Below are 55,348 nucleotides of genomic sequence, written 5' to 3' on the forward strand. Positions count from 1 at the left end.
GGGGGCGCGCGCCCCCGCCCCCCCCCCCGCGGGGGGGGGGGGGGGGGGGGGCGGGCGGGGGGGGGGGGGGGCGGGGGGGGTGGGGGGGGGGGGGGGCGGGGGGGGGGGGCCGCCCCCACGCCCCTTCAGCATGCCTGGCCGGACCGATCCCGTGTCTCATGTCACGTTCCGGAATGTGAACAGCGGTGCCCCGGGAGTAGCCCACCCTCTGCTCTGACCGGTGCAGCTGGTTCGCCCTGTCCACCAGGCAGGCGCGTCGTCGCCGGCGACCGGCCTCGATCAGGCGCTCGACGACGTCGCGGAGTTGGCTGGCGGCCACTGCGGTGGCGTCGTCCTCCGGGCCGAGCCGGACCGCCTCCAGCACTGCCGTCCATGAGGTGCGGCCGGACTCCAGCGCTGCGCACACCCGTCCACGGCGTAAGGATCGACCGCACGATCACCGCCCTCTCCACCGCCCGGGTCGCCCCGGTTCAGGGCACACGGGTGCGGGCCCCGACCTGTCCGGTTGGGGCCCGCACGAACGGTGGGGAGGGTGAGGATTAGCTTGGCTGGTCGCCGGTGTACCGGTAGATGTCGCCTCCGCTGTTGATGTGCCACACGGTGCCGTCGGCCCCTGCGGCGATGTCGGTGGCGTTGCCGGGGATAGCGATCCAGGGGTTGGTTCCGCTGGCGTCGTTGTTGGTGTACCGGTAGATGCTGCCGGCCGGGTCGACGCCCCACACGTTGGTCCGGGAGCCCACCGCGATGCGCTTGAGGCTGCCGTGGACGCTCTTCCACGGGTTCGCGCTGTCCTGGTCCCCGGTGTACCGGAAGACCTGGTTGCCGCCGTTGACGCCCCACACGGTGCCGTCGGCCCCCGCGCCGATGTCACTCAGCGCCCCCGGAATCTTGATCCACGGATTGGCGTCGTAGTTGGTGTACCGGTAGATGCTGCCGGCCGAGTCCACGCCCCACACGTTCGTCCGGGAGCCCGCGTCAATGCGGACCAGGCTGCCGTTGATGTTCTTCCACGGGTTCGCGCCGTCCTGGTCCCCGGTGTACCGGAAGATCTGGTTGCCCCCGTTGACACCCCACACCGTGCCGTCCGACGCGGCACCGATGTCACTGAGCGCCCCGGGGATGTTGATCCACGGGTTGCCGTCGTAGTTGGTGTAGCGGTAGATCGCGCTTGCCGCGTTCACGCCCCACACGGTCGTCCTGGACCCCGCCGAGATGGCCGAGAGACTGCCCGCGACCTTCACCCAATCCGCCATGCCAATCACCTTTCCTCAAACCAGTGGTGGCTGCCATTCTCTGCGGTTGGATAAGGCAATAAGGCAGGTGAACGCTTGTCTTCATACCAAACAAGCCAGCAAATCAGGGTTTCAGCTCTTATTGGGTTGCGGGACAAGGGCGGGAGCGGTCTGGCCGGCACCATTCCGGCCGGAAGCGTTGTCCTGCCCCGGGAGGATCGACAAGATCGCCAGCCCGTGTATCCGCCCGGGCAGCCCGGCCGGCCCTGGCGGTGCGGCTTCGCAGACACCTGTGAGGTTCCGTGGTGAGGACGGGCCGGCAGAGCGGGAGACGGCGTTGCGCTGCCTCTGCAGGGGCATGGCCGCCTCGGCGCCGCCGCTGGGGAGTGGTTTCCTGGCGCGCCGAACGGTTCGTTGTGGTCGGTTCCGTACGGACTAACGCGAACGATGCGCCAGGCCGAGATTCAGTCGGCGGCGCCTGCCCGCTGGGGACAGCGCACACCCGGCCGACGCCGTCACCGCCGCGCTCGCGAGTTAGCCCATCTGGGGGCCTGTTGCGGCATCCGGCAGCTGCGGAACCGATGGTTCCGTTACCTCTTGTCCGTCAAGTCGGTTCCAGCTTTGGAGCGTTATGAAGATTCGCCGTTGGTCCGCAACCGTCGCCCCCGTCGTGGCTGCCGGTCTGCTCGTCACCGTGCAGGCCCCTGCCGCCTCCGCCGCGACGTTCACTGCGGAGCTCGTGGCCCGCAACAGCCAGAAGTGCGTTTCGGTCGACGGTGCGAGTACCCAGAACGGCGCTGCGCGCTGCTGACCGCCAAGCACTTCTCGCTGTTCACGGCCCGGAGCGTGTAGTAGCCGGCAGTGGTGGCAACAAACTTCCACTGCTGGTTCGGTGCGTCCTCAAGCCACGCACTGCTACGCCCGCTGCGCCCCAGGCAGTCCACCACCAAGTCTCCGCTGAGTGTCTCGCGCACCCCGTGTCCAGGGAAACGACCTGTGCCCCGGTCACCCGCGGCCCCTCAGCGGTGATCCCGGACAGCTCCCACCGCTCACGGACCTCCACGTGCGCCAGCTCTCTCACACGGCGGCGCATCCGCGCCTCGATGAATGGCCGGGAAGCGAGAGTGACGTGCAGGCCAATGGAGACCTGTTTGATCGGATGTCCCTGGAAGACGTACCGGACTTCGCTCAGCATCTCCGCGCTGCAGGCCCTGAGTGCGAGGAGCTCGGGGGCAAGACTCGGGAAGAGCTGCTGGAGGATTTCATGGCCACGAGCCAGGAAGGCGTGCGGGTGATGGCTCTGCGGCACTCCGCGCCGCGCGCCTTCGCCGGCCAAGTCGTCCCGCTCAATGACCACGACCTGATCGAAGTGGTCGGCCGGCACACGAGCCGCGACCAGCCCGGCGAAGCCCGCACCCAGCACGATGGCCTGCCGTCGGCCTGGGCGCACATCCGCCATGAGAGCACTCCTCCACCTGAGTCGAAGGCGGGGAGTCAACAACGCCGCCACTCACACGACGCCGGCTTTCTGCCTCAGGGACGTGTGCCGATCCCTGCTAGACGGCACCTGTGAACCGTCCACGGGATGGAACAGGCAGCGACAGTACCTTTACAGTCAATTGTCGTAGGAGGTGGCCAAGAAGTAGGAAATGCCTTCCTCTAGGCTCCGGCGCGGTGGGCCTCAAGCTCGGCTCCAGTCCACTCGACCGGTGAGGTCGGTGACGCGGCTGCGTGCGACGGTTGGCACCACTGGCAGCGCCCGCTCGCCGGTGCCGCCGAATCTGAGCACCTACTTGGCCGGACGGGCCAACTATCGTGCTCAGTCACACCTAACGGTTATCGGACATCACGCTCAGCGCCCCGGCGCGGTCGGCACTCTCCAACACGCTCGTCCCCAGGTCGTCATCGTGCCCTGCGGCCGAAGCACATGCTCACTCGCAAGGCGTCCAGGCGTCCTCAGAACCGCAGAAGGTCAAAAGCGGTGAGCAGGGCCTTCCTACGACGGACAAGACCCTGCTGCTCGTGTTCGACCGCGGGGACGACGGCAGCAGGCGCTCCCGCGCGCGACATCTCGATGTCCAGATCAGTCCCCTGAAAAAGGAAGTCGTGGCAACCGTGGGCTGAGTTCCAGCGAAATGCCGCGAGAAGAGTCACGCACAACAGGCTCCTATATGGGGATTGTTGGCTATCTGTCAGTGCCAGCATGAGGGCCGTGGGCAAGCGGCACCGACCGTCGGGCCCTGACGATCCTCCGTCCTCGCGCTGTGCCATCAGCGCGTGCCCACATCTGGAGCGGCGATGAAAGTACAGCAACCAGACCTACGCAACGTTGAGAGTCTCCCCCGGTGGGTACCGGCCCCCGGGGTGATCGGCTTTCTGGTGCTGCTTGTGGCGATGTTCGCCTTCGCGTACAAGATCGGTACTGTCGTCGGCCCGGTAGCACCCGGGATCCACTCCACCAGTACGGGTGGCAGTGGCGGCGGCCAGACCGATCCGCACGGCGGTGGCATGGGTGACATGCACTCGGGTGGTGAAGGATGACGACAGCACAGTCGGAGAGTGCGCTGACGACCACCGACCTGATCGTCGGTGGTATGACCTGCGCGGCCTGTGTGAATCGCGTGGAGAAGCGCCTGGCCAAGCTTGACGGGGTGACCGCCGCGGTGAACCTCGCCACCGGACAGGCGAGGGTGAGTCACCCCCCTGAGGTCACGGCGGACGATCTCGTGGCCGTTGTCGAACGCGCGGGCTACACAGCCCAACGCCCTACGGCCCCCGAACCCCGGCAAGCGGTCGGTCAGTCCGATCGGACACAGGTCGAGACCGCGACGGAACGCAACCGGCTCGTGGTCACCGCGCTGCTCGCCGTCCCGGTAGTCGTGCTTTCCATGGTGCCCTCCCTCCAGTTCCGCAACTGGCAGTGGCTGTGCTTCACGTTGTCCGCTCCGGTGGTCCTGTGGGGCGCTTGGCCCTTCCACCTGCGCGCGTTGCGCGGGCTGCGGCATTCGTCCGCCACCATGGACACACTGGTCTCCCTCGGAGTCATCTCATCTTTTGCCTGGTCGGTGTATGCCCTGTTCCTCGGCGGGGCGGGTGCCGCGGACATGCGCATGCCGTTCACTCTGCTGCCCTCCGCCGGCGGCGGCATCGTGCACGTCCACCTGGAAGCCGCTGTCGCGGTTCCGCTGTTCGTCCTCACCGGCCGGTTCCTCGAAGCGCGGGCCCGGCACGGTACAGGGGAGGCTCTGCGCTCGCTGGCCGGTCTGGCCGCCAAGGACGTGACAGTACGGGACAGCGGTCATGAGCAAAGGATTCCTGTCGAGCGGCTCCTCATCGGGCAGGAGTTCGTCGTCCGGCCCGGGGAGCGCGTCGCCACCGACGGGGTGGTGGTCTCCGGCAGTTCGGCTCTTGATCTGTCTCTGGTCACCGGGGAAAGCGACCCGGCCGAAGTCGGCCCGGGCCAGAGCGTCGTCGGGGCCGCTGTCAACGCCGACGGCATGCTGCTCGTACGTGCCACAGCAGTCGGCGCGGACACACAGCTTGCCCGGATTACGCGGATGGTCACCGAAGCTCAGGCGGGGAAGGCTCGTGCTCAGCGTCTGGCGGACCTGGTGGCCGGCGTTTTCGTACCCGCCGTATTGGCACTGGCGGTCACCGTCCTCGGCTTCTGGCTCGGTGCCGGAGCAGACCGGCAGACGGCCATCACCGCGTGCGTGGCGATCCTGGTCGTCGCCTGCCCTTGCGCACTGGGGCTGGCCACCCCGACCGCCCTTCTCGCCGCCACAGGTCGAGGTGCTCAACTCGGGGTTCTGGTGAACGGGCCGCGGGCACTGGAGACGCTGCGCCACATCGACACGGTCGTTCTGGACAAGACCGGCACTCTCACCTCCGGACACATGGCTGTCTCCCACATCACCGTAGTAGCGGGGGGAATCGGGTGGGAGGCCGTGCTGCGGTTGGCAGGTGGGGCCGAGCAGGGATCGGAGCACCCGGTGGGTCGAGCGGTCACCGCGTACGCGCAACGCTCGCTGCCCGAGCGCCCCTTGCCGGACGTCTCCGGCTTCATGGCAACACCCGGGGTGGGCATCGCGGGTTGCGTCGAGGGCCGTCAGGTGGAGGTGCGCGCCGCGCAAGGTGATCTTCCAGAGACCCTGGCGCGGGCTTTGGCCGCAGCCGAAGCGGCCGCGCACACTCCAGTCCTGGTTCGCGTGGACGGCGTCGACGAGGCTCTCATCGCGGTCGGGGATGTGCTGCGGCCGGGGAGTTACCGGGCCGTGCACCGGCTCAGGCGCCTGGGAGTGGAACCGGTTCTGGCCACCGGTGACCACGGGGCCACCGCTCACGCCGTCGCCGGCGAACTCGGCATCACTCAGGTGCACGCCCGATGCAGTCCCGAGCACAAAGCGAATCTGGTGCGGCGATTGAAACGTGAGGGCCGTCGCGTCGCCGTGATCGGTGACGGTGTGAACGACGCTGCCGCCCTGGCGGGCGCGGATATCGGGATCGCCATGGGCACCGGAACGGATGTGGCCATCGGTGCCGCGGATGTGACTCTGGTTCGCGGTGATATCGAGGCAGTCACCGACGCCGTCCGCCTCGCCCGTCGCACGCTGGGGACGATCCGCATCAATCTGATGTGGGCGTTCGGGTACAACGCGGTCACCGTGCCACTGGCCGCGGTCGGATGGCTCAATCCGATGTTCGCTGCCGCAGCCATGTCCGTCAGTTCACTCCTGGTGGTGGGCAACAGTCTGCGCCTGCGGGCCTGGCAGCCGTCGCCCGCGCGCCACCCCGCGTCACGACTTTCGCACCACCGAGGAAGGATGCCGCTATGACGGACCCCGAGCGACGGACCGATACCGAAGGCTGGATTCCGACGCGCCGCCGCCTGCACGACGGGCTGCTCGCCGTGGTCGCCCCCTTGGCAGCCTTCTCGGTGGCCCTGGGCGGTCTGACCGCTTGGACTGCGTCGGGAGCTGCCGGGACTCCACCCCGACTAGAGATCAGCGACGGGCGCGTCTTTCTGCCCTACAACGGCAACGTGGACACCGCAGCGTTCTTCCGGATCACCAATAGCGGCGGAGCCGACGACCGGCTGGTGTCCGTCACTTCTGCAGCCGTAGGCAGCGCCATGCTCAGCCGGCACATACGTCACGACAGCGGTGCAGGCTCCATGAGCATGGTCGGCTCAGTCGGTCTGCCGGCTGGAGAGACCCTGACCATGTCGGCAAGCACGGTGGACGTGATGGTGAAGGTGAAGGGCCGCTGTCAGGTGGGCGACGTGCTTCCCTTCGTCCTGCACTTCCGCCACAGCGACCCGGTCGAGACCCTGGCGGCCGTGGTCCGGCCCGGCAGCTGAATCAGCCTCTGATCAGAGCCGCTTCACCCGCAACAACGGAGTCCAGCTTGCCGGCCTTGGCGTCCTCGACGAGGGAGCCGAACTGGTCGGCGCCCATCTGGACCTGCTGACCGAAGTCGTCGGTGATCACGATCCTGCGTTCGGCAGGAGCGGTCTCATCGACGAACAGCTGAGGGCAACCACAGTTGCAGTTACCGCAGAACGTTGCCACAGGCTCCATGGAGCCAATATCAGCCATGACTTCCGCCGCTGCGTACGTCCCACCGCAGAACCGGCTCCCGCAGACCGGACACAGAGGAAATGCCCGCTCGGCGCAGCCCGCGAGCGCCGGGGAAGCAAGCCCTCGCAGCACGCCCCGGAGGGCTCGTGCTTCCCATGACTCCAGCAACGCGTGAAGCATGGAAACCAGAAGGCCACCGCCAACGACTGCATAAGAGAGGTCTCGCTCGCCCCCGGATGGTCGTCGCAGGGTGCAACGCCGCGCGGGGTCGTGTTGCGACATCGACGTGCGCCAGCTGCCGGGACCGCTGGGCCGGCCGAAATGGGCACTGGCAGCTCCTCATCGTCCGCCAACTCACCTCTTTCGGACGAGCAAGGTGCGGGAGCCCGGCGGAGCGGCTCGCACGCGGTCGCGTTGGCCCCGGCTGTGTGCCGTGCAGGGTGGCATCGGCTGTTCGCCGGTATGTCCGCGGACGGAATTCGTCTCCTGGGAACTGAATCCGTCTCTCATCCGACTACTGCCGGGGGCTGGGAAGTTGACCAGCCACCCAACCTGCATGGCTGTGGCTGACGACCGAGGGGCGTGTGATGGGTGGGCTGGATGTGCGGATGCGGGAGGTCGCCTGCCGCCATGGCCGGCTTGAGGCCGTTGCCGACGTGGATCTGGAGATCGCCGCCGGTGAACGGGTGGCGCTGACCGGAACCAACGGATCGGGTAAGACGACGCTGCTGCGTGCGGTGCTCGGTCTGCACCGACAGGTGACGGGATCGATCCTGGTCGGCGGGCTAGGCACTCGCTCGCCCGCGGAGTGGGCGTGGCGCCGCCGTGCCTGCGCCTGGATTCCGCAGAAGCCGGCGGCAGGCCGCTTCCCTCTTCTCGGCACCGAGCTGCTGGCCAGCAGCAGCGCTGACGCTGAGGCGGCTTCGGCAGCAACGCGCCTCGGAGTAGGGGCGCTGACCGAGCGGCCTCTGCACACCCTGTCCGGCGGGCAGTTGCAGCGAATGTATCTCGCCCGGGCCATCGGCTGTGTCGCGGCCGGGGCCGAGGTGCTCCTCGCCGATGAGCCCACCGCCGCCCTTGACTTCCGGGGCCAGGAGGAAGCGGCCGATGTTCTCACCTCCCTGCCGGTGACGCTCGTCGTGGTGACGCACGACCGGGCGCTGGCGGAGCGCTGCGACCGGGTGCTGGAAATGGCTGCGGGCCGTCTGCGGGAGGTCCGGTGACTCTCGCGACCGCCGGTCTCGGTGAACTTCTCCAACTGCTCCCCGTTCAGCGAGCGGGGTTCGCACTGCTGTTGGCCGCGATCGGGCTGCCGGTGGTGGGCGTGGTCATCGTGGGTCTGGACATCATGCCGGTGCGGTTCGCGATGATGCACGTCGCGTTGCTCGGCATCGCGGTCGGCATCGTGACCGGCCTCGATCCCATGCTGTGTGCGCTCGTGGCATGTGCTCTGTCCGGGGCCGCAGTCGCTCCGCTCGCCCGCACCCCGGATGGATTGTCCGGTGCGATGGGGTTGCTGATGAGCATCGCGGTCGCCGGGGCGCTGTTGGTACTCGCGGTCTCGGGCATCAACGCCTCAGGAGCATTCGCGCTGCTCTGGGGGTCGATTCTGTCCGTTGGGACCGCCGACCTGGTCGTGCTCGGCGCGCTCGCAGTCGTCGTCATCGGTCTGTTCCTGTGGCGACGCCGTGATATCGCGCTACTGCTGTACGACCGGGAGCTCGCCCAGTGCTCCGGGGTCGCGGTACGCGCACTGACCCTCGTACTGCTGGTCCTGGTCGCGGTCGCCGTCGCAGGCGCGATCAAGCTCACGGGCGCGCTGCTGGTCGACGCCCTCACCCTCCTGCCGGCTCTCGCCGCGCGCCGCCTGGGCACCTCGCTGAAGTCGATCACGCTCTGGGCCGTTGCCATCGGCATCGTCGTGAACCTGACCGGGTTCCTCATCGCACTCTGGCTGGACTGGCCGCCCGGGCCGGTCCTCGTCCTGACCGCGGGGGCCGCCGTCCTCGCCGTCCATCTCATACCCGAACGGAGAATCAGCTCATGGCGCGCACAGGCGGCCGTACCTCTTCCCTCCTCGCACTGAGTGCAGCACTGGCCCTGGTGGCCGGCTGCGGAAACGACTCGTCGTCTGCCGAAGGCGGGGGCGACAAGCACGAGCACGGCGGGAAGCCGGTGGTGGTCGTCACCACGACCTGGGAAGGGGCCTTGGCGAAGGCTGCGGGTGCCGAGGACGTGAAGGTCATTGTCCCCCAGTCCGTGCAGCACGCGCCGGACTATGACCCGAAGCCCTCCGATCTCGCGGCTGTCGCCGGTGCCGACTTCGTGCTCTACGCCCCCTTCGAACCGTACGCCGGGAAGATCAAGGAGGCTGCCGACTCCAAGGCCGAACTCGTCGAGGTAAACCTCGACAACGACGCGGACAAGATCAACGCCGAGGTGACCAGGCTGGGCAAGCTGTTCGGCACCGACGACGCCGCAGCGCAGTGGAAGACGACCTTCGACAGCGAGTACGCCAAGTTGTCCAAGGATCTCAAGGCAAAGTGGCCGGGCGGGAAGAGCCCGGTGGTCGTCAGCCAGGTCTTCACCACCTGGGCGGCGAAGCTGGCGGGCGCGAACCTGGTCGGCACCTACGGGCCCGAAGCCGTCACCCCTGCCCAGTTGGCGAAGCTGGGCAAAATGAAACCCGCCCTCGTCCTGGACAACGCCCACATGTCGACCGGCACGGTTCTGCCCGACTCCGGCGCCAAGCAGGTCGAGATCGTCAACTACCCGGGGGATGACCTCGACCTGCTGCCCATATACCGCAACGCGGCAACAGTGCTGAAGGAGGCCATGCCCGCATCGTGAAGCAGCACTGCGTGGGGGGCAGTCCGGAGCGCCGGGCTGCCCCCCACGTTCGCTCGTTCATGTGATGAGGAAGAGTCCCCGGGGCGGCCGGGTGTCCCAGTCGCCCCGGCTGTGGCACCGTTCAGCTCGCCTGTGCGAGGGGGACCTCCTTCGTCGCGCGGGTGCGGCTCATCCCGGTCATACGGGCCCGCAGCGCCGCCCGGTCGGGCTTACCCGCAGGGGTCAGGGGCAGTTCGTCCACGACCAAGAGGCGCTCAGGGTGCTTGCGTTGTTCCAGTCCCCGTTCGGTCAGGTGCTCGCACAGCATCTGCAGCGTCAGGGTCTCCGTGGCGCGGGACACGACGCACGCCGCCAGCCTCTCCCCCATCAACGCATCCGGGATCCCGACGCACACGACATCACGTATGAAGGGGTGGGCGGCGAGTTCTCTCTCGACCTCGGCGGGGCTGATGTTGGCGCCGCCGCGGATGACGACGTCCTTGAGGCGTCCGACGATGTGCAGGATGCCGTCACCGTCGAGGAATCCGAGGTCCCCGGTGCGCACCCACCCGTCGGGACTGCGGTATCGAGCGTCCAGCTCCGGGGAGCCGACGTAACACATGGGGGTCATGGGGCCCCGTGCGACGATCTCCCCGATCCCGCCGTCCGGCAGTTGTTCATGGGTCTCGGTGTCGGTGATGCGTATGTCCGCGACCCTGGGGTCGGGGCGCCCGGCCACGACGCCCTGGCTGTCCGCATCTGGAGTAACACTGCCCAGCCCCGTGTGGCAGTTGACCCCGTCGGCCGATCCGTAAAGGTTGACGACAGGACAGCCGAAAGCACTCGCGGCGTGCTCCGCCGTGGTCTCGTCCAGCGCGGAGCCCCCCAGGATCAGGGCCGTCGGGGCGGGCAGCTTCTCGCCTGTGCTGTCGATGCGGTCGAGCATCATGCGCACCATGGTGGGCACGCCCAGGATGTGGGTGGGCTGGTGTTCGCGTACGGCGTCGAGCGCGGCCTCGGGGGTGAAGTGGTCCAGGAGGATGAGAGTTCCGCCGTGCCGGGCGAGGGTGACGGCCGTGCCGTTGGATCCGAAGGCTGAGGCGAGTGGCACGAGGAACAGGCAGCGGGGCGGTGTCCGGTCGGGGATGAGCGAGGCGAGGAAGTTGCCGCGTCCGCCGGCGAGTGCATTGTGGGAGTAGGCGACCATCTTCGGCTCGGCCTCGGAGCCGGAGGAGACGAGGATGCGGGCGGCGCTGTCGGGGTCCGGCCGTGCGGGAACGAATCCACTGGGGTCGGAGCGAAGCAGTTCCGCGAGCGGAATCGTTCCTTCAGGTGTTTTGCCAGGGCCGGCGGCGATGACGTGGCGCAGGGAGGGAAGCGCCGGGGCCAGAGCGTGGAGGTCCGCGGCGTGGTGGTTACCCCGGTGCTCGACGGCGGCGATGACGGCGACGGCCTCCGCGCGGCGGAGCAGGCATTCGGCTTCCAGGCTGCCGCGGCCGACCGGGAAGGGCAGCGCCACCGCGCCGAGGGCGGCCAGGGCGAGATCGGCGATGACGGCGTGGCGGCCGTTGGGCAGTTGGGTGCCGACCACGTCGCCCGGGCGTATGCCGACGTCTCTGAGCCCGGTGGCCAGACATCGCACCTTGCGGTCGAGGGCGGTGTAACAGAGTTTGCCTTTGGCATCGAGGATCGCTGTGCGGTGGAGGTCCGCGATCTGCCGGGCGCGGAAGAGGCTGTAGAGGTCGAGGTCGGGGCAGGTGCCGTCGATCACCCAGGAGCGGCGGAGGTCAGCGGGCAGCAGGTCGTGGAGGGCGACGGTCACGTGAAGCTCCAGGGGTCGGGAACAGCGGGGGCACCGTGCGGGTCGCGGCCGATCGAGCCGGCGAAGCGCGGATCGTGGTGCAGGGCGGCCAGGTCGGTAGTTACCGCGGTCGCGGGCAGTCCGTGCGTGCGAAGCTGCGTCAGCGCGTCGTGGGTGGACAGACCGCGCAGGTCGTAAGCGCGGGCTGCTTCGGCGAAGGCATCGGTGGGAGCGACCCAGCCGTCAGCGGTGCGCAACGGGTGACGGAACCCGGCCGGCCTTCTCGCGTTCCCTCCCGTCGCGGCCCGGCGCAGGGCAGGGGCGATGAGGACATCGGCCGCCCCGAGCAGCGAGGAGTCCACCCGGACACCTTGTCGGTTGCGTTCACGCAGCAGCAGGCCCGCGAGGACGGCTTCCGTTCCCAGGAGCCCGCCCAGAACGTCGAGGAGGGTCATCAGGGACGGTGCGGGCGCTTCGCCTGCCGGGTGTACCGCTTCCCCGACCCCGGTGCGGGCCTGGACCATGAAGTCGGTCCCCATCGGGGCGCCGGGGATCCGGTCGGCCCATCCGCTGGTGTACGCGTAGACAAGTGCGGGGTTCACCGCGGCCAGGTGGTCGGCGTCGAGACCGAGCTGGGCGGCTTTGCCGGGGGCCCAGTTGTGGAGGAAGACATCGGCCTCTGCCGCCATCTCTCGTAGCCGGCGCCGGTCGGGCTCGGCTTTGATGTCGACCTCCACGGCCTGCTTGCCGCGGTTGAGCGCGAGCCAGCGGGCGGAGATGCCGGAGCAGGCCGGTGGCATGCCGCGCAGCGGATCCCCACCCGGCGGCTCGATCCGGATCACGTCGGCGCCGAGCAGCCCCAGGAGGTGAGCGGTAAGCGGTGCCTGGATACGGCGGCCGGCCTCCAGCACGGTCAGCCCTGCCAGCGGCCGTTCGGCCGTGGGGAGAACTGTGGGGGCGCGGTGGCCGGGCCTGTGGGAGGTGAGTGACCAGGGCGGTGCACCGTCGTGTTCCGCTGCCCGCCCGGCCAGGGATCCCAGCGGGCAGACCTCTGCGCCGGAGGCCGCTGCCGCCTGGAGGATGCGCTGCCAGGGGTGGGCGCGTGTCGTCGTATGCAGGGCCTGCGGGAAGGGAGCGCAGGCTGTGGCGTACCGGAATTGGAAGGGCCGCCAGCCGGCCCGTATCGCCGCGGGGGGCGCCTCCAGGACCCGCCAGAACACAGCCCAGGCCCCCGGGTCCAGGGTCTCCAGCTCGAAGAGTGTGCCGTCGGCGTCGGTGAAGGGCGGTCCCCCCGGCGCGAGTTCGGCGGCCTCACCTTCGTCGGCTCCGGCGGCGGCGAGGTACTGGGAGACGGTCAGGAGTCCGGCCCGGTCGACGCTCGTGCTGACGCGTGCGGTTGTTCCCCCGCGGGCCTGGCCCAAGAGCCCTGCCAGGATTCCCTGGACCGTGAGAACGGAGGCGGCGGTGGTGGCGTAGTCGACGGCCAGGCCACGCGGCCCGCCGTCACGTCGCCCGTGCACGGCCATGATCCCGGTGGCGGCCTGGACGGTGGCCTCGTCGGTGATCCCGCTCTCTGGATCTGCCCAGTTCACCTCTGCTTCGATGGGCAGAATTCCGTCGCCGGTCAGCGCTATCTGCGCAGTTGGCGCGGGTTGTGGCGCGGCCGCTTCCGGGCGGCTGCGGGCTCCCAGGAGCCGCAGGTGCTGCGCTGCAAGGCCGGTCAGTTCGGGCGGCCCCGAGGTGTCCAGGTCGAGTCCGTCCAATGGGCGGACCGTCTGTGTGGTGACTGGTGTCGCCATGCCTCTCCTCTCCTGGCCCGGCGGTGGCCGGCGCCGGGGATGTCCTCAACGCGGGAACCAGGGCGCCTTGGCGCCCGACCAGCTCCGTGGAGAGACAGTCGGACTGTCGCTTCCACGGGTTCCCGGCAGACTGGAGGAAAGTGGTGGAGGACCGAGACCAAGTCTCTGAAGGTGCAGGCGGGGCAGCTGAGTTGAGGGGGCAGGTGGACCGCTTCATACGCGAGCGGGTGATGCCGTGCGAAAAGGTCCTGGACGCCGGCGGACCGGCCTCCGCCGACACCATGCGTGACCTGCACGACCAAGCCCAGAAGGAGGGTCTATGGGCCCTCCCGTTGCCCGTCGAGCTGGGCGGTCGTGGACTCTCTCTGCCCGAGTACGCCCAGGTGGCCGAGGTCGAAGGAGCAAGCGATCACGGGCCTGCCGCCCTGGGGTCGGCATCGCTGCTGGACGTGCTGATGCTGCACCGTCACGGCAGTGCGCGCGTACGCGAGGAGTATCCGAAGCGACTCACCGCCGGAGAACTCCGTGCCTGCTACGCAATGACCGAGCCGGACGTCCCTGGTACCGACCCCTCCATGACCCGCACCCGCGCCGTACAGGAGACGGACGGGAGCTGGACTGTCAGTGGCCGCAAGTGGTTCACCTCCGGAGCAGCCGACGCCGACCTGGTGACCGTCCTGGCCCGCACCGACGGGGCCCCGGCCGAGCGCGGCGGGCTCTCCCTGCTCCTGGTACCGGCCGACTCGCCCGGCTTCCGCGTCGTACGCGAACTTCCGGTCCTCGGCACGGGCGGCCAGTGGGAGATCGAACTGAACGGCGTCCGTGTCCCCGGCGACCATCTCATCGGCGAGCGGGGCAGTGCTCTGGCCATCGCCGGAGAACGGCTCCAGCTCGGCCGTATCCTGCGGTGCCTGCGCTGGATCGGTCAGGCGCAGCGGGCCTTCGACTTGATGTGTGAGCGCGCCAACGCCCGTACCGGCTCGCGTGGTCCGCTCGGCGGTCATCAGCTCGTGCAGCAGCATGTCTTCGAGTCGCTGCTTGCCCTGCGTACGACCCGTCCCCTGGTCCACGAGGCCGTGACCCGGATCGATGCCGGGCTGGACGCGCACGTAGAGGTGGGCCTGGCCAAGGTCGCTGCCGCCCGCATGCTCCAGCAGGTGACGGACGCGGCCATCCAGGTACACGGCGCGGCCGGCCTGGGACCCGACACTCCTCTGCCCGCGCTCTTCCGTACCGGGCGCGCCGCCCGGATCCTGGACGGCCCGGACGAGCTGCACATCACGTCCATCGCACGTCGCGTGCTGCGCGGCTACGACACCTGAGCCGCCACATCTACACCTTCCGGATATCGACCAGCCCGGTGAGGGCTGCCAGCCCGAGGGCCAGGAAGAAGTCACCCCAGACCAGTTCGTGGCGCACGGCGACTGACCGCCCGGCGTCGTAGCAGCCGTTCAGCAGCATGCCGGCCGGCCGGGCGCCGTCCGGGCCGGTGAGGTGCGCGGTAACCAGACGGTCCAGGATCGCGACGGCGCGGGAGGAGTACTCCGCTGCCCGGGGTCCCGGGACACGTGCGAGCTTCAGCAGCGCGACCGCCGTGATCGCGGCAGCCGAGGTGTCCTGCGGGCCGTCCGGTTGTCCCTCGTCAGCCGACGGAACGCCCCACTGTGGCAACCCAGTCCGCGCGGTGACCAGCTCTGCACCCGTCGCTTTCAGCCGGTGCGGGTTCCACTGCGTGGTCGTGGGCTGGTGCAGGGCGTCGGCCACGGCCAGCAAGAGCCACGGCCGCCCCCGGCTCCAGCCGGGTGGCGGGTCGTCGCACGCCTGCCAGCCCGTGTCCGGCTCGAACCGCAGGGCGGGCACTACAGAGCTATCGACGTGGCACAGATCGATATGCCGGTGGAGATGGGACGCGGCTGCCGCGGCGCCCTCGACGCCCGCCGAGGCGAGCAGCGGCACCATGCCGGGCACTCCGTCCACGCGGGCCAGCAGTCTGGGACCGCCGAACGCGGATCCCCAAGGAATCAGGCCCAGTTCGGGGTCGAGCGCGTCCAGGCAGGCGCGGGCACTTCGGTGACGCAGCTCGTGCGCCGACGGGTCGCTGATGGCCAGGGCGGTTCCGTACCAGAGGATCAGACCGCGGGTGGCAGTATCAGCCTCCACCCAGCCGGCCAGCCGCGCCGTGCAGGCCGAGGCCACGTCCCGGTCGGCCTCGTCACCGGTGTGCCGGGCCCGCAGCCACAGCAGACCCGCCCAGAATCCGCCGGTCCACGATCCGCGACCGGTCGTCTCCCAGCGGCCCGTATCCGGGTCGGCGAACAGTGGGAACCGTTCGCCGACTTCGGCTCGGGTGACGCCGACCCGATGCAGGACGTCCGCGAGGGCGCGTTCGGGCCAGTCCCCCGCGGTCACGCCGGAGCCACCGTGAGCTGCCTGTGCTCCCGCACTGCCCATACGAAAGCGACAGCGCAGGCCGCCGCGAACTCCGCGGCCACCAGCAGCCATCCGGGCCCGTAGTGACCGGCTTCCGCGAGCACGCCGAAGACCGGTGGGCCGATGGCGAAGCCGGCGAAGAACCCGACGGAGACGAGTGCCGATTCCTGCCCCGCACGGCCGGGGGCGGCACGCTGCATCACCAGCACCATGGAGACGGCATTGCCCGACACGGCGAACACACCGACGGCTATCGCCGCCACCCATGCCAGCGGGTGAACGAGCAGAGCGCCGGCCAGCAAGAGGGCCGCTCCGACCGCACCGGCCGCCAGCCACCCCGGCAGCCACTCGGCCCGCCCCGGCCGGGCGGCCTTCGACCAGCCCACCCGGCCGGCAATCCCTGCCACGCCAAGTACGGCCACCAGTGCACCGGCCGTCGAGGGACTCATTCCGAGTTCCTGGGCGCCGAAAAGCGCCAGATAGGTGTTGACCGAAGCAATGCCACAGCCCAGCAGCAAGGAGAAACCCGCCAGCCAGGCGATGGCACCCCGCGGCACCCACGAGGATCGAGGCGGCGCCCCCTTTGCCGGGGGATCGGCAGGCAGCGCCCGCATGGCCCACACAGCCACGGCCAAAGCGGTGCCGGACGCCGTCCACACCGCGCCACGCCAACCCACCCCTGAGGCCAGCGCGGCCAAGGGCAGCCCGGCAGCGAACGCCCCGAGTTGCACACCTGACTGCTTCATTCCGGTCACCGAACCCCGCCGGGCCGGCACAACGACCGCCAGGATCGCCTTGTTCGTAGCCGGGTTGGCCAACGCCTGCGGCAGACCCCCCAGAGCCACCGCGCCAAGGAGAAACCCGGCACCCGGTGCCGCACCGATCAGCGCGAGAGCAGCGGCGGATACGAGCAGCAGGGCAACGAGTGACCGCCTGGGTCCGACCCGGTCCACGATCCGCCCGCCCACGGGGGAGAGCACCGCCGCAGCCCCGAATCCGATCGTCGTCGTCAGACCGAGCACCGTGGGCGAAATCCCCAGTTCGCCCACAAGGCGCGGGCCCAGGGCTCCGATGAGGAAGAGCTGCAGCATCGAGAACGCCATGGCGCACGTGAGCAGCGCCGTCAGCAGCCTGTCAGCTCCTGCCGCTGACGCCGCCGGTTTTCCGCGCTCTGTCCGCACCGGTGTCTCCGTCCCACGCCGCTGGATCGTTCCTCGGCCACGTCAGGAGTCGGACCGAACGGCACCACAGTTCCCCGTGAGGCATGTGGCGTGCGCCACACACGTCAGGTTGAAGGCATCGACCCGAACTTTTCGTACCCACCCGTGGTGACCGAGGGAGGAATGCAAGGATGGCCCCGCCATGACTCCAGGCCGATGTTGTCGCGCGGTACGCGCTGCGGTGTTCGCAGCCACCTGCGTGCTGCTCGCTGCCCTCGGCCACATCCTCATGTCCGGAACTCCCGTCCCCTGGTGGGCCATGGCCGCCGCCTTCGCGGCGACTGCCGCCACGGCCTGGTTCCTCAGCGGCAGTGAACGCGGCATTCTCGCGGTGACCTCGACCATGGTTGTCGCCCAAGCGGCACTGCACACCGGGTTCTCCCTGGCTCAGACAGCGGTTCACCCCTCGGTGACCGACAGCCCGTCCTTCGCCCAGCAATGGGCCCAGTCTCTGCTCTGCGGTCCGAGCTCCACCTCGATCTCTCAGGCGGAAGCCGTACGCGTCGTTACCGATGCCGGGCTCGGGAGCCGCCTGCACCAGCCACCGCCCGGCATGACGGACATGACCATGCCGGGTGGAATGCACCATGCCCATGCCGGCATGCAAGCGATGACCGACCCCTCAACGGCCATGCCCACCGGGCATGGCACGGTGGGCATGTCGCCGGCCGGGATGCTGGCCGCCCACCTACTGGCAGCGCTGCTGTGCGGCCTCTGGCTCGCCTACGGAGAACGAGCCACTTTCCGCCTGCTGCGCACCTTCGCCGGGTGGATCATCGCGCCGCTGCGTCTGCTCTTCCGTCTGCCCGCACCGCCCCACCGGCCACGCATCCGGGCCCGCCGTGACCACCGGGTCCGCGTACCGCGGCAGCTCTTCCTCATCCACGCCCTCACATCGCGGGGTCCACCGTCCGGGATCGCTGTCATCTGACAGCCGGCTTCCCGACGCGCCGGTGTCCTTCACCGCACGCCTCGGGCACCGGCATCGCCCAGGGGCGATGCCGTACATCTCACCGGCCCGCGCACGCGCGGAGCCAGATCCCGGATCCCGGAAGGACATCAGGCGATGCCCCCTGCCCTGCCGCCACACAAAGCCACAACAACAGCCGACTACGGCACCTCACGTCATACCCATAGCGCCGACGAACCGGTGACACGACTGGCACTGGCCGCACGCGACGGCTCCCCCGACGCCGTCGACCGGTTCGTACGCGCCTTGCACCGCGACGTCTGGCGCTACGTGGCCTACCTCAGCGCCGACCCCCAAGCGGCCGATGACCTCACCCAGGACACGTTCTTGCGCGCACTCGGCAGTCTTCACCGGTTCGAGGGACGCTCATCCGCTCGTACCTGGCTACTCTCGATCGCCCGCCGCACTGTCGTGGACAGTCTTCGCCATGCCGCCGCTCGACCCAGAATCTCGGACCGGGACGACTGGCAGTCCGCCGCCGAGAGGACACAACCACGCGACGTACCCGGCTTCGAGGACGGAATCGCACTCGCCGAGCTCCTGGCGATCCTCCCGGCAGAACGCCGTGAATCGTTCGTGCTCACCCAACTCCTGGGACTCCCCTACGCGGAGGCCGCGGCAGCCATGGGGTGCCCCGTCGGCACCGTCCGCTCACGTGTGGCCCGTGCCCGCGGCTCGCTGCTCGGACTACTGAAGGACGCAGAGACCCTCGCCTCACACGCGGGGCCGGTACGACCGATCTCTTGTGGCCGAGTTCCGGCACTCCTCTCCACAGCCGCCTGAGAACTCAAAGACTGCACGCTCCACGGGGCGCTGGCGCAGAGACCAACCGCGCCAGCGCCCTCCAGCGCTGCCTTCCTCTGGACAACACCCACGCACGCGTTATCGCGGCGCCAGAGGAAACGACTCAGGGCTTTGCGGTTCGCCAAGCACGCCCACTGCGTGTGAACCGGGCCGCCGGCAGCCGCCACCTGCCTGCGCGAACTACGGACGAGCCGGACCCCGGCCTGACTGAGCGACCGCCGCGCGAAGCGACTTCATCCGGTCCGGGGCTACGGTGGACCGCCCCAGAAGTGAGCCCGAATAGAAGGCCAGAAGACTGCCCGGCGGCACCGCGCAGTGTGAACTCTCATAGCTGGCGCCGTGTCCCAATGACGGCCCGATCGGCATGTCCACCGATGTCACGGAGCCATTGGGCAGAGACAGCAGTGGCTCCGGCCATCCGGCGCTGGCCAGGGTGAGTTCGCAGGTGGCGGGATCGTACACCGCGTACATGCAGGACGGGCCCGGGTTCAGCACATCGCTTCCGCTTATGTGGTCGCTCGCAATGCGGGTGGCAACATCGTCGAGGTGCACCAGGAGTTCGTCGGGCGGCAGGTCGAGGTCGGCGAGGGTTGACACTGCGGTGCGGAACCGGCCCATGGTCACAGAGGCTTGCAGCCCGTGGTCGGGAACCTGGCCGATGACCAGACCGACGCGGGCACTGGAGAGGGGGATCACGTCGAACCAGGAGGCGTCGGATTTTCCAGGGAGATAGAAACAGCCGGAGCTGATGGCCGATACCTCTGGCAGCATCCGTGCAGAAGACTGCGCTGCAACGTGATCGCGGTGTTGTGCTCGCGAATGAAACGGCATGCGTTCTCGATCGCGAGCACTGTTCGCGCTGCCAGTTCGTTGGCCGGCGCAACGTCCTCGGTGTCGAAGCTCGCCGGATGTCTTTCGTCCCGGTAGAAGCAGACGATCCCCAGAGCCTTGCCGTAGATGGCGGAATTGCGCGGGCCGGCCCCGTGGCATCAGCTAACACCCGAGAATCGTGGTGCGCCACTCGGATGGAGGTACGTGAAACCCCCACCGATCCATCCGGTCGGATCGGTGAATACCTGAAGGTTCACGCCGAGAAGGCAGTGCCTGCCCAGGTAGTCGGCGCGTCCGCCCGGGCGCGGGTCGCACTCATCGAGGGTGGCGTGGCCGGCACGTGCTGGGTGGCCGCAGCACGGAAGGCCCAGGTCAGGCCGGGCGCGAGGCGGTCGGGGCCGGTCACCGCGTACACGAAGGCGTGGGCGATGCCCAATGCTGTTACGGAGGCCGGCAGAGCAATGTGGGCCAAGGCGTCGCGCTGAGACTCCGGTGGCGGAGTGAGCCATTCGGTGTATTTACTGAAACGGTACGTAGCCCAGCCGACGCACGGGCAAACGCGGCAGGTCTGGAAATGGTATGCATCCGTACCGGCAGTTGAGGCGCACTTGGCGATCGTCAACGTCGGCCAGGGAAATGGCACTCCGATTGACATCTGCTACGAGGACCACCGCAGCCTGCCGTACGAGAACACCGCCAGGCCGCTGCCTCCGTTGATCAAGACCTCACCCTCGTGACGGTGGAGGGAAGTCCGCACAACGTCGCCTGGACGCTCCCGGAGGTTGTCGACCCCGCGCTGCTGGAGTTCGTGAAGGGATGAGCGGCCTATGACGGGAGTTATCGGTACGGCCCGGCACCTGCGTGGTCTCCTGGCGGGGGCCGCCGCGGGCGCTGCCGGGACCACGGCCTTGAACACGGTCGGTTACCTGGACATGGCGATCCGAGGCCGAGGCGCGAGCGAGGCACCGGAGGTCACCGTGGAGCGGCTGTCGGAGGCCCTGCACGTTCCGATCGCGGGCGACGAGAACGTACGGGAGAACCGCGTCGAAGCCCTGGGCCCCCTCACCGGCACGGCAGCGGGTGTGGGCATGGGCGCCCTGCTCGGCCTTGCCCTCTCCTGCGGCTGGCGGCCAGGCAACGCGGTCCTGACCGCCACGGCGACCGTGGGGGCGCTGATCGGAACCAACGGCCCGATGACGGTGCTGGGCGTGACCGACCCGCGCACGTGGTCACACTCCGACTGGGTCGCCGACATCGTTCCGCATGTGACCTACGCGCTGGTCACCGTCGCCGTCGTCAGGGGTCTGGAACCCTGCCGGGCCGATCACACTGACCAGATCCGCAGGGGAGTGCGGCAATGCGGCGCCGTGTTCCGGCGCGCTCTGTGCGCATGACGGGCAGACGGAAGACGGCACGGGAAGCTTCTGCTCTCCGGCCTGTGATTCGGTGTCCTCCGCCCGCCAGGCGGACCTGGCCTCCGTACCCCTGGCGTTCCTGGTCGTTCGCCTGGCTGGTCACCCACCGCGTACACACGCTGTGGCGCGGTCCCCTGCCCCGTGTGCCTCGGTCTCGGAACCAGGCAGCAGTTGAGGTGTCGCGTACGCGCGGCTGATGCGCACGATTCATGACGCTGCAACAGCCGCCCGAGTACGCCGCCGATCCAGCCGCGGCGTCAAGCTGCCCCTGTGAGTGATCGTTGCCTCGGTACGCACCTCGGCCGTGCTGATCGCCCTCCCTGACCGCCCTGTACCTGCTGCCCGAACGGGTCCGGCTGGACTCCTCGGCCTGACCGCCATACGTACCGCGCCAGAACACTCCGGCGGCCTAACCCGGCTGGTCGGTGGCCCTGCGATGAAGCGAGTACTGCCACGCCAGGCGAGGCCGGCCAATCACTCCGATGCACGTGCTTTTCACCCGGTTGGGGGGTACTGCCGGGCCCGGAGGCGCCACTGCGTGAACGCTGAGGTGCTGTTGGCATCGAGGAAAGCGAGAACACCATGACCTCATTGGCGATCTCCGGCATATCGCGCGCGCACGTCACCGTGGCCGGATGTGCCCTGGTCCTGTGCACGACGACGGCAGTCCCGGCTGTCGCGGACGGCGACATTTCCGGCGCGAAACCCACGGTGGTTCTGGTGCACGGTGCGTTCGCCGATAATTCCAGCTGGGACGGGGTGATTTCGCGCCTTGAGCGCAGCGGCTACCCGGTGATCGCGCCCTCCAACCCGCTGCGCGGTCTGTACAACGACTCCACCTACATCGCCTCGGTGTTGGACAGCATCAAGGGCCCCGTCGTGCTGGTGGGCCACTCCTACGGCGGCGCCGTGATCAGCTCGGCCGCGGCCGGAAACCCCAAGGTGAAGTCGCTCGTGTACGTGTCGGCTCTGATGCCCGACGTGGGTGAGAGCGGCATGTCGCTGGCCGCGCGGTACCCCAGTGAACTGGGCACCGCCACCAAGTCCGTCCCGTTCCGGGAGAGCGGTCGCAGTGGGACCGACCTGTACCTCAAGCGCGACAAGGTCCACCAGGTCTTCGCCGCAGACCTGCCGGAGAGCGAGGCGAATCTGCTGGGGGCCACCCAGCGGCCCGTCGCCACGACCGCCTTCTCGGAGAAGGCCAAGGTCGCGGCCTGGAAGCAGATACCGTCCTGGGCGCTGGTAGGCCGACAGGACAAGACCATCAACCCGGATCAGGAACGCTTCCAGGCAAAGCGGGCCGGCTCGCACACGGTGGAGATCAACTCTTCACATGTGTCCCTGATCGCCCACCCCGAGGCGGTCGCCGACCTGATCCTCCAGGCGGCTGCGGCTCCCGACTCCGCCCGGCCGTCCCTGGCAGCCAGCGGATCCGCGAATGACGCACGTGCCAGGACCGTCCTGGCTCGTTTCGCCGGGGCTTCCCTGATCGTCGGCGCGGGAGCTGTTCTTCTCGGCCGCCGGCTGCGACGCGCCCGCCGCTGACGGCGGACGGGCTCGACCCACAGTCCCCTTGTGCGTTGTTTCAGCAGCGCCTCGGTTCCACGGGAGCGTGAAGGAGGCCGGTCGGCGAGGACCATGCACGCAGGTGCTGGACCGAAGGCCGTACGAGTGATCCGTACCGTTCCGCGAGCGTGACGGTTCTCGACCTGCCGTTACGCGGCATCCGCGCCGATGCGTATGGCATCGCCGATGGCACCCTGGGCCCACTGCGCCCTTACCGCACCGAGTACGAGTGGAAGGGAAGCCGACGATGACCGGCAAGCCGCCTTATCCCGTTCAACGCCGATACTGCCGTGCAGAAGGTCAGGCGGGCGAGGACGCCTGGAACACTCGCAACCCCGAGGCGGTTTCGCTCGCCTGCACCGAGGACAGCCGCTGGCGCAATCGCTCTGTCTTCATCAACGGGCGCAAGGAGATCGTCGACTTCCTCACGCACAAGTGGGAGAACGAACTCGAGTACCGGCTGATCAAGGAGCTGTGGTCGTTCGGCGGACATCGGATCACCGTCCGCTTCGCCTACGAGTACCGCACGGTCAACGACGACTGGTTCCGTGCCTACGGCAACGAAAACTGGGAGCTGAGCGACGACGGCCTCATGAGCGTTCGCCACACGAGCATCAATGAGCGTTTCCCAACCTCACGTTGATGCGTGGTGAAGGACGAGGATGGCCCTCACGATGTCGCTGATCTGGTTGGTGACGCAGCGGATCTTCCGCAGAAGACGCCAGCCCTTGAGGGTGGCTATGGCCTGTTCGCCGATGCATCGGATCTTGGCGTGGGTGCTGTTGTGACGGCGTTTCCACCTCTTCAGACGGCGGCCTCGGAACGGGACCCGGACGGGTTCGCCGGCCCCTTGATACGCCTCGTCCTCCCAGCACTTCAGGCCCGGTGCCGGGCGGCGGTCAAAGACGGCGTTCCGGACGCATCCGCAAGCCGAGATCATCGAATCCCTCCCGGGGATGGGCCCGATCCTTGGAGCGGAATTCGTTGTTTCGGCAGGGGATCTGGCGGCCTACGCCGACGCCGGCCACCTCGCCTCCGCCGCCGGACCGGTACCCGTGCCCCGGGACTCCGGGCGCCGGACCGGGAATCTGCACCGGCCCAAGCGCTACAGCCGCCGCCTGCTCCGAGTGTTCTACCTGTCCGCACAAACCAGCATCATCCGCGACGGCCCCAACCGGGATTTCTACCTCAAGAAGCGCGCCGAGGGATGCAAGCACGCCCAGGCTGTCATCGCCCTGGCCCGCCGACGCGCCAGCGTGCTATGAGCCCTCCTGCGCGACCACCGGGACTTCACCCCCACTCCACCGCTCGCACAGGTGGCCTGACTTCGTCATTGAAACTCCTGACAGACACGGGCGATCTTGGCCGAGAACCCGTCCACCAGGAGCTTCACCCGCCAGGCAACGCTCGTGCCCTTGTGGCAGGTTGGAAAAGAATTGCAGAGCTCAACCACGATCAGTTCCGTAGGATCGACGGTCATGGTTGATCTCTATCCTCCGACCAGCCCCTACGACCATGGTTTTCTCGAAGCCGGAGACGGCAACCGCATCTACTACGAACAGCTCGGCAACCCCGAAGGCAAGCCCGCCCTGAACGTCCACGGCGGCCCGGGGTCGGGCGCGCCGCAGCGGCCGACGAGGGCCTGGGATCCCGAGCGCTATCGCGTCATACGCTTCGACCAGCGCAACTGCGGGCGTAGTACTCCGCACGCCAGCGACCCGGCGGCGGACATGAGTCTCAACACCACGCAGCACCTGATCGACGACATGGAGCGGCTGCGCGAGCACTTCGGTATCGAGAGGTGGTTGCTGAACGGCGCCTCCTGGGGCTCGACGCTCATTCTGGCCTATGCGCAACAGCACCCCGAGCGGGTCAGTGAGATCGTCATCCAGGCGGTGACGATGACCCGCCGTACCGAGACCGACTGGCTCTACCGGGGCGCCGGACGCTTCTACCCCGAGGCATGGGACCGTTTCCGCGACGGCGCCCCTGAGGACGAGCGCGACGGCGACTTGCTGGCGGCCTACGCGCGGCTGATGGAGAACCCCGACCGGGCGATCCGGGAGAAGGCCGCTGCCGGCTGGCTCGCCTGGGAAGACGCGGTCATCTCGAACGAGCCCAACGGCGTGCCCGGCATGTACAGCAATAAGGAGGTCGACGCGCAGATAGCGTTCGTACGGATCTGTGCCCACTTCTTCGGCAACGGCGCGTGGCTGGAGGAGGATCAACTGCTGCGCAACGCACACAAGCTGGCCGGGATCCCGGCGGTGCTCGTCCACGGACGACACGACATGGGCAGCCCGGTACAGACGGCGTGGGAACTGGCGAAGGCGTGGCCAGACGCACGCCTCCACATCATCGAAGACGCAGGACACGCCGGAAGCGACGCGGCGAACCAGACAACCCGGGCGGCCATCGAGGAGTTCAAGAACGGGTGATCCTCAGGGCACATAAAGGAACGCGAACCTGGCCTTCGGGCCCCGCTCCGCGTAGCCGGCGAGCCTGGCCGCCAGTAACCGGCCCGAGACGGTGACTCGGCCCCGGACGCGGTTGGCCCACGGCTTCTGCTCCTACGTCTGACGGTTCGCCCGGGTCGAATCGATCGTATTGCACTGAGCAGATCGACGAACTCCCCTACTCACAACCCACCTACCAGCGGCTTCGCTCGCCTGTCAGCTCAACGCCCATGCCACTGCGGCAGATTGGAAAGGCTCACTGCAGATCGGGGAGCATGCGAGAGGACTGCGGAAATGCGAACCTACACGTCGTGTAGGTTCGCATTTCGCCCGTCCCTTTCTCATTGACGGTGGCCTTTGTCCGGCCCAAGGGACAGCACGGCAAGACGAACTCCCTTCCGATCATTCGCTCGTGATGGTGCTGATCCCGCTCTCGCTCTGTGCAGCGGTGCTCTCCGGCTTGAACGTGGAGATGTCTCAGCTGGTCGAGACTGGGGGTTCCGCTCCCCGCTCTTGCTGCTCAGGGGTGGGGCATGTCGCGTGTGGTTGGCGAGGTCTCGATGAGTCTTCGTCGTACGGACGGGAAGATCGACGAGGACCTGGATTGGTCGACGTCGGGCGTGGATGCCTTCGAGCCCTCGACACCGTGGCGTGCGTTCCGCTGGCGCTACGGACAAAGGCACTACTCGGGTACGCATTGGTCTTCCACCATGCGTTCCCATGTTGTCTACGAGTCACCGCTGGAGCTGACGCGCTTGCTTTACGCCGACTTCGACCAGGACGTGACAGCGGTCTTCGCCCAGCCGTTTCTCCTCTCCACCACCATGGACGGGCGCAGGCGCCGTCATGTCCCGTACTTTCTCGTGCTGCGTGAGAAGGACGCGCCGTTGGTCGTGGACGTCAAGCCGCGGCACCTGCTCACCCGGCCGAAGGTGAACTTCGCGCTCGACTGGGCACGCGAGGCCATCCTGTCGCGCGGCTGGGCGTCGAGAGCAGGGTCGAGCTGATCGAGGTGAGTTGGCCGCTGGTGACGTTCCGGTGGACTTATGTATTCGCTGCGGACGGCCAGGTGCTGACGTCGGACTCGACATTGCGCTTCCGTGAGCGGCAGGAGGTCGAGAGGCGGCCCGGCCCTTCAGGCGTGTGATCGAACTTCAACGGTACGTATGGGTTGCACACACCTGGCCGCACGGCCGTGTCAATCCTGAGACATTCCCGGCAAGGGTTGAGGGGCAGGAATCGTGTTGACCATGGTTCTGACGGAGAACACCCGCAGAGCCATTAAGCAAGGCAAGGAGTGTTCAGGATGAGTACGAACTGGAAGTTCGCCGTCACCGTCGCCGCGACTGCGCTGACGGGTGCTGCTGGTGCGGGAGTCGCGCAGGCTTCGCCCGCAACGGTCGGCAGCGTCGCCCCTTCGGCCTGCCGGCCGGCCAACCACACCGCGAAGATCACCGAGGCGCCCGCCAGCGCAGGGCACCACCACTACCGCGTGACGCTGACCGTGCCGCGCGGGTACGAGCCGTGCAAGCTGGCCGGTTCGCCAACCAACGTGCGGTTCTCGAACCGCGGTTCGGAGATCGGGGTCGCCGCTGGCCACTACGGCAACCAGGCAACCGTGGTGACCTTCGGCCCGGGCCACCCGGTGCACTTCGATATCCAGATTCCCAGCAGCGGCCGCAGCACCGCCGCGGGGGAGGCATCGTTCACGCTCCAGGCTCCGGACGGGGAGATCCCCGGCACGTCCGTCGCCCAGGGCAAGCTCAAGGTGGCCACCGGTACCCTCATCGGTCCGGTCCAGCGCGGCGCCTGACCTCCTCCCCCACCCCGGTGCGTCCCGCGGCAGTGTCACGGCGGCGGGACACACCGGGTCTTTCGTGTGCGGCGTACCGCCGAACGGCCTCAAACGTAACGTCTTCTCGTAAGTGGGCATCTTCATCTGGTCGGCGAGGCGATCCAGAAGAAACGCCCTGGTTGGCCCGCTATGCCAAGTAGAGCGCTCATCGCGGTGCGACGCGATGGTCGGTCTGACGGCTCGGAGCAACAGCCCTCTCAGTCGTCAGCGGCGACCAGGAGGGCGAGGGTGCCGGCGTGGCGGTCAGTGAGCACGAGCTCATGAAATTTGATGTGGATCGGGCCGTAGTCATGGTGTGCGTCCTCGGGGAGAGCTCCGAGTGCGTATCGGCTCGTCGCCTGATGGATGGGGGTGTAGACCGCCTCATGCAGCCTCGCGTCCAGATCTGGAGGAAGAGGTACACCGCTGGTCGCCCATGTGTGAAACCTGCCGGTCGCGCTCGACTCGTCGATGGCGCAATACGTGCCGGGAGTGATCCGGTCCGACCACCACTGACCGTGGCGCGGCTCGAGCCAGACGCCGGCTCCGTCGTACGTGTCTCTGAACTCCGGGTGGGCGATCAAGGCGGCCAGCAGGTCCTGGTCGGTCGGCGAGGCGTCCGGCAGGTGGAAGCGCTTGATGTGAACCCATCGGTATCCGTGGCCTCGTCCGTCCGGAAAGTCGAACTCCTTGAAGTTGATGAAGGAACTGTCCCAGTGAGTGAGCACATGCTGCATACCGAGCAGCATCACCCAGCGCCCCGTCTGAGTAAAACCGCAGGTCAGAACTGGCCACCGCTGTCCTGCGGCCAACCTGCGCCCACTCTGGCCAACCCTCACGCTCAGGGGCTTCCCAATGGAGAAGTCAAGCTTCGGAGCCTGTGTTGGGCCCGGTGGACCGCGTCCCGGTGGGACTGACGTTGGGCTCGCCCGCCCTCGCGATGGCTGCCCGGTAGGGGCTCCGTCCGCTTCAGTGCCGGACGGTGACGATGACCTTGCCGACCTGACCGTTGGCCTCCATGTGACGGTGGGCGTCAGCGATGGCGGACAGGTCGAAGGTGCGGTCAATCACGGGTGCGAGTGCGCCGGTGCGCAAGCCGGCGGTGATGAAGGCATGAGCCCGGGGGGTGCGATCGGGATCCTGGATGACGTGGTGGACGCCGTAACCGTGGACGTTCAGCGGCCAGTTCATGGGCAGCGGAGCAGGGCGTGGGTCGAGCCAGCCGTACACGATCAGCGCGCCGTCGCAGGCCACGAGTTGGGCGAGTTGGGTCAGGCCCGGGCCGCCGATCGAGTCGAACACGATGCGGGCGCCCTCCCCGCCGGTGATGTCCTTGACGCGGTCGGCCAGGTCGTCGTGGTCGGTCGCGATGACATGGGCGGCGCCTGTCCGTACCAGTTGCTCGGCCTTGGCCTCGGCGCGGGTCACGGCGATCGGTATGGCCCCGATCTGACCGGCGATCTGAATGGCGGCCGTGCCCACACTGCTGGACGCCGCGGTGATGAGTACGTGGTCGCCCGGCCGGGCCCGGCCGACCTCGATCAGCGCGCCGTAGGCGGTGAGATAGGACATCCACACAGCGGCCCCGGTTGGTGCGTCCATCCCCGCGGGCCGGGACAGCACCGCGCCCTCCCGCACGATGGCGCGGTCGGCGTAGATGCCATCCTCTGACATGCCGCCCTGCCGCTGTTTGCGCATGCCCACGTGTTCGCTCCGGCGTGGCGCCGGCCGCGGCACCCCGTCCATGCCGACGACGAAGGCGGCATGCGTCACTCCTCCCCGGATATTCATGTCGGGCGCGAGCCGGTGCGGCTCAACCGATACTCCACTTCTGGTTGTCCTGGCCTACGCACTGCCACAGTTGCAACCGGGCTCCGTCCCCTGTTCCGTGGTCCCTGACATCCACACACTTGTCGGCCGCCGGGTTGACCAGGTCGTGACTCTCGTTGAGCCGGAATTGCTGGGCGGGATTGCCATTGCAGCGTGCGAGCTGAATGGTGGTGCCGTCGCTCCAGCTCGCTTGGGCGACATCCATGCACATGCCCTTGATCCGCAGCGTGCCGTCGCCCGCGAACTGCCACTTCTGGCCGGCGGAGCCCGAACAGCTCCAGATCTGCAGAGCGACGCCGTCGTCGAACCGGCTGAAGGGGACATCGATGCAGCGTTGGGACTCGTGACTCTTCAGGGAGAGGGCAGCACCGAGGCTCACCTCACCGGCCCCCGTTGTCGTCGAGGCATCCTTGCTCACCTTCCGCGGGGCGCTGTTCTGCTTCCCGGCCTTCTCCTTGCTTGCCGTCCCGGCCTTGCTGTCGCTCTGGGATTCCTGCGCCTTGGCAGGGGTACTGGCGACTCGCGGCCGTTCAGTCGTGTTCGTACCGCTCTCCTTCTCCACGTTCCCGTCTCGCCGAGGTGTGGGAACGGCCGAGACGAACGCTCCGGGCGCCCCCGTCTCCTCGCCGCCGCCCAGCAGGGTGCCGGGCGCGTCACCCGCCTTCGCCTGGTGCGCGCTGTCGTGCTCGCCCATCAGGAGGAAGGGAACGGATATGAGGAGCGCGCCCGCGATGGCAGCCCCCGCCAGAGCAGCCTTGCCGGGCCGACCGGCCTGCTCGCTCTGGCGGGTCTCCTGGTCCGAAGTGGTGGTGACGAGCGTCGAGACGTCGTTCTGAGCGGCATGTGAAGCCCGCTGGCCGAGTCCGGTGGCATCGGCCTGATGCGCCGTCGCGGAAGCCGGATGCGACTCCTCGGCCTCCGTGTTGGCGTCCTTCTCGCCGCTCTTGCCTTCGGGACGCCTCGCACCACTGTTCTCCTGCTGCTGGGCTCCGCCGGTAGAAGCGGGAGAGGGGGAGGAGGCGGCTGACCGAGAGCTGGTGACGGAGCCCTCGCCCTCGGCAGACAGGCCCGCGGAGGCGGGCAGGGCCGACACTGCTGTGCTGCCCGGCGCCAGTGCGTGGGGGGTCGCCTCTTCCGCGCGGGGTGCCGACGTCTGCCGGTTCTCTGCTGAGGACGTCACGGGGTTCTCCCTGTGGTGTGGGGCCAAAGGGCCTGTTCGGATGGGTACGACGACACGTTTCAGGCGGTCGGATGGTATGAGACAGGTATCGATGGCTTCGCGCCCGCGGCGCACCGCGTCCGCCGTCGTACCGCACCCGGGGCTCAGCAAGTACGCGTACTTCGAACATCGCATGGACCAACGGCGAAGAGCGACCAGCCGTGGACAACGCAACAGGATCTGCGCAGGTTCCCGGTCTGCGGACTGAATGAAGCGCCGCCACCCCAAGCGCTCATCCGTTGGAGACCCCCGTAAACAGCTGATGCACGAGGATTGCTCGATTAGCCGTGATCGCCACGGCTGGATCATGCCACGCACCAGCGACCCCGCCGCAACGACCCCACCGTTGTCAGCCGAACTCACCGGAGTCGATGCCTTCACCACGATGACATGAGTGAGCACGGCCCCTGTGTGAATCCTGAGGAATTCATGCGTCAGGCGGCATGACGGGGCTTCTTCGTTGACGTACCGGTTCCGCAGCCCTGCGCCGGTGAAGAAGGCGTCGATCCTGAACACTCACGTCGGCGGCTTCCGCAGCAGCAGCTCGGTGTCCTGCCACAGGCCGGGCGCAAGCTCCCACTCCCCCGTCGCCATCGCGTCGAACGCCGGCGTGCGCACCGCGCGGGCATCCCCAGCGCGAGCCTTGGCGTACAGCGACGCCCACCGCGCCTCGGCACCCGGGCCGCACGCGGTCACCAGCTCGGCATCGCTGTCCTCGATGACGCGCAGCGCCTGTTCGCTCCACACCCGGCCGAGGTACATGTCCCGCCGCACCACTGTCTCGCCGACGTCGAACCCCCGCACATGGTCACCTCGCTTCCTCACCCCGGCATGCTGCACCGCGGGCAAGCCTTCCCGCAGGGACGCTTCCCCGCAGCGAGGCAGACTTGCCCGGCTGCCGTGCGCGCCTTTCAGTGGCCCGTCGGCTCCGTTCGTCTCCGTTCGTCTCCGTTCGTCTCCGTTCGTCTCCGCCGAGCCAACTCGCCCAGCTTCTTCATCGCCCTGCGCACGTACGACCGCCCGTCCGCATCCTCCGACGTGATCACCTGCGCCACAGCACACACGCCCCGCAGGAACCGAGAACCTGATGAGCCGGGCCTTCGGCGAACTGGCCGCCCACTGGTCCGACATCCTGATGCGCCCCGCCCCGACCGCCTACGCCTGGGATCTGTTCGCCGGCATCGTCCGCCACCACACGAAACGGCTCCGCATCTCCACCACAAGCCCTCTCCAGTACGAAATCGTCGTACTGCACCACATCGCCCGCTGCACCATCGACCGCACCAGCGACACCACCGGCCACGCAGCCGCCGGAGGGTATTCCTGTGCCGTGGGGACGAGTTTCGCAGCCCCGGCGTGGCCTTGTACCGGAACATGACGTAATAGGACGAAACGGCAATCGACGGACCAGGTGTGCAGAACTCCGAATGCCCCAGGCACACTCTGTTTGTCGCAGTCACGTCGTCAAGAGGAAGATTCACGCATGATTACGCTCAAGAAAGAAGACGGCCCGGCGGATCTGGACGGAGTGACCCATCTGTCCATCGGAGTGTCCTGGGATCCCACCGCCGGCAGCAGCGGCGGGATGATGGGAATGCTCCGCCGCAAGTCCGGTACCGACCTCGACCTGATCGCCATCGCGATGCAAGGCGGGGATCCGGTGCGCCTGGCGGGACTCGATTCCCTCGATCCCATGGGTAACGGCTCCTTGGTTCACAGCGGCGACAATCAGACCGGGCGCGGGGACGGCGACGACGAGACGGTGACGGTCGAGTTCGCGCGGATCCCGCCCAACATCACGTCGATAGTGTTCGTCGCCGCCGCCTACAAGAAGGGCAGTTCCTTCCAGAAGGCGCGCAACATCAGCTTCAAGGTGTACGACGCGACCGGGGGCAGTTCCCAGCAGGTCGCCGACATCTGGCCGAGCCTGCTCACCCAGGACAACGGCTGCGCCGTGGCCAAGGCCATACGCGTCAGCGACAGCTGGAAGCTCGAAGTGATCAATACGACGGGGAAGATCAAGCAGGGCAACGAGCACGCCCTGATGCGCTTCGCCGTCAGCAAGTAGCGCGCAACGACCAGCCCGGTCCCGGTCCACGACTGTTCGGTCGGCCGCCGGGCGGTCGCGCGTTCACCGGCACTGGCCAGCCCCGTTTCGTAGGCGACAAAGACGGCTTGAACTCGGTGGCAGCGTCCGAGTTGGCGCCCGCAATCCACGCCCGCCAGACATCCACCGACCGACCGGGCGATTCGAGGGGCGCGCTGGCGAGCCTGTCCGGCTCCATCAGCGCGCAGTCGACGTCGGACACCTCAAACCCGCCAAGGTCTGGCGTCGGGACAACCAAGGCAACGGTCTCGACATCACCGACCGGGGGGCATCGACCTGGCCAGGGCGATTTCAAAGTCGAGGTGATCTTGTAGGTGTGCAGGTCACGACGGTATGACGATGTCCGGTGGGCGCGCGACGTACGCAACGAAGCTCCGTTGTGCAGGTGACCTTCCCAAGTCGCCTTCGCCCAACGGAGCTTCGATGTGCCGCCAGTCTGCCAGCGTCTGCCAGATCAAGTCGCGCTCGCGTCAGCACCGTGCGCTCGTGGGACTGCCGCAGCGGCTGGCCACGCTGGCTGATCCGCGCGATCGGCGCGGGAAGCGTCACTCGTTCGTCAGCGTGCTGCTGATCGCCTGCTCGGCGGTGCTGACCGGAGCCCGATCGTTCGCGGCGATCGGGCAGTGGGCCTGCAGCGCCCCGCAGGACGCCCTCGCCCGGCTCGGCGTTCGCATCGCGCCGAGCGCGGCGACCATCCGCCGCGTCCTGAACGCCGTCTGCCCGGGCGGGTTCGCCGATCTGCTCGGGGCCGACCCCGACCGGGGCCGACACCCTGGCGGTGGACGGCAAGAGCGCCCGCGGCTCGCGCACCGGCGATGGCCCGGCCGCCCACCTGCTGGCCGCGATGATGGATGCGGGGATGACCGTCACCCAGCTGCGGGTGCCTGGCAAGACCAATGAAATCACCCGCTTCGCCGCCCTGTTGGAGTCATATGACCTGGCCGGAGTGACGGTCACCGCCGACGCGCTGCACACCCAGCGGGAGCATGCCCGCTTTTTGGCCCAGAACAAGAAGGCGCATTACGCCTTCACTGTGAATTCGCAATTCCTGATTGGCAGCCGAGTAGTCGTGGGGTGCCGGGCGGCCAATCACTGAGAGCCACAAGCGGCAGAGCCTTTTGAACCACCCCCGACGCCCCTGGGCGGGTCAACCATACGAAGGGCTCACCGCATCCCGCAGAACAACGTAGGGAGCCTTTTCCAACCTCAGGCCGACGTGGCCAGGGGCATGACGGGGTCTGGCACGAGCAGCGCGAGCAGTCGTGAGGTAGCACCGGTTGCGACCCAAGCTCGCCGCTATGTCGGACAGATACTGACCTAATTCACGCCTATCGTCGCTGCCGGCCACCAACATCAGCGAAAGGACCGTGATGTCCGAGCACACCAACGCCGCGCCGAAGGGCTACACCACCGTTGCGCCCTGGGTCGTCACCGACGACACGGGGGCTTTCCTCGACTTCGTCGCCCAGGCGTTCGGGGGTGAGGAGCTCGGGCGGGTGTCGACCGAGGATGGCTTGATCGGTCACGGTGAGATCCGAGTCGGCGACACCGTCGTGTTGGCCTTCGACCGACACTCGGACTGGCCCACCATGCCGAGCCTGCTGCGCGTGTTCGTCGCCGACGCGGACAAGGCGTTTTCACAAGCCGTCGCAGCCGGCGGCCATGTCGTCACTTCCCTGGCCGACGACGCCTTCGGACAGCGCGGAGGGCGTATCAAGGACCCCTTCGGCAACATCTGGTGGGTGGTCAGCTGCGTTGAGGACGTCTCTGAAGGCGAGATGTGGAAGCGGCTGCAGGACCCCGTCTACGCCGATGCCATGCGCGTGGCTCAGGAGACACTCGACGCCGAGTTCAGCAGTCGAGACCACGGACGCAGCAGTGCCCCTGTCAGGACAACCGGCTGACCCGTGCTGGTCAGGGTTCGCATGGGCCGGCCCGGTAGCCGGTGAGCGTTTCCAACCGGCTTCGGCAGCCTGCCAGTTGGCCTGACGCAGGGGGTGAGGCCCCCTGGCAGATGGGTCCGCGTCCAAGAAATCCGCCACTGCCAGAGGCTTCATGTGCTTGTTCACCCGTCCGGGCCGGACGTGTCCACTTCCGCCCTCCGCTTCCTCCGCCCGCCTGCGGGAAAACCGCCGCGGGCTGGGCACGCGATGGCGGCGCCTGAGCGCAGGCCAGCAGGCCCTGCTCGCCGTCGCCCATCTCCGCAACGGTCATTCGTATGCGCAGCTCGCGGCCGGATTCGGCGTGGGTGCCACCACCGCCTACCGCTGCATCACCGAGGGAGGTTGAGGTCCTGGCCGCCCTCGCCCCGACGCTCGCCGAGGCGATCCGGGCGGCGTCGACGAAAGCATTCGTCCTGCTGGACGGGGCGTTGCTGCCGATCGACCGGGTCGCCGCCGACCGGCCCTTCTACTCAGGCAAGCACAAGAAACACGGGATGAACGTGCAGGTGAGAGCAGATCCTTCCGCCGTCGGCCGATGGCCTCACCAGCCCTGCCCGGGGCCGTCCACGACGTCCGTGCGGCCCGCGGGCACGGCATCATCGACGCACTTGGCGAGGGTGGCGTCAACTGCTGGGCCAACAAGGGCTACCAAGGCGCCGGAGGCACAGTCTTTGTTCCGTGTCGCGGCCAGCGGGAGACGCCTTCTGCAGGGCAGCAGGCCGTCAATCGATCCCACGCGAAGATCCGGGCCCTCGTCGAGCAAGCCGTCGCCACCCTCAAGTCTGGCGGCTCCTCCGCAAGTTTCGTTGCTCGACCACCCGCATCACGGACCTCGTCCAGGCCGTCCTCCGTCTGCATCTGACCAGCTCGACCCGAGGATGGAAAACGCTCACTATCTCGTGACTCACCTGCGGAAACGAAGTGGGGCCCGGTCAGCCGACGGCCGACCGCACCGGTTGTGTGAGGTGCCGCCACAAGAAGGTATGCACCAGGGCCTTGTTGTGGGCGGACTGTTCGTTGTCGCCGGCGCCCGCGTGGCCACCACCGGTGTTCGCGTGGAGCAGGACCGGGTGACCGAGCTCGCGCAGACGCGCGGCCGCTTTGCGGGCATGGCCGGGGTGGACGCGGTCGTCACGGGTGGAGGTCGTCAGAAGAACCGGCGGGCAGACCTGGTCCGCGGTGAGCTGGTGGTAGGGGGAGAGCGAAGGGAGGTGGGGGCGATCGGCTTCGGTGTCCGGGTTGCCGTACTCGGCGGTCCAGGACGCGCCGGCGAGGAGCTTGTGAAAGCGAAGCATGTCCAGCAGCGGTACCTGAGCGACGATCGCGCCGAACAGGTGCGGGTAACGGGTGATCATCGCGCCCATGAGCAGGCCGCCGTCGCTTCCCCCGCGGCGCCCAGCAGGGCCGGGGTGGTGATGCCCCGCGCGACGAGGTCTGCGGCGACGGCCGCGAAGTCCTCGACTTTCCGCCCCACCTGCTGCCGGCGTGCTGTCTCACAACCAGCCGCGGCGGGCCGCGATCACTCCGGCCTGGAAGCGGTTGGCGGCGCCGAGGAGGTCGTGCAGGCGGCTGATGCGGCGGCGCATGGTGCGGACGGACCAGCCGAGCTGGCGGGCTATCGCCTCGTCCTTGAGGCCGCTGACCAGGAGAGTGAGGACGAGTCGGTCCTCCTCGCCGAGGGGGTCCTCGGCGGGGGCGTTGAGGGGCAGAGCCTGCTTCCAGCACATTTCCCAGTAGCCGGTGAGGGCATCGAGCAGGGTGGACGGGCGGATCACCGCGGCGCGGACGTCGTTGAGGTCGAGGGAGAGCGGCATCAGGGCGAGCTTGCGGTCGGCGATGGCGAGTTTGATGCCCAGGCCGGGCAGGACGCGGGCCTGTTCGCCGTGCCGGACCAGCTCGCGGATGTCGTCGAGGACGCCCGGCCATTCCAGGGCCTCGGGGGCGTAGACCGCGCGGTACCGTACGCCGCGGCCGAGCGCCGTCGCCTCCACCGGGTTGGAAGTGGTCAGGGCGTACGGCGGCCGGTCCAGGGTCATCACGTCCTCGTGGGCCTCCTGCTGAAGGCGGACGAACCAGCGGCCGAGCGCCTCACTGCCGGTGGTGATCTCCACCTCGTCCTCATAGGTCGCGCCGGTGCGCGCGGCGGCGAACAGCCGGGACAGCTCGTCGGCCGCCGAACGGACCCGCTCCAGCTCATTGCTTCTGGCCCGCACCAGCGCCTCGACGGCGGCGCCCGGCTCGATCGCGGCGTACCGGCGGCGGGAGCCGGCGAGCCGGCCGACCAGCCCGTGGTCGCGGAGCCGGTCCAGCGCCCTGGCGATGCGCTCGGCCGAACAGTCGAGATCCGCGGTGAGTTCGGCAGGCGCCGCCGTCCGCCGGGTCAGGACGGCGCGGTAGACGCTCTCGTCGAACGGATCGATGCCTGCCGCCGTGAGTTGCGGTGTCTCGGGAGTCATGGACGGATGGTGGCCCAATTGTGCCAGCGGCAGCAATGGGCCACGGAGATCAGTTGTGCGGCAAGTGCCCTCACCACTAGGACCTTTATGCATGGCAATGAAGTCACGAAGATCGCGTCATGCCGCCCTCGCCGCCGTTGTTCTCGCCGGCACGTTGGCGGCGACACCGGGTGCCGCCAACGCGTCCACGCCCGATCCGTCGCAACGAGTGCTCGTCGAACTGTCCGGGAACCCAGCGGTCACCGCCGCGCCCGGTGGATCGCTGCTGTCCGCCGAGGCCGCCCGCGGCGTCGGTGCCGCCCGCCGCGCGCTCGACGCGCGGCAGGAGACGTTCCTCGGCTCGGCGAAGAGCGCCGGGCTGCACCCTTCGGCGACCCGCAAACTGGGTCTGCTCATCGATGCCGTGGCAATGACGGTGCCCGCGTCCGAGGTGGGGCGACTGTCCTCGCTGCCGGGCGTCACCGCCGTCCGCCCCGACACCCGGGTGCTGACGAAGACGGACGTGAGCGTGCCGCTGATCGGCGCACCCGGCGTCTGGCAACGCAAGGACCCGGCCGGAAGCCGCGTCACCGGCAAGGGGACCACCGTCGCGATCCTGGACAGCGGCGTGGACTACACCCACCCCGACCTGGGCGGCGGACTCGGCAAGGGGCACAAGGTCGTCGGCGGGCACGACTTCGTCAATGGTGACGAGGACCCGATGGACGACAACGGCCACGGCACCCACGTCGCCGGCATCATCGCGGGCAAGGCGGCTGAGAAGGGCGGCGTCACCGGCGTGGCGCCCGGCGCGAATCTGCTGGCCTACAAGGTGATGGACGCCGACGGCTCCGGCTACACGTCGGACATCATCGCCGGAATCGAGGCGGCCTCCGATCCGGCCAACCCGCACCGCGCCGATGTCATCAACATGAGCCTCGGCGGCCCCGGCGACGGCACCGACCCGCTGGGCCGCGCCGCGACCGCGGCCGTACAAGCCGGTGTGGTCGTGGTGGCCGCGGCCGGCAACGACGGACCGGGCACGGGTACGGTCAGCAGCCCCGCAACGGCCGACGGCGTGGTCGCGGTCGGCGCGTCGACAAGTAATCTGCGGCTGCCCAGCGCCTATCTGGCCGGCAAGAAACCCGAGTTGATCCAGACCTACCGCGGCATCCTGTCCGCGAACCCGCCGGAGCACCCCGTCACGGCGCCGCTCGTCGATGTCGGCGAGGGCACCGCCGAGGACTGGAAGCGGGTCGGCGACGTACGCGGAAAGATCGTACGGGCCGAGATGCTCATCGCCTCCGACGCCCGGTACCTGACGGCCAGCGCCGTGGAGTGGGCGAAGGAGGCGGAGAAGCGCGGCGCGATCGCCGTGCTGGCCGGCCTGCCCTCCAACGACGGCCCGGTGTTCGTCGCCGGAGCACCGGGAGAGGTCCGGCCGCCGGAGGTGAACCCTGAGCCGGGAGTGGCCCAGGTGCCGTCTTCGTCCGCGCGGATCGACGCCTCCGGCGACTCGCTGCGCATGGACCACCTGGTGGTCATGGGCATCGACTCGACCCAGTACACGGAGTTGAGCGCCCGACTCGCTGCCGGGAAGGCCTCGGTGACGCTGCGCGGCACCGACACCACCGACCGGATCGCCTCGTTCTCCTCACGCGGTCCCGCACAGGGCTTCGGTTTGAAGCCGGATCTGGTCGCACCGGGCGTGGAGATCCGCTCCACCGTGCCCAAGGCACTGTACGGGCCCGGCCAGTACCGCATGTCGGGCACGTCGATGGCGGCCCCGCACGTCGCTGGTGCCGCGGCCCTGCTGCGCCAGCTGCACCCCGGCCGGACGCCCGCCGAGATCAAGGCCGAACTGATCGGCACCGCGAAGCCGCTGAGCGGCACCGGGCCCACGACGCAGGGCTCGGGCAGACTCGATGTGGCCGCGGCCGCCTCCGTCACGGTCAGCGCCTCACCGGCTTCGGTGTCGTTCGGGCTCGCCGATCTGTCCCGGCGTCACGTCGGCGGCACCGCGAAGGTGACGCTGCGGAACTCCGGCAAGCGCCCGGTCACGACCTCGCTGCGGACCGACGGTCCGGCCACCGTCTCGCCGAAGCGGGTCACCGTACCGCCCGGGAGGACCACGACCGTCACGGTCTCGCTGCGCGTCGCCCGACCGGCGGCCGACACCGAGATCAGCGGCCGTCTCACGGCGACTCCCGACCGGGGATCGGCGATCGGGGTGCCCTACCTGCTCGCCGTCCGGTATCTGGCCGTCCAGGCCGCACCCGACCCGAGCGACGGTCACTCGACCGTGCACATCGCCCCGCCGACCCGTCTGGCCGCACCGCCGGTCGTCACCGTCACCCCGCCTCGCGGCAAGGCCGTCGACGTCACTTCCACGCTCGATCCCACCAGCGGCTACTACCGGGCTGAGGTGACCGGCAGCGTGGCCGGCGCCTACCGGGTCTCGGTACGCGGCACCGCCGGCACCGGGCAGCGGCTCACCGGCGCCGGCGCCTTCGAGGTCACCCCGGTCGACAGCCGCAGGAACCGCTGGAAGCCGGTAGGTCCCAACAGCCAGGCCGGCTCCATCACCCTCTCGTCGAGTCGGCCGAAGCAGGCCGTCCTCACCCAGTACCAGAAGGCGGCTCCCTGGCTGACCACCGACAACGGCGCCTCCTGGCGCCAGTTGGGACGACTGCCCGTCGCGGACGGAACGGGTCCGCTCGTGGTGGACGCGAAGAATCCTGACCGCTGGTGGTACGCCGTGAACAGCATTCACGACGGCAGTCGCCGGGGCGCCATCCTGCGCACCGATGACAACGGGCGGACCTGGCGCACGCTCGACGTCCCGGACACCCGCATCGCGGCGCTCGCCGCCGATGAACGGACCCGCACCCTGGTCGCGGTCACCTCGGACGCACTGCTGGTCAGCACGGACGCGGGCGACCACTGGACGACGTATCCGACCGGCGTCACCGGCGGCATCACCGCCGCCGCCGTCGTCGGCGACACCCTCTATATGACGACGTATCACGGCGTCTGGGCCCGCTCCGGCATCGGCTCGGGCAACCCCGGCGAGGCACGCCTGCTCTTCGACCCGTCCGGCGAGACCGTCGGCGGGCTGGCCGCCGACTCCTCGGTCGTGGCGGTGTATGTCCCGGGCCGGGGAGTTGTCGGTTCCCGTGACGGCGGAGAGACCTGGACCACCCTGCTGTCCATGACGAACGGCGGACTCCGCCTGACCATCTCGGGTGACGACCTGTACCTGAGCACGCTGTCCGGCAGCGGCCGTCTCAGCCGCGACCACGGGCAGACGTGGACCACGGTCGCCGCGCCGTCGCGCGCAGCGGTACCGATGGACTACGACCGTTGGGCCGACGGTTCCGTCACCGTCTCCAGCGAGCAGGACGGTCTCTACCGGGGTGCCGCGGACGGCACCGGGTATCGGCGGATCGGCGTCCAGGGACTGACCGTCAACGATCTCGCGGTCAGTGACGGCCATCTTCTCGCCGCCACCGACAGCGCGGTCTACCGCACCGCCCTTCCCGTCGCAAGCCCGGAGTGGGGCCGGTCGGGCGGCGAGGGCAGGAGGGGCGTCACCGTCCCGCAACTTTCCGTGTCGGCCAAGGATCCGAAGGTAATCTGGAAGGTGCGGCGCACCGCGTTCGGCTCATTCACCGTCGAGCGCAGCGGCGATGGCGGTGCCACTTGGGAGAAGAGGGGCAGTTCGGCGGAGGTGCCGACGGCGCTCCTGGTCCACCCCGCCGACCCGAACCGGGTCATGGTCAGCTTCCAAAGCCTGCTGGGCCAGGGGCTGTTCGCCACCAGCGACGGCGGCGCGACGTGGAAGAACCTCTACCACGAGCGCTCCTTCGACACCATCGCGGGCGACCCTGCAAATCCGCTGCGCCTGTGGCTCGGCAACACCGCCGGTCTCTACCGGTCTGACGACGGCGGGGTGACCGTCACCAAAGTCGCCGACGGCCCGGTGACCGCGATCGACCTCGACGGACGGCGTCTCGTCGTCGGCGGCGAGAGCGTCCGCGTCAGCACCGACGGCGGCCGGACCTTCCGCACCGCGGACACCGGCGCTCTCGCGATCCATGTCTCCGACCTGCTCCGGGTCAAGGACACGCTCTACGCGGCCACCACCAGCTCCGGGGCCAGCGGCCTCCTGCAAGGCGGCCGCGGCGTACTGCGCAGCACCGACCACGGTCTGAGCTGGCACAACATCTCAACCGGCCTGCAGAACACCGACACCACCAAACTGGCCGCGAGCCCCGACGGTCGCACGCTCTACGTCGGCACCGTCGACGGCGGCGTGCACCGTCTCAACCTGCGCCACTGATCACTACGGACCGGGCGCCCGGACGAAACCTCTGTCCGGGCGCCCGGTCCACGCGTTGACGCGGCCGCTGGATCAGCGCAACAGCCACGACGGCCGGGCCGCCCAGCGCGGGCGCTTCAGCGGCGGTTTCGGTGCGGATTCCAGCCCGGGTGGGGTACTGCGGCCAGCAAGGCCTTGGTGTAGTCCGTGTCCGGCGCGTGCAGAAGCTGCGCTGTCGGACCGCGTTCCACCACTCGGCCGCCGGACATCACCATCGCGTCGTCGCTGATCTGATGGACGACGGCCAGGTCGTGGGAGATGAAGACATAGCTGATGCCACTCCGCTCGCGGATGTCGGCAAGGAGGTTGAGGATCGGCGCCCGGATCGATACGTCCAGCGCCGCCACCGCCTCGTCCAGGACGAGCACTTGGGGTTCGACGGCGATCGCGCGCGATCGCGACGCGTTGGCGCTGGCCGCCCGAGAGCTGGCGGGGCAGCATCGCGGCATGCCGTTCGGCCAACCCCACTGATTCCAGGAGCTCCAGGGCCCGGGCACGCCGTTCTTTGTCCGTCATCAGGACGTGCAGGGCAAGGCTGGTCTCGATGACGTCGCCGATGCGCTGCAATGGGTCGAGTGAGGAGTACGGGTCCTGGAAGACGATCTGGCTCTCCCTCGCCCGGCGGCGGCGCTCGGCAGAGGTGGTGCGGCGGTTTCGGACTCTGCCGCAGACGCTGACCGTCCCGCTGGTGGGGTTCTCCAGTCCGAGCAACATGCGGGCGACCGTGGCCTGCCCGAGCCCGACTCCCCCACGACCGCCAGCGATTCGCCACGGGCGACGGTGAAGGTCACGTCGTCGACGGCGACGGCCAGGCCGGCACCACACAGCGCTACTACCGTGTCGGCGAAGAACGCCGCCGCGAAGCCGTCGATCGGGTCACCACGATGCAGTTCGACCGGCACGGCACACGTATCTGGCGCCAGGCCAAAACCCTGCTCGACTCCGAACACGCACGCCGCGCAATCGGTTCGGGCCAAGTCCCCTACGGCACCTGCACCGAACCGTCGAACGTGACCGCCGCCGGGCACGACTGCCCTGTGCGCTTTCGCTGCGTGGGCTGCGGGCACTTCCGCACCGATGTCTCCTATCTCCCCGACCTGGAGGCATACCTCGCGGACCTGCTGCGCAACCGCGAGCGCCTGGCCGCCTTCGCCGACGCCGACAGCTGGGCGAAAAGCGAGGCGATGCCGTCGGACGACGAAATCACCCGCGTCCGCCGCCTGGTGCAACGCGTCCGCCAAGACCTCGAAGACCTCACTGACGACGACCGCGCCCAGATCCAGGAAGCAGTCACCGTGGTCCGCCGCACCCACACCGTCTCCCTCGGCATGCCCCGCATCCGCCAGCCACTGCCCGACCTGCGTCCCGGAAGGACCGCATGACCAACCCCATGGCCGACGGCCGGCGGGCCGACTCGGCCCGCCGCCGCGAACGCGTCCTCACCGCCCTCGACGCCCTCCTGCGAAACAACCAGGACATCACCGTCTCCGGCCTCGCACGAGCGGCACGAGTCGACCGCACCTTCCTCTACCGGCACCGTGACCTGCTCGAACGCGTCCACGCCGCTGCCACCGCTCCACCGCAGGAGGGTCGGATCAGCGCGGTCAGCCGAGTCTCGATGCAAACCGACCTGGCCAACGCGCTGGAGCGCAACAGCCGTTTGTCGTCCGGGGTGCGGCAACTGGAGAAGCGCCTGTCCGCCATGCTCGGCGAGGCGGCCTGGACCGAGTCCGGCCTCGGGGCCGCGACCGACATCGACCAGCTCCAGCGACGTATCACGATGCTGGACCAGGAACTCGTAGCCACACGAGGCCAACTCGACGAACGGACCGAAGAGCTGGAGGCCGCCCGCGCCGCCCACCGCGAGCTGACACGGGCCCTGAACCAACGCGCGTGAACGGCCGCCCGGACGAGCTCACGGAATCTGCGAAAGCTTCCCCGCCGCGAGACCGAGTCTGGGGACCGGGGCCGGTCCTCTAGACGGTGACCAGGGATTGGTCCGGGCTGAGGTAGTACACGGCGGTCTGTTCGGCGTGCGGGGCAAGCAGCCCCTGCAGCTCCAGCGCTGCGGCCTTCAGGAGGTGGCCGTCACGGGTGGCGTGGAGGGTTTCGAGGACGAAGGCGACGTGGGTGGAGTCTTCTGTGACGCGGGTGCGGTGTGCGTCGCGGTGGTTCCAGTGGCGGGTCAGGACGCCGGTGGTGTCCGTGTAGATGATCTCGCCGGGCTTGGGGCTCTCGACGGTGTCGGGCTCGCCGAGCGGGGTGAACTCTTCGCTGCCGTCCGCGTACCGGATGTCGACGTCGCCGGTGACGTGGTCCAGGTCGAAGGCGCCGGCGGGCAGCCCGTGGTGGACGGAAACCGCGTTGTAGGAGTCGACGGCCGGGTTGATGCGCGGCAGGGTGCCCTTCTTCGTGAAACGGCGGCCGAGCGCGTCGACGCTGGGGCGGATGCGGCGGGGGTTGGTACCGAAGGACCGGTAGGCGGTGTGCCACGCCTCGATCCTCGGGTCCGTGTCGTCGGCGGGCTGCCAGGTGCCGTCGGCGAGCTGCTGTTCCAGGTCCTGAAGGGCGGTGGTGGTGTCGGCCCAGGGTTCACGGCCGCCCAGGCCGGTGGCGGTGACCACGCCGATGAGGGTGTCGGGGAAGGCGTCGGCGACGGCGGGGGCAATACGGAAGGCTGTCATGAAGGGCTCCGTTCCTCGGTGCGGGCGGGCGGGGGTGGGGGTTAGGGCTTCCAGGGGCCGATGCGGTCCAGGCGGCGGCGCTGCTGCCGTGCGGTGGGAACGTCGAGGCCTTGTCCGCGTTCGGTGAGGCGGTCGGCGACGTCGGCACGCTGTTCGACGGGCTTGTGGTCGTCGTACTTGAACTTCGCCCGCACGTCGGTGACCTGGAGGCGCAGGCCGCGGATGCCGGACAGCATCCGGCCGTAGGGCGGCTGGTCGACGGCGACCGGGGCGTGGTCGCCTTCGGGCTGGAAGTGGGCGAGCTGGCGGCGCAGCAGTTCGGCCTTGGCCTCGGGGGCGTCGACCATGTGGGCGTGACAGGTGAACTGCACGGCCGCGTAGTAGCTGGTGGGGACGCCGTCGGTGGGCGGGATGTCGGGCTTGGCGCGCCAGGGGCCGGGGATGAAGGCGTAGTCGCCGATGACGGTGAAGGTGACGTTCGGATCGTGCTCGATCGCCTTCCAGACCGGGTTGGGTCGGGCGAGGTGGATCAGCAGGTCGGCGTTGTCGGTGGTGAAGTGGGTGGGGACGACGGCGGGCGGCTGGCCGGGCGGGCCGTTGACGCTCAGCTGGCCGAAGTCGTGGCCGGCGGCGATCCAGGTCTGCCATTCGGCCTCGTCCAGGTCGGCGTCCCAGGGCTGGATGAACATGCTGCTCTCCTTGCGCGATCGATGGGATGGGCTGCAGGTCAGGTCAGGGCGAGGAGGCCGACGGCGACGGCGGCGGTGCCGAGCCCGACCAGCTGGCCGCGGTGGATCCGTTCGGCGAGCACGCTGCGGGCGAGCAGGACCGTTCCCGCCGGGTAGAGGGCGGTGATGACGGCGACGACGGCGAGGTCCCCGCTGCGGGCGGCCGTGAGGAACAACAGGTTCGCCACCGAATCCAGCACGCCGGCCGCCGCCGACACCGCGTAGGCGGGCCGCTCGGAGCCCAGCCTGCGGAACATCAGCCCGGCCGCGGCCAGGGTGACGGCCGAGGAGACTGCCCGGCCCACGATCAGCGGGGCCACCCCGCTGTCCGAGGGCGCCTGGTGCAAGAAGACCAGCTGGAGGGCGATCGCCGCACCGGCACCGAGAGCCAGCAGCAGCGCCGTACGGGAGGGCCGCGCCGACCCTGCGCCGTGTCCGGCACTGACCATCACCACCGCGGCGAGCGCGAGCGGCAGACCCACCAGTCCGGCGACGCCCAGGTGCTCGCCCTGCAGCAGGCCCACGCCCACGGGAAGCATGGCGGACACCAGTGCCGTCACGGGCGAGAGCACGTTCATCGGGCCGATCGCCAGGGTGCGGTAGAGCAGGGCGAACGCGGCGGCCGAGGCGACCCCGGACACGGCACCCCAGCCAAGGGCGCCGGCACTGAACGACGCGCCGAGCACCGGCCAGAGCATCAGCTCGACCGCGAGAGAAGCCGGGGCCGCGATCATCACGGTGCGCAGCACATGGGCCTTGCGGGCGCCGAGGCCGCCGAGGAAGTCGGCGCACCCGTAGGCGAGGGAGCTGCCCAGGGCCAGCAGCAGAGCGATCACGGTACATCCCTTACTATTCAATGGAACGACTAAACCGTACAACGGACCGACCGTTGCGTGTCAACCAACCGACCGCACGGTGCATTCCAGTGGTCCACCGGCAAGGATGGTGATCGGATGGCCGAGACGGACGCAGCCCTGCGGCAGCTCGCGCACAACGTCAGGGCGGCCCGCACCCGCGCCGGCCTGTCCCTGGACGAACTCGGCCGGCGCGCCAGGGTCAGCAAGGGCGCCCTGGTCGCACTGGAGAAGGCGCAGGGAAACCCGAACTTCGCGACCCTGGTCCGGCTGGCCGACACCCTCGGCGTATCCGTGTCTGCCCTCATGGAAGGACGGACCGAGGGCCATGTCCGCGTCGTGTCCGCCGACACGGTGATGCCGCTGTGGACCGGCGAGCAGGGCAGCGAAGCCCGGCTCATGCTGACAACATCGGGCCCGGCCCCCACCGAGGTCTGGCGCTGGCAACTCCGGCCGGGCGAGGAATACCCCAGCCACCCCCACCAGGCCGGGGTCGTGGAAACCGTCAGCGTCACCGCCGGCCGGATGACCCTTGTCGTCGACGGCACCGAGCACCCCGTCGAAGCCGGACAGACCGCCACCTTCGACGGCGACTCCCCCCACACCTACCGCGGCACCGGCACCGAAACCTGCCACCTGATCATGACCGTCCACCTGCCGCCCGGCCCCGCCTCCACGACCTGATCCCCACAGCGCGGGTCGGCCGGTAAGCCGCGCGAAGAACCCCGGCCTTGCGGATCACCTGAACCGGCGATAGCGCTACACCTGTTGCGCTTGCTACATTCGCCCAGAATCGCGCTGAGCTGCAGAGAGTCGTCCTGACTCGCCTCGCGCCACAGCAGCTCCCCCGGAGAACTGGGGGAAGTCGCACTTATTAGGCACACGTCAATGCCACGTGCTGTTCGAATTTTGAATGCGAATGATGCTCCGAACCTGTGACGTCGGTCGATAGGTGGCCGTCTCGATCGACAGTTGGCCAGCACTCTGCCTGTGTCGTGCGTCAGTGAATCGTGAGCGTGTGCCATCGGGCTTTGAGGGCACCCGGGATGGCCCCTTGGTACACGAACGCGTGACATACCCACACAACAGCCACTTGGCGCGCATAGCGTCGTTACTTTGTGTGATCCCGGCATGGGGTCGGGAATGAGAGAAGGCTGTTTCATGCGGTTTGTAACAACGACGGGGCGACGCGTCCTGACGATTTTGGCCCTCGCAGCATCCGCTGTGGCCACGGCATCCACCACAAACGCGTCGGGCGCAGGCCTGCAGAACGAGACCTTTCAGATCCAGACCTTCGCCCACAAGTGCCTCGACGTGAGGGAGCAGAGCCGGGCGGACGACGTCCCGATCATCCAGTACGAGTGCGCCGGCACGGCCAACCAGCGGTTCAGGATCAGGCAGGTCGGCGACGGCGAGTTCGAGATCCGGACCTTCGCCGACAAGTGCCTCGACGTAAAGGAACAGAGCCGGGCGGACGACGTCCCGATCATCCAGTACGAGTGCGCCGGCACGGATAACCAGCGGTTCAGGATCGTCGCCTGACCCGGCTGCCGGACAGAACGCGGCGGGGCCACGACCGGGCCCCGCCGCATCGCACGTCCAGCGACTACGAGTAGCCCGGACAAGGCTCTCAAGAGCCGCGAACCTGACGCCAGGCGCCTCGTCATCGTGGTGTTCGCCGTTGGTCCGCCTGCGGGCGTGACACCCGCATACCCCAGGTGGAACACGCGGGTTCGCCTGCCGACTCGCCCCGCACTCAGCAACAGCGATACTCCTCAGCGTCACTGCCGTCTCCGCCCGGAACCGCGAGGGCGAGCGGAGGCGGCCCACCGGCGGCCTGGCAGTAAAGGTCAGCCGCGCGGGCCCCGGATCGGAGTGCGCATCATCGTCAGGTGATGCTCGTACGCCTGCTTCGTGTACACCCGGCCCTCGCCCAGGAGCAGTTCGGCCTGCCGCTCGGTCACCACGTCCCCGGCCGCGAGACCGAGCGCGGCCAGGCCCCGGCCCGTCCAGCGGCCGGGCGGAACACCGGCCTCGTCCTGAGCGGTGCGCAGCAGCTTGCCCGCAGGGCGGTGACCGCCGCCGACCATCACGCTGCGGAAGCAGTAGCGCCACCCGGAGCCCGGAGCCACCTTCGCGATGCTGAGCACCGGGCCATAGAACCCCGCCCGTAACCTGCACCCCGGTGGTCCGCGTACGCGGCCGGGGTTCCGGCCGGGTATCGATGGCGGGCATGACCTGCTACAAGCCCGGTGAGCGGTCCCGGCTCATCTGCTCCGTCCGCGAGTACACCGGACGCAAGGACCGGCCCAAGTGCTTCGGCTGGCGCGACTTCCGCGACCTGCTGATCCGCGCCCGCATCCAGCTCGGCGGCCCGATCTCCCTGGTTTGGGACGACGTCCGCTTGCACCTGACCAAGCCCCTGCGGGAGTTCATCGAAACGAACGCGGACTGGCTCACGGTCTTCCAGCTGCCCACCTACGCGCCCGACCTGAACCCGCAAGAAGGTATCTGGTCGCTGGTCAAGCGCGACATCGGCAACCTCGCCGCCGCTGACCACAGACAGATCACCCGCGCCGTGAAGCGCAAGCACAAGATGCTGCAGTACCGACCGGAGGTCATCGACGGCCGCCTCGCCGGCACCGACCTGGTCATGGACGCGTGAACTGGCCGGCCGAATGGCGATAGGACGGGTGGCTCGGTTCGGCATTCCTGGCAGTGGTTGTTCACGGGTTGAGGAGGCGCCCAGATCCGCGATCGGGTGATGTCCACGAGTTTTGACGCACTGGGGTTCTTGCCAGGGCAACGGCGGAATGCTCCAGATGAAAGGTGCTGGTCGTACCGCAGATGTAGACGGTCGAGCTGTACGCGGCGATCCGGCGTGACCACCGTGGCGGCATGACGATGCGGAGCTTGAGCGCACGTACGGTGTATCGGGGTACGGGGACCACCTCAGCCGAACCACACGACCAGGCGTACATTCTCGTCCCCGTATTCGGCGGCAAGATCCCGCATCGCCTTCCAGACCGCGGCCCAGCGCCCCTCGTCCGGAGGGGTGAGCATCCGCGCTGTGAGGACCACGGGCCGGTACACCACGCCGTCCAGATGCACCTCGCCGGCCGGCGGCCACTCCGACGGCGCGAGGAGCGAATCCCCGCCGAAGGTGTCGGCCGCCGCCTCGCCCAGGTCGGGCGTCGCCCATGTGACGTCATGCAGGATGAGCTCGCCGTCCTCGCCGGGCCGCCACTCGCCCACCCAGGACCGTGCGGGCCCGTCGGCGAGTGGCCCATCCCAGTCGACTGCGGCGACGTCGGCCCACGTGGCGTACGTATGGCTGTGCTGGTAGTCGCCGACGACGGTCTCCCGTACCGGGTCCGAGACGTCGTTCGGAAGCCCTCGGTAGGCGAAGAGTGGACGCTCCACACCCCACGCCCTGCTGACACCGAAGAGACAGTCCCACGCGTCGTGGTCCCGCCCCAGCCGGAAGTCCAGGAGGTCAACCTCGGTCTCCCAGCGCCCGTCGGCCGAGCGGCTCTCGATCGCACCGTCCATGTCTGTCCCCATGAGGACGACCCTAGGACTTGGCACTCGCCTGGTCGACGGCCAGCCAGGCGCCTTCAATTCTCGGGTCCTGGCTCACTTTCCGTGGAGCAAGCACGCTGACTGACGACTGACGCTCGGATCGGCCTCCGGGAGGTTGCATTATCTGGAGGTGTTCGGTGCGCGGAAAGGGCGAGACAAGTTGGCGACGTGCGAGGCATGGGTCCTGGAGGTTCTGGGAGCGGTGAAGCGGCCGGGGTGGAGTAAGGTTTTCACCGGGTCGACCGGGCCCCGGCGGTTCCCATACGGGTGGGCCCGGGTGGTGCACACCCCCGATGGGGACGTTCCCACATCACGCTGGACCACACTCCATCGAGGATCAGCCTTTGACTCCGCACTCCCTGGCGTTCTACGTGGACGTCGTCACCACCGGCACCTTGCTCGGCGTGGGCCCCGCGGATGCTCCCGATCACGTCACCAAGGTCCTCGGGTCGGACTTCGGGGAGAACACCTTCGGCGACCGCAGCATGTGCCGTGACTATGGCCTCGCCGAGTTCTACTGGGACCGCGCTTCCGCCGACCACCCCTGGTCGGGCCACCACTTCACCCTGCAGGTGCACCGGCTCGCGTACCGGGACCGCAGCCTCGTCAACGACGCGCTTCGCGCCCGGTACGGGCGGTTCACTCCCAGGCTTCGGTTCAACAAGCTGCAACGCCTACTGGAGCGGCGCGGTGTCCCCCTGTTGGAGATCCCGGAAATCCCGGCGAACGCCCCGTATTTCCGTACTTTCTGGCAGCCCGATTCCTATGTGGCCCTCTCCGTCATAGGCACCTACGGCGAGTACAGCACGCCGGACAATCTGCGGGTCGGCGACGTGTACAGCGTCCAGGCCCCGATGGCTGCCGAGGAAGTGGAGTGGCGGAGGGCGCGGGTCGGGTAGCACAGGGGCGGGCGGGGGCTTGCCAATTTCGCGCAACTTCCTGGAGCCCTGTCCAATTGCACAGCTTGAGTCACGCGTCCGGTACGGCAAGCCGGGCGGCATCGCCTACCACCATGTCTCGGACACGTATATCGCGCTGTTCACGCACTTCATCCCGTGCGGGGTGTGGGAGGCCGTCTACATCATCGAGGGCCTGCCGAAGAACACCAGTGAGGTGCAGCCGACCACCGTGCACGCAGACACCCAGGGCCAGAGCTTCCCGGTCTTCGCGCTCGCCCACCTGCTGGGCTTCGATCTGATGCCCAGGAGGAGGCCACAAGTTCAGGATTGCCGAAGGGCCGTTACGACGGAACTGGAGGGGTCGACAGGACTGCTTGACCAGCGTGCACCCTCAAGTTCAGGGGTTCTCAGTGGCTGTGACGGTTGAAGCTGACTCCACCCGGACGGCCATAAGTGGCCCCACCGCTTCCCCACGCCACCACTTGGAGCTCACTCTTCGTAGTCTGACCCACGACGTGGAGCTGTCGTACCGCGATCGCCGCACGTTGTCTGCGGCAGGTTGGGATGACCGTTCGCAGAGCGGACATCTAATTGTCGAGGTACTACTGCTCGTAGCGCCGACGCGCGAGATGGACAGTAATGTCGGCGGCCATCTCGACTGTCTCAGGCAGAACCTGCATGATCTGGCTAAATACCTGCTTTTGCTCCAAGGCCGGCAATACGAGATAAGCCGAGATGGTCGAGAGATGGCCAACGTAGTCGCGAGCACTCATCGTCAAGCGTCGTTCGATCACGGACTGTTGAACACCGGTGAACCACTCAGATCGTTGGAGCTCCGAACCCGGCCACTGCATGTCGTGCCCCGGGGGCGTCCCGTCTGGGGACGGAATCTCGTCGCTCTCCAAGAACGGTGCCCGTGCCGCGCGAACAGCTTCCTCCACAGCCGGGTCAGCCAGCTGGACTGGCCCGCCGAACGAGGCAAACACGCCACCCAGCTCCAGCAGCGCGGCCATGCGTGACCACCGACCCTCCGGGTTCGTCCAATGCAGCGCTGCTGCTGCATAAACCAGCCCGTACCTCTCGCCCGGCTGCAAGTCCTCGAACGCGGCTTGCACCGTTCTGACGTTTGCTGGCACGTGCTTGCGCAGCTCGGCGAGCATGGCCCCGTCAGGCTCGGTCGCCGTGACCGTGACCCCCCGTTGAGCGAACAGGCGCGTTGCTTTGCCTGTCCCAGCGCCAATCTCGAGGGCAGTCCGAACCGGATGGCCCGCGTACGCCATCACCATGTCGAAAAGCTCCACGGGATACCCCGGCCGGAACCGTTCGTAGGCTTCCGCCATCACTCCGAAGCTCAGTGCGCGACCAGACATGCCGAGCATCCTGACACGGGCTGCGCCGTCAGCGCTTGGTCTTTTCGCGCAACCTGGCCGCCCGATCATGGGCAGCAGAGACCTGAAGCAACAACCATCGCCCATCACCACGAGCGCGTGGTCCGGCCCTCAGCGTGACCGCGTCTGACGGTGACGAGCGGGACGCCGGATGGGGCGACGACGAGTATGAGCGGGAGGGGTGAACATGCCAGGCGCCCGGGCGGGGCCGTCGCTCTCCCCACCCGGGCGCGCCTGAGCGTACGGGCCTGCGACTCTACCGGGGCGGCCGCAGGTACCAGCCGTCATCACCAGTGTCCGCCGTGACGGTCACAGCTTTGCCTCCCCCCCAGTCGGCGGCCGGCGTGGAGGTGAGTGTGGCGGTTGCCGACCAGCAGATTTCGTTCAGGCACCACAAGCTTCTCTCCCGCGCCATGCGTTACCTGCACACACGCGGCCCGCCTCACTCCTTGGCGGCGTTGAGCGTGTCCCGCACTCGCGTGACCTCCCACGGGGCGTCCTCCACGGGCCAGTTCGCGCTCAGTTCCTCAAGCATGGCGCGATGGTCCTCGATGACCTCGTCCCACACCAGCCCCCATGCCGCAGCGGCCTGAACCTCTACCTCGGGGCAGCGCGTCGCCCGGACGAGCGCGTCCACGGAGTTGGTCCCCGGAGACTCGTCCAGCAGTTCCAGTGCCCTGACGCGGTCATTCAACGGCACGTTCTCGTCGCAGGCGACATTCCCAAGCGCCTCGACGAGCCGCAGGTCGGCCTCCTCCGCGTCCTTGAACACCGCTTCCACCGCATAGAGAGCCCGCTGGCGAACGTGATCGCTCGCGGCGGCCTCCACGACTTCGGCCAGCAGGTACGGCTCTTCCGCTGCCACAACGTCCAGCGCCGACAGTGCGGTGAGGTGCTTGGCCTCGGGCCCGTGCATGCGGCTGAGCTTGGCCGGTGAGGGAGGCTGCCGCAGCGCCTCCCGGATGCGGTCCAGGACGAGTGCCCTCTCCGGTTCACGTGCTTCCTCGCCGCCCCGCTTCACGGCGCCGTCGGCACTCCACCAGTGGTCGAGGGCGATGCCCACGGCCGCCTCGTCGTCGCTTTCGAGCAGCATACGAAGCGCCCGGTGGTACGACTCGTCCACCGTAGGAGCCCTCAGCCTCTTATGGGCGCGATACAGGTCCGGGTCCGCCAGCCGGTGTCCTTCCCAGTGGACGCTGTGCGGCTTGCCGAAGATCAGCTCAATGGGGTCCTTGCCCCAGGGGCGCTGGGGAGGCCGGTCGCCCCAGCTCTCGGCGACCTCCTCCAGGATGGCGCGGTGCCGATCCAGGCCTCCCGTCCTGATCAGGAAATAGGACGCGTGGGCCTGCACCTTCGGCTCACCCTCGCGCAGCGCCCGCAGAAGAATGTCGTCCGCGTCCGTGCCGAGGCTGTCGGCCAGGACGCGGATCGCTGTCTCCTTCGTGAGGTAGAAGCCGACGGACGGGTCGAAGATCAGGTCGCCCAGGGCGGCGACGAGCCTCTCGTCCTTCACCTCGGCCTCGTCGAGCACGCCGTAGGCCATCCAGATGGCCTCCTCGCGCACCGCGTCCGAGTCCGTGCGCGTGAGAGCGTCCAGCAGGAGGCCGGCGTCGCCGGGCTCGCCGTGCCGCGCCCCGATCATGTTCAGGGCGCTCACCTCGGCGGGAGACATCGGCCGCCGGAGCACCTCACGAGCGCGGGCCAGCACCTCGGGCAGGTAGGCCTCGGCACGTTCCTCGTCCTCCAGGACGTAACACAGCCCCTCCGAGGACTCGTAATGGTCGAGCGCAATGCCCACGGCGACCGGGTCTTCGCTGCGGAGCAGGGTGGCGAATGCTTGCAGGCATCCCTCGTCGCTGAGCGGGAACCTCAGCTCGTCATGGGCCTTCCGGAGTACCGGATCGTTTAACTCGGTGTCTTTCCAGTAGGTGCTGTGGAAGCCCTCGACCGCTTCGCGAATGTGCGCGGCCTCCCAACCCGCGTCCTTGGGCCAGGACTTTGCCAGCCGCCTGACGCGGTCGCGGTGCACGCGGAGCCGCAGGGGCGTCGCAAGACAACCTGCCGCGCACACCTGGAGTTCCAGTTCGGACGACTCGCTGAGACGGACGAGGAGGTCCTCGACCTCCGGGAGATCGAGATCGTCCAGGGCTTGCATGGCGTCCTTGCGATCCCGCACATCGAGGCCCTCGTCCAGCACCATGGCGGTGATCAGCGCGAGCAGCCGCCGGTTCGGCTCCTCGCCCGCCGCGAGGGCGGTGCCGGCCGCAAGAAGCGCCATCTCCCGCACCTCGGCGTCCGGGGCGCCTTCGAGGGCGTCGGCGATCAGGTCCGCGTCCTCCTCCTCGGCGAGATGCCACATCACGGTGAGAGCGCTCGCGTGGCTGTGGCCGGACGGAAGTTGCCTGAGGAGGTCTCGGGCGGCGAAGCGCACTTCGTCGGCCAGCGGCCAGTAGGGGTTGTCCACACCCCACCTGGTGGTTGCCTGTGCCGACTGGTAGTCGTCCAGAGCCCCCCGGACGACGTCGATGTCGTCGCTCTCCAGCCGGGCGCTGAACTCACCGAGGCCGGACTTCTCGTCGTCGCTCACGAGACCTCCTTCATAATTATCTCTTCAGCCTGCCAGAGCCGTCCGACCCGGGCCCGGCCGGGTTGTAGATCCATGCGCGCAGCGTGGCAGCACATCCAGGACCAGCCCGTGGGTGGTGAAGTAGTCAGCGAGCGAAGTGAGTTCGGCGGCGTCGCGGTCCAGCTGATTCAGCTCGTACACGGTCTGGATGACGCGGCAGTGCGGGGCGTGCGCCTTGATCTCCCGGGCGGCCGCAAGGGCGTTCTCGAACTTGGGGCAGATATTGACGCGGGTGGAGACCAGATCCAGAACGACCAGCCATAGCCGCGTAATGGGGCCCTTTGATGAAGGGTTTCGCGGTTCGTGTCGCAGAAATGAGTAGTTCTGAGAGACCACGGACCCCCACCGGACGGTGCCTGTTTGTCCTCGATCTTCGTTCTCATAACTTCTTGCAAAACAGCTTTCGCACAAAGCCCCTCGCGGTAGGTTCTGCGACATACCCCAGTTCGCCGAACCGGCCACCGCCGTCGAACAGTTCGACTGCCCCACCTGTGAAGTGCCTGCCGGAAGCACCTGACGCCGCACCCGCGGCGGCAAGGTCGCTCCGAAATACCACACCCCGCGCTTCATGCTGGCGCCCCAGCTCCGCGCCGAACTCGAAGTCCGCACCCCCGCCGGCCGCGGCCCCGGACACGCCTGGGAGAGGGGCCCGGCGATCGACTCCACCGTGCCGGAGGCCACCACGAAGCCCACGAGAGTGGGTTACGCCCGTTGCAGCACCGCCCAGCAAGACCTCCAGAGCCAGCTCGACGCCCTGGAAGAAGCCGGGTGCGACCCGGTCTTCTCCGAGAAGATCAGCACCCGGATCAAGGTGCGGCCCGAGTTCGTCAAGGCGATGGACTTCGCCCGCACCATCAAGACGGCCGTCCCCCACCAGCGCGTGATCTTTACGGTGCACGAGATGAAGCGCCTGGGACGCGGCGCCGCCGAGCTCCTGGCCATCGCCGAGGACCTGCGTCACCACGACATCCAGCTCGAACTCCTCACCGGCCCCCTCCAGGGCGTCTACGACCCGTCCGGGCACGGCGCCGCCCTGTTCGCGTTCTTCGCCGGCATGGCCGAGTCCGAGCGCGAGTACATCCGGGAGAAGTCCCTGGAAGGCCAGGCGTCCGCCCGCGAGCGCGGACGCCACGGCGGACGGCCCAAGGTCGTCGACGATGACATGGCCGACTACGCCCGCAGCCTGCGGGCCAACGGCATCTCCGTCCCCGAGATCGCCCGCAAGCTCGTCATCACCGCGGGCAAGAACAAGGGCGAACACCCCTCGGTCGCCACCGTCTACCGCATCCTCGCCGAAGTCGACGCATCCGACAGCGCCGACGAGTGAGCCAAGCCCATCACCAAGCAATCAAGATCAACTATTGGCGGCTTCTGGGCTCGCCTCGGCGACACCCCATATTGGCGTGCAGCGTCTTCTCCTTGGAGCCGAAGGCGTCGAACAGGTCCAGGGCCGCCTGCCGGTCGTTCCCTTCGTCATCCCACTGCAGCAGGACGTGCAGCGGAATCGTGACTTGGCGGGCCTCCTCGAACATGGCGCGAGGCACGAAACTCCCGGCGAACAGAACGGCGGCCGCGATGCGTGGCTCGACCACTGCCAGCCGGAGGCCGATGGAGATCACTCCCCCCGAGTATCCGACCGGGCCGCCGATCTCGGGCAGCGAAAGGAGGGCATCGCTCGTTATCCAGGGGATGGGGCCTCTTTACGCAGCTCAGGCCACTGTTCATGGGTTCAGGCAAGTAAGTCACGTGCAGAAGTGGTTCGCCCGAAACACTTCGTGGTCGCCCGTTCGGTTCCGATACACCGCGCCGTGGGGGTACGCCACGGGCCAGCAGCAACGGGAGGCAACGGGTGGGCGCTGCTGCACGTTCGCATCGCTCTGACGGGGAACCATGACCTTTCCCGTGC

52 protein-coding genes and 9 pseudogenes are annotated in these 55,348 nt (G+C 68.5%); 34 read left to right on the forward strand and 27 right to left on the reverse strand.

What is annotated here, in order from left to right; genetic code table 11:
- Positions 1-539: 539 nt before the first annotated feature.
- Entirely contained in the window at positions 540-1,253 is a 714-nt protein-coding gene (locus ACGFU7_RS36435) for a tectonin domain-containing protein (protein ID WP_393701786.1), read from the reverse strand.
- Between the two features lie 610 nt (positions 1,254-1,863).
- Between ACGFU7_RS36435 and ACGFU7_RS36440 the strand changes: the two genes are divergently transcribed.
- Positions 1,864-2,043, forward strand: a complete 180-nt coding sequence (locus ACGFU7_RS36440) for a hypothetical protein (protein ID WP_393701925.1) — start codon at positions 1,864-1,866, stop codon at positions 2,041-2,043.
- Here ACGFU7_RS36440 and ACGFU7_RS36445 read toward each other — a convergent pair.
- Positions 1,958-2,206 carry an RICIN domain-containing protein gene (locus ACGFU7_RS36445; RefSeq protein ID WP_393701788.1) on the reverse strand — a complete coding sequence of 83 codons (249 nt, stop codon included), beginning with the start codon at positions 2,204-2,206 and terminating at the stop codon, positions 1,958-1,960. The genes ACGFU7_RS36440 and ACGFU7_RS36445 overlap by 86 nt on opposite strands.
- Before the next feature lie 89 nt (positions 2,207-2,295).
- On the opposite strand from ACGFU7_RS36445, the gene ACGFU7_RS36450 reads away from it, so the two are divergent.
- The 4 genes from ACGFU7_RS36450 to ACGFU7_RS36465 all read left to right on the forward strand — a co-directional run bounded on the left by ACGFU7_RS36450 (position 2,296) and on the right by ACGFU7_RS36465 (position 6,591).
- Positions 2,296-2,805 carry a hypothetical protein gene (locus ACGFU7_RS36450; RefSeq protein ID WP_393701790.1) on the forward strand — a complete coding sequence of 170 codons (510 nt, stop codon included), beginning with the start codon at positions 2,296-2,298 and terminating at the stop codon, positions 2,803-2,805.
- 791 nt (positions 2,806-3,596) lie between these two features.
- The gene (locus ACGFU7_RS36455; RefSeq protein ID WP_393701792.1) at positions 3,597-3,773 is read left to right on the forward strand and encodes a hypothetical protein; all 177 of its coding nucleotides are present in this window, start codon (positions 3,597-3,599) and stop codon (positions 3,771-3,773) included.
- Complete coding sequence (locus ACGFU7_RS36460; protein ID WP_393701794.1) at positions 3,770-6,067, forward strand: heavy metal translocating P-type ATPase; 2,298 nt, start codon at positions 3,770-3,772, stop codon at positions 6,065-6,067. The genes ACGFU7_RS36455 and ACGFU7_RS36460 overlap by 4 nt, the downstream gene beginning before the upstream one ends.
- Entirely contained in the window at positions 6,064-6,591 is a 528-nt protein-coding gene (locus ACGFU7_RS36465; RefSeq protein WP_393701795.1) for a copper chaperone PCu(A)C, read from the forward strand. Before ACGFU7_RS36460 ends, ACGFU7_RS36465 begins: the two co-directional genes overlap by 4 nt.
- A gap of 1 nt (position 6,592) precedes the next feature.
- On the opposite strand, the gene ACGFU7_RS36470 is transcribed toward ACGFU7_RS36465, so the two are convergent.
- Complete coding sequence (locus ACGFU7_RS36470; RefSeq protein ID WP_393701797.1) at positions 6,593-6,829, reverse strand: hypothetical protein; 237 nt, start codon at positions 6,827-6,829, stop codon at positions 6,593-6,595.
- A gap of 569 nt (positions 6,830-7,398) precedes the next feature.
- Here ACGFU7_RS36470 and ACGFU7_RS36475 point away from each other — a divergent pair.
- From ACGFU7_RS36475 to ACGFU7_RS36485, 3 genes are read left to right on the forward strand one after another with little or no spacing between them, the layout of a single operon-like run.
- A complete protein-coding gene (locus ACGFU7_RS36475) occupies positions 7,399-8,034 on the forward strand; it encodes an ATP-binding cassette domain-containing protein (protein WP_393701798.1) in 636 nt (211 codons plus the stop codon).
- Positions 8,031-8,897 carry a metal ABC transporter permease gene (locus tag ACGFU7_RS36480; protein ID WP_393701799.1) on the forward strand — a complete coding sequence of 289 codons (867 nt, stop codon included), beginning with the start codon at positions 8,031-8,033 and terminating at the stop codon, positions 8,895-8,897. The genes ACGFU7_RS36475 and ACGFU7_RS36480 overlap by 4 nt, the downstream gene beginning before the upstream one ends.
- A complete protein-coding gene (locus tag ACGFU7_RS36485; protein ID WP_393701801.1) occupies positions 8,855-9,661 on the forward strand; it encodes an ABC transporter substrate-binding protein in 807 nt (268 codons plus the stop codon). Before ACGFU7_RS36480 ends, ACGFU7_RS36485 begins: the two co-directional genes overlap by 43 nt.
- Before the next feature lie 121 nt (positions 9,662-9,782).
- Here ACGFU7_RS36485 and ACGFU7_RS36490 read toward each other — a convergent pair whose 3' ends face one another.
- Both ACGFU7_RS36490 and ACGFU7_RS36495 read right to left on the reverse strand, forming a co-directional pair.
- A complete protein-coding gene (locus ACGFU7_RS36490; RefSeq protein ID WP_393701802.1) occupies positions 9,783-11,462 on the reverse strand; it encodes a class I adenylate-forming enzyme family protein in 1,680 nt (559 codons plus the stop codon).
- The gene (locus ACGFU7_RS36495) at positions 11,459-13,240 is read right to left on the reverse strand and encodes a CoA transferase (protein WP_393701803.1); all 1,782 of its coding nucleotides are present in this window, start codon (positions 13,238-13,240) and stop codon (positions 11,459-11,461) included. Before ACGFU7_RS36495 ends, ACGFU7_RS36490 begins: the two co-directional genes overlap by 4 nt.
- Positions 13,241-13,383: 143 nt before the next feature.
- Here ACGFU7_RS36495 and ACGFU7_RS36500 point away from each other — a divergent pair, with 143 nt between their 5' ends.
- Positions 13,384-14,562, forward strand: a complete 1,179-nt coding sequence (locus ACGFU7_RS36500; RefSeq protein ID WP_393701916.1) for an acyl-CoA dehydrogenase family protein — start codon at positions 13,384-13,386, stop codon at positions 14,560-14,562.
- Between the two features lie 10 nt (positions 14,563-14,572).
- Here the strand turns inward: ACGFU7_RS36500 and ACGFU7_RS36505 are convergent, their stop codons facing one another.
- The gene (locus ACGFU7_RS36505; RefSeq protein WP_393701805.1) at positions 14,573-15,649 is read right to left on the reverse strand and encodes a sugar ABC transporter permease; all 1,077 of its coding nucleotides are present in this window, start codon (positions 15,647-15,649) and stop codon (positions 14,573-14,575) included.
- Positions 15,646-16,773, reverse strand: a complete 1,128-nt coding sequence (locus ACGFU7_RS36510) for an MFS transporter (RefSeq protein ID WP_393701917.1) — start codon at positions 16,771-16,773, stop codon at positions 15,646-15,648. Before ACGFU7_RS36510 ends, ACGFU7_RS36505 begins: the two co-directional genes overlap by 4 nt.
- Before the next feature lie 259 nt (positions 16,774-17,032).
- On the opposite strand from ACGFU7_RS36510, the gene ACGFU7_RS36515 reads away from it, so the two are divergent.
- Both ACGFU7_RS36515 and ACGFU7_RS36520 read left to right on the forward strand, forming a co-directional pair.
- Positions 17,033-17,821: a hypothetical protein gene (locus tag ACGFU7_RS36515; protein WP_393701807.1), complete on the forward strand. Its 789-nt coding sequence runs from the start codon at positions 17,033-17,035 to the stop codon at positions 17,819-17,821.
- Positions 17,822-17,956: 135 nt separating this feature from the next.
- Positions 17,957-18,643, forward strand: a complete 687-nt coding sequence (locus ACGFU7_RS36520; RefSeq protein ID WP_393701809.1) for a sigma-70 family RNA polymerase sigma factor — start codon at positions 17,957-17,959, stop codon at positions 18,641-18,643.
- Positions 18,644-18,844: 201 nt separating this feature from the next.
- Here ACGFU7_RS36520 and ACGFU7_RS36525 read toward each other — a convergent pair whose 3' ends face one another.
- Together ACGFU7_RS36525 and ACGFU7_RS36530 are read right to left on the reverse strand one after the other, a co-directional pair.
- A complete protein-coding gene (locus tag ACGFU7_RS36525; RefSeq protein ID WP_393701810.1) occupies positions 18,845-19,495 on the reverse strand; it encodes a PP2C family protein-serine/threonine phosphatase in 651 nt (216 codons plus the stop codon).
- A gap of 253 nt (positions 19,496-19,748) precedes the next feature.
- Positions 19,749-19,967 (reverse strand): hypothetical protein, encoded by a 219-nt coding sequence (locus tag ACGFU7_RS36530; protein WP_393701812.1) that lies wholly within the window; start codon positions 19,965-19,967, stop codon positions 19,749-19,751.
- A gap of 355 nt (positions 19,968-20,322) precedes the next feature.
- Here ACGFU7_RS36530 and ACGFU7_RS36535 point away from each other — a divergent pair, with 355 nt between their 5' ends.
- From ACGFU7_RS36535 to ACGFU7_RS36545, 3 genes are all read left to right on the forward strand, one after another.
- Positions 20,323-20,889, forward strand: coding sequence for a hypothetical protein (locus tag ACGFU7_RS36535; RefSeq protein ID WP_393701814.1), 567 nt, complete (start codon positions 20,323-20,325; stop codon positions 20,887-20,889).
- 603 nt (positions 20,890-21,492) lie between these two features.
- Positions 21,493-22,455, forward strand: a complete 963-nt coding sequence (locus ACGFU7_RS36540) for an alpha/beta fold hydrolase (RefSeq protein WP_393701816.1) — start codon at positions 21,493-21,495, stop codon at positions 22,453-22,455.
- Positions 22,456-22,723: 268 nt separating this feature from the next.
- Complete coding sequence (locus tag ACGFU7_RS36545) at positions 22,724-23,119, forward strand: DUF1348 family protein (protein ID WP_393701817.1); 396 nt, start codon at positions 22,724-22,726, stop codon at positions 23,117-23,119.
- Here ACGFU7_RS36545 and ACGFU7_RS36550 read toward each other — a convergent pair.
- Positions 23,111-23,359: pseudogene (locus tag ACGFU7_RS36550) on the reverse strand (transposase family protein); the annotation flags it as partial. The gene ACGFU7_RS36545 and the pseudogene ACGFU7_RS36550 sit on opposite strands and share 9 nt — an antisense overlap.
- Positions 23,360-23,387: 28 nt before the next feature.
- Here ACGFU7_RS36550 and ACGFU7_RS36555 point away from each other — a divergent pair.
- From ACGFU7_RS36555 to ACGFU7_RS36575, 5 genes and pseudogenes are all read left to right on the forward strand, one after another.
- Positions 23,388-23,741: pseudogene (locus tag ACGFU7_RS36555) on the forward strand (transposase); the annotation flags it as partial.
- A gap of 213 nt (positions 23,742-23,954) precedes the next feature.
- On the forward strand, positions 23,955-24,914 hold the full coding sequence (gene pip, locus ACGFU7_RS36560) for a prolyl aminopeptidase (RefSeq protein WP_393701918.1): 960 nt from the start codon (positions 23,955-23,957) through the stop codon (positions 24,912-24,914).
- 578 nt (positions 24,915-25,492) lie between these two features.
- Positions 25,493-25,939 carry a TnsA-like heteromeric transposase endonuclease subunit gene (locus tag ACGFU7_RS36565; protein WP_393701919.1) on the forward strand — a complete coding sequence of 149 codons (447 nt, stop codon included), beginning with the start codon at positions 25,493-25,495 and terminating at the stop codon, positions 25,937-25,939.
- Positions 25,918-26,052: pseudogene (locus tag ACGFU7_RS36570) on the forward strand (SAM-dependent methyltransferase); the annotation flags it as partial. The gene ACGFU7_RS36565 and the pseudogene ACGFU7_RS36570, both read left to right, overlap by 22 nt.
- 186 nt (positions 26,053-26,238) lie before the next feature.
- Positions 26,239-26,745, forward strand: a complete 507-nt coding sequence (locus tag ACGFU7_RS36575; protein ID WP_393701819.1) for a DUF4232 domain-containing protein — start codon at positions 26,239-26,241, stop codon at positions 26,743-26,745.
- Between the two features lie 239 nt (positions 26,746-26,984).
- Here the strand turns inward: ACGFU7_RS36575 and ACGFU7_RS36580 are convergent, their stop codons facing one another.
- From ACGFU7_RS36580 to ACGFU7_RS36595, 4 genes are all read right to left on the reverse strand, one after another.
- The gene (locus tag ACGFU7_RS36580; protein ID WP_393701820.1) at positions 26,985-27,503 is read right to left on the reverse strand and encodes a hypothetical protein; all 519 of its coding nucleotides are present in this window, start codon (positions 27,501-27,503) and stop codon (positions 26,985-26,987) included.
- A 232-nt stretch (positions 27,504-27,735) separates the two neighbouring features.
- Positions 27,736-28,539 carry a zinc-binding dehydrogenase gene (locus tag ACGFU7_RS36585; RefSeq protein ID WP_393701822.1) on the reverse strand — a complete coding sequence of 268 codons (804 nt, stop codon included), beginning with the start codon at positions 28,537-28,539 and terminating at the stop codon, positions 27,736-27,738.
- A 40-nt stretch (positions 28,540-28,579) separates the two neighbouring features.
- Complete coding sequence (locus ACGFU7_RS36590; protein ID WP_393701824.1) at positions 28,580-29,776, reverse strand: ricin-type beta-trefoil lectin domain protein; 1,197 nt, start codon at positions 29,774-29,776, stop codon at positions 28,580-28,582.
- A 555-nt stretch (positions 29,777-30,331) separates the two neighbouring features.
- Positions 30,332-30,640: a hypothetical protein gene (locus ACGFU7_RS36595; protein WP_393701826.1), complete on the reverse strand. Its 309-nt coding sequence runs from the start codon at positions 30,638-30,640 to the stop codon at positions 30,332-30,334.
- Between the two features lie 262 nt (positions 30,641-30,902).
- On the opposite strand from ACGFU7_RS36595, the gene ACGFU7_RS36600 reads away from it, so the two are divergent.
- From ACGFU7_RS36600 to ACGFU7_RS36625, 6 genes and pseudogenes are all read left to right on the forward strand, one after another.
- The gene (locus tag ACGFU7_RS36600) at positions 30,903-31,193 is read left to right on the forward strand and encodes a hypothetical protein (protein WP_393701828.1); all 291 of its coding nucleotides are present in this window, start codon (positions 30,903-30,905) and stop codon (positions 31,191-31,193) included.
- A 105-nt stretch (positions 31,194-31,298) separates the two neighbouring features.
- The gene (locus tag ACGFU7_RS36605) at positions 31,299-31,883 is read left to right on the forward strand and encodes a TerD family protein (RefSeq protein WP_393701830.1); all 585 of its coding nucleotides are present in this window, start codon (positions 31,299-31,301) and stop codon (positions 31,881-31,883) included.
- 462 nt (positions 31,884-32,345) lie between these two features.
- A pseudogene (locus ACGFU7_RS36610) lies at positions 32,346-32,606 on the forward strand (transposase family protein); the annotation flags it as partial.
- Between the two features lie 94 nt (positions 32,607-32,700).
- Positions 32,701-33,018, forward strand: coding sequence for a transposase (locus ACGFU7_RS36615; protein WP_393701832.1), 318 nt, complete (start codon positions 32,701-32,703; stop codon positions 33,016-33,018).
- A gap of 274 nt (positions 33,019-33,292) precedes the next feature.
- Positions 33,293-33,826, forward strand: a complete 534-nt coding sequence (locus tag ACGFU7_RS36620; RefSeq protein ID WP_393701834.1) for a VOC family protein — start codon at positions 33,293-33,295, stop codon at positions 33,824-33,826.
- Between the two features lie 153 nt (positions 33,827-33,979).
- Positions 33,980-34,768: pseudogene (locus tag ACGFU7_RS36625) on the forward strand (transposase family protein).
- A gap of 29 nt (positions 34,769-34,797) precedes the next feature.
- On the opposite strand, the pseudogene ACGFU7_RS36630 reads toward ACGFU7_RS36625, so the two are convergent.
- Both ACGFU7_RS36630 and ACGFU7_RS36635 read right to left on the reverse strand, forming a co-directional pair.
- Positions 34,798-35,333: pseudogene (locus ACGFU7_RS36630) on the reverse strand (prolyl oligopeptidase family serine peptidase); the annotation flags it as partial.
- A 25-nt stretch (positions 35,334-35,358) separates the two neighbouring features.
- Positions 35,359-36,321 carry a helix-turn-helix domain-containing protein gene (locus ACGFU7_RS36635; RefSeq protein WP_393701835.1) on the reverse strand — a complete coding sequence of 321 codons (963 nt, stop codon included), beginning with the start codon at positions 36,319-36,321 and terminating at the stop codon, positions 35,359-35,361.
- Between the two features lie 91 nt (positions 36,322-36,412).
- Here ACGFU7_RS36635 and ACGFU7_RS36640 point away from each other — a divergent pair, with 91 nt between their 5' ends.
- Entirely contained in the window at positions 36,413-40,642 is a 4,230-nt protein-coding gene (locus ACGFU7_RS36640) for a S8 family serine peptidase (protein ID WP_393701837.1), read from the forward strand.
- A 116-nt stretch (positions 40,643-40,758) separates the two neighbouring features.
- On the opposite strand, the gene ACGFU7_RS36645 is transcribed toward ACGFU7_RS36640, so the two are convergent.
- The gene (locus tag ACGFU7_RS36645; RefSeq protein WP_393701839.1) at positions 40,759-41,049 is read right to left on the reverse strand and encodes an ABC transporter ATP-binding protein; all 291 of its coding nucleotides are present in this window, start codon (positions 41,047-41,049) and stop codon (positions 40,759-40,761) included.
- 79 nt (positions 41,050-41,128) lie between these two features.
- A pseudogene (locus tag ACGFU7_RS36650) lies at positions 41,129-41,395 on the reverse strand (ABC transporter ATP-binding protein); the annotation flags it as partial.
- A gap of 170 nt (positions 41,396-41,565) precedes the next feature.
- On the opposite strand from ACGFU7_RS36650, the gene ACGFU7_RS36655 reads away from it, so the two are divergent.
- Both ACGFU7_RS36655 and ACGFU7_RS36660 read left to right on the forward strand, forming a co-directional pair.
- Positions 41,566-42,063 carry a hypothetical protein gene (locus tag ACGFU7_RS36655; RefSeq protein WP_393701841.1) on the forward strand — a complete coding sequence of 166 codons (498 nt, stop codon included), beginning with the start codon at positions 41,566-41,568 and terminating at the stop codon, positions 42,061-42,063.
- Positions 42,060-42,578, forward strand: a complete 519-nt coding sequence (locus tag ACGFU7_RS36660; RefSeq protein WP_393701843.1) for a DUF6262 family protein — start codon at positions 42,060-42,062, stop codon at positions 42,576-42,578. Before ACGFU7_RS36655 ends, ACGFU7_RS36660 begins: the two co-directional genes overlap by 4 nt.
- A gap of 79 nt (positions 42,579-42,657) precedes the next feature.
- On the opposite strand, the gene ACGFU7_RS36665 is transcribed toward ACGFU7_RS36660, so the two are convergent.
- The 3 genes from ACGFU7_RS36665 to ACGFU7_RS36675 are packed head-to-tail and all read right to left on the reverse strand — an operon-like array spanning position 42,658 to position 44,929.
- Positions 42,658-43,365 carry a B3/4 domain-containing protein gene (locus ACGFU7_RS36665; RefSeq protein WP_393701845.1) on the reverse strand — a complete coding sequence of 236 codons (708 nt, stop codon included), beginning with the start codon at positions 43,363-43,365 and terminating at the stop codon, positions 42,658-42,660.
- Positions 43,366-43,406: 41 nt separating this feature from the next.
- Positions 43,407-44,054: an FMN-binding negative transcriptional regulator gene (locus tag ACGFU7_RS36670; protein WP_393701847.1), complete on the reverse strand. Its 648-nt coding sequence runs from the start codon at positions 44,052-44,054 to the stop codon at positions 43,407-43,409.
- A 38-nt stretch (positions 44,055-44,092) separates the two neighbouring features.
- A complete protein-coding gene (locus ACGFU7_RS36675) occupies positions 44,093-44,929 on the reverse strand; it encodes an EamA family transporter (protein WP_393701849.1) in 837 nt (278 codons plus the stop codon).
- A 117-nt stretch (positions 44,930-45,046) separates the two neighbouring features.
- On the opposite strand from ACGFU7_RS36675, the gene ACGFU7_RS36680 reads away from it, so the two are divergent.
- Together ACGFU7_RS36680 and ACGFU7_RS36685 are read left to right on the forward strand one after the other, a co-directional pair.
- A complete protein-coding gene (locus ACGFU7_RS36680) occupies positions 45,047-45,631 on the forward strand; it encodes a helix-turn-helix domain-containing protein (protein ID WP_393701851.1) in 585 nt (194 codons plus the stop codon).
- Between the two features lie 477 nt (positions 45,632-46,108).
- Complete coding sequence (locus ACGFU7_RS36685; protein ID WP_393701853.1) at positions 46,109-46,489, forward strand: RICIN domain-containing protein; 381 nt, start codon at positions 46,109-46,111, stop codon at positions 46,487-46,489.
- A 308-nt stretch (positions 46,490-46,797) separates the two neighbouring features.
- Here the strand turns inward: ACGFU7_RS36685 and ACGFU7_RS36690 are convergent, their stop codons facing one another.
- Positions 46,798-47,097 carry a hypothetical protein gene (locus tag ACGFU7_RS36690; protein ID WP_393701855.1) on the reverse strand — a complete coding sequence of 100 codons (300 nt, stop codon included), beginning with the start codon at positions 47,095-47,097 and terminating at the stop codon, positions 46,798-46,800.
- A 35-nt stretch (positions 47,098-47,132) separates the two neighbouring features.
- On the opposite strand from ACGFU7_RS36690, the gene ACGFU7_RS36695 reads away from it, so the two are divergent.
- The gene (locus ACGFU7_RS36695) at positions 47,133-47,612 is read left to right on the forward strand and encodes a transposase (protein ID WP_393701857.1); all 480 of its coding nucleotides are present in this window, start codon (positions 47,133-47,135) and stop codon (positions 47,610-47,612) included.
- Positions 47,613-47,899: 287 nt separating this feature from the next.
- Here the strand turns inward: ACGFU7_RS36695 and ACGFU7_RS36700 are convergent, their stop codons facing one another.
- Entirely contained in the window at positions 47,900-48,511 is a 612-nt protein-coding gene (locus ACGFU7_RS36700) for a hypothetical protein (RefSeq protein ID WP_393701859.1), read from the reverse strand.
- Positions 48,512-48,873: 362 nt separating this feature from the next.
- Here ACGFU7_RS36700 and ACGFU7_RS36705 point away from each other — a divergent pair, with 362 nt between their 5' ends.
- Entirely contained in the window at positions 48,874-49,428 is a 555-nt protein-coding gene (locus tag ACGFU7_RS36705) for a hypothetical protein (protein WP_393701861.1), read from the forward strand.
- Positions 49,429-49,504: 76 nt separating this feature from the next.
- Positions 49,505-49,741, forward strand: a pseudogene (locus ACGFU7_RS36710) (Tn3 family transposase); the annotation flags it as partial.
- A 289-nt stretch (positions 49,742-50,030) separates the two neighbouring features.
- On the opposite strand, the gene ACGFU7_RS36715 reads toward ACGFU7_RS36710, so the two are convergent.
- From ACGFU7_RS36715 to ACGFU7_RS36725, 3 genes are all read right to left on the reverse strand, one after another.
- The gene (locus ACGFU7_RS36715; protein ID WP_393701863.1) at positions 50,031-50,798 is read right to left on the reverse strand and encodes a class I SAM-dependent methyltransferase; all 768 of its coding nucleotides are present in this window, start codon (positions 50,796-50,798) and stop codon (positions 50,031-50,033) included.
- A gap of 460 nt (positions 50,799-51,258) precedes the next feature.
- Entirely contained in the window at positions 51,259-53,403 is a 2,145-nt protein-coding gene (locus ACGFU7_RS36720; RefSeq protein ID WP_393701865.1) for a HEAT repeat domain-containing protein, read from the reverse strand.
- A 24-nt stretch (positions 53,404-53,427) separates the two neighbouring features.
- On the reverse strand, positions 53,428-53,778 hold the full coding sequence (locus ACGFU7_RS36725) for a hypothetical protein (RefSeq protein WP_393701867.1): 351 nt from the start codon (positions 53,776-53,778) through the stop codon (positions 53,428-53,430).
- Positions 53,779-54,010: 232 nt separating this feature from the next.
- Between ACGFU7_RS36725 and ACGFU7_RS36730 the strand changes: the two genes are divergently transcribed.
- Positions 54,011-54,769, forward strand: coding sequence for a recombinase family protein (locus tag ACGFU7_RS36730; RefSeq protein WP_393701869.1), 759 nt, complete (start codon positions 54,011-54,013; stop codon positions 54,767-54,769).
- Between the two features lie 31 nt (positions 54,770-54,800).
- Here the strand turns inward: ACGFU7_RS36730 and ACGFU7_RS36735 are convergent.
- A pseudogene (locus tag ACGFU7_RS36735) lies at positions 54,801-55,115 on the reverse strand (alpha/beta hydrolase); the annotation flags it as partial.
- Positions 55,116-55,348 lie beyond the last annotated feature (233 nt).

It is taken from the genome of Streptomyces sp. NPDC048473, from assembly GCF_043200155.1.
GTDB lineage: Bacteria > Actinomycetota > Actinomycetes > Streptomycetales > Streptomycetaceae > Streptomyces.

Excerpts from the sequence above, each read along its gene's own strand:
- ACGFU7_RS36435 (WP_393701786.1), bottom strand. The coding sequence starts at position 1,253 with ATGGCGGATTGGGTGAAGGTCGCGGGCAGTCTCTCGGCCATCTCGGCG.
- ACGFU7_RS36440 (WP_393701925.1), top strand. The coding sequence starts at position 1,864 with ATGAAGATTCGCCGTTGGTCCGCAACCGTCGCCCCCGTCGTGGCTGCC.
- ACGFU7_RS36460 (WP_393701794.1), top strand. The coding sequence starts at position 3,770 with ATGACGACAGCACAGTCGGAGAGTGCGCTGACGACCACCGACCTGATC.
- ACGFU7_RS36465 (WP_393701795.1), top strand. The coding sequence starts at position 6,064 with ATGACGGACCCCGAGCGACGGACCGATACCGAAGGCTGGATTCCGACG.
- ACGFU7_RS36470 (WP_393701797.1), bottom strand. The coding sequence starts at position 6,829 with ATGGCTGATATTGGCTCCATGGAGCCTGTGGCAACGTTCTGCGGTAAC.
- ACGFU7_RS36475 (WP_393701798.1), top strand. The coding sequence starts at position 7,399 with ATGGGTGGGCTGGATGTGCGGATGCGGGAGGTCGCCTGCCGCCATGGC.
- ACGFU7_RS36485 (WP_393701801.1), top strand. The coding sequence starts at position 8,855 with ATGGCGCGCACAGGCGGCCGTACCTCTTCCCTCCTCGCACTGAGTGCA.
- ACGFU7_RS36495 (WP_393701803.1), bottom strand. The coding sequence starts at position 13,240 with ATGGCGACACCAGTCACCACACAGACGGTCCGCCCATTGGACGGACTC.
- ACGFU7_RS36510 (WP_393701917.1), bottom strand. The coding sequence starts at position 16,773 with ATGGCGTTCTCGATGCTGCAGCTCTTCCTCATCGGAGCCCTGGGCCCG.
- ACGFU7_RS36515 (WP_393701807.1), top strand. The coding sequence starts at position 17,033 with ATGACTCCAGGCCGATGTTGTCGCGCGGTACGCGCTGCGGTGTTCGCA.
- ACGFU7_RS36520 (WP_393701809.1), top strand. The coding sequence starts at position 17,957 with ATGCCCCCTGCCCTGCCGCCACACAAAGCCACAACAACAGCCGACTAC.
- ACGFU7_RS36525 (WP_393701810.1), bottom strand. The coding sequence starts at position 19,495 with ATGCCGTTTCATTCGCGAGCACAACACCGCGATCACGTTGCAGCGCAG.
- ACGFU7_RS36535 (WP_393701814.1), top strand. The coding sequence starts at position 20,323 with ATGACGGGAGTTATCGGTACGGCCCGGCACCTGCGTGGTCTCCTGGCG.
- ACGFU7_RS36540 (WP_393701816.1), top strand. The coding sequence starts at position 21,493 with ATGACCTCATTGGCGATCTCCGGCATATCGCGCGCGCACGTCACCGTG.
- ACGFU7_RS36545 (WP_393701817.1), top strand. The coding sequence starts at position 22,724 with ATGACCGGCAAGCCGCCTTATCCCGTTCAACGCCGATACTGCCGTGCA.
- pip (WP_393701918.1), top strand. The coding sequence starts at position 23,955 with ATGGTTGATCTCTATCCTCCGACCAGCCCCTACGACCATGGTTTTCTC.
- ACGFU7_RS36565 (WP_393701919.1), top strand. The coding sequence starts at position 25,493 with ATGAGTCTTCGTCGTACGGACGGGAAGATCGACGAGGACCTGGATTGG.
- ACGFU7_RS36575 (WP_393701819.1), top strand. The coding sequence starts at position 26,239 with ATGAGTACGAACTGGAAGTTCGCCGTCACCGTCGCCGCGACTGCGCTG.
- ACGFU7_RS36580 (WP_393701820.1), bottom strand. The coding sequence starts at position 27,503 with ATGCAGCATGTGCTCACTCACTGGGACAGTTCCTTCATCAACTTCAAG.
- ACGFU7_RS36600 (WP_393701828.1), top strand. The coding sequence starts at position 30,903 with ATGAGCCGGGCCTTCGGCGAACTGGCCGCCCACTGGTCCGACATCCTG.
- ACGFU7_RS36605 (WP_393701830.1), top strand. The coding sequence starts at position 31,299 with ATGATTACGCTCAAGAAAGAAGACGGCCCGGCGGATCTGGACGGAGTG.
- ACGFU7_RS36620 (WP_393701834.1), top strand. The coding sequence starts at position 33,293 with ATGTCCGAGCACACCAACGCCGCGCCGAAGGGCTACACCACCGTTGCG.
- ACGFU7_RS36635 (WP_393701835.1), bottom strand. The coding sequence starts at position 36,321 with ATGACTCCCGAGACACCGCAACTCACGGCGGCAGGCATCGATCCGTTC.
- ACGFU7_RS36640 (WP_393701837.1), top strand. The coding sequence starts at position 36,413 with ATGGCAATGAAGTCACGAAGATCGCGTCATGCCGCCCTCGCCGCCGTT.
- ACGFU7_RS36655 (WP_393701841.1), top strand. The coding sequence starts at position 41,566 with ATGCAGTTCGACCGGCACGGCACACGTATCTGGCGCCAGGCCAAAACC.
- ACGFU7_RS36660 (WP_393701843.1), top strand. The coding sequence starts at position 42,060 with ATGACCAACCCCATGGCCGACGGCCGGCGGGCCGACTCGGCCCGCCGC.
- ACGFU7_RS36665 (WP_393701845.1), bottom strand. The coding sequence starts at position 43,365 with ATGACAGCCTTCCGTATTGCCCCCGCCGTCGCCGACGCCTTCCCCGAC.
- ACGFU7_RS36670 (WP_393701847.1), bottom strand. The coding sequence starts at position 44,054 with ATGTTCATCCAGCCCTGGGACGCCGACCTGGACGAGGCCGAATGGCAG.
- ACGFU7_RS36680 (WP_393701851.1), top strand. The coding sequence starts at position 45,047 with ATGGCCGAGACGGACGCAGCCCTGCGGCAGCTCGCGCACAACGTCAGG.
- ACGFU7_RS36685 (WP_393701853.1), top strand. The coding sequence starts at position 46,109 with ATGCGGTTTGTAACAACGACGGGGCGACGCGTCCTGACGATTTTGGCC.
- ACGFU7_RS36700 (WP_393701859.1), bottom strand. The coding sequence starts at position 48,511 with ATGGGGACAGACATGGACGGTGCGATCGAGAGCCGCTCGGCCGACGGG.
- ACGFU7_RS36715 (WP_393701863.1), bottom strand. The coding sequence starts at position 50,798 with ATGTCTGGTCGCGCACTGAGCTTCGGAGTGATGGCGGAAGCCTACGAA.
- ACGFU7_RS36730 (WP_393701869.1), top strand. The coding sequence starts at position 54,011 with ATGCTGGCGCCCCAGCTCCGCGCCGAACTCGAAGTCCGCACCCCCGCC.